This is a genomic window from Gordonia hankookensis, from assembly GCF_014673215.1.
Taxonomy (GTDB): domain Bacteria; phylum Actinomycetota; class Actinomycetes; order Mycobacteriales; family Mycobacteriaceae; genus Gordonia; species Gordonia hankookensis.
Window position 1 is genome coordinate 1 of the sequence record NZ_JACWMS010000002.1, and the last position, 57,671, is coordinate 57,671.

At 66.5% G+C, this 57,671-nt stretch carries 53 protein-coding genes (1 of these 53 running past the window's edge); 28 read left to right on the forward strand and 25 right to left on the reverse strand.

The features are described 5' to 3' along the window. The 3 genes from IDF66_RS07285 to IDF66_RS07295 form a co-directional block, all read left to right on the forward strand. A partial coding sequence (locus IDF66_RS07285) for an acyl-CoA dehydrogenase family protein (protein WP_190266358.1) occupies nt 1-137 on the forward strand: 137 nt, incomplete at its 5' end. Between the two features lie 12 nt (nt 138-149). Then, entirely contained in the window at nt 150-1,307 is a 1,158-nt protein-coding gene (locus IDF66_RS07290; RefSeq protein WP_190266359.1) for an acyl-CoA dehydrogenase family protein, read from the forward strand. 17 nt (nt 1,308-1,324) lie between these two features. Continuing rightward, nucleotides 1,325-3,340, forward strand: coding sequence for an NAD(+) synthase (locus IDF66_RS07295; RefSeq protein ID WP_164307237.1), 2,016 nt, complete (start codon nt 1,325-1,327; stop codon nt 3,338-3,340). A 26-nt stretch (nt 3,341-3,366) separates the two neighbouring features. Here IDF66_RS07295 and IDF66_RS07300 read toward each other — a convergent pair whose 3' ends face one another. Further along, on the reverse strand, nt 3,367-4,767 hold the full coding sequence (locus IDF66_RS07300; protein ID WP_190266360.1) for a WS/DGAT/MGAT family O-acyltransferase: 1,401 nt from the start codon (nt 4,765-4,767) through the stop codon (nt 3,367-3,369). A 146-nt stretch (nt 4,768-4,913) separates the two neighbouring features. On the opposite strand from IDF66_RS07300, the gene IDF66_RS07305 reads away from it, so the two are divergent. The 7 genes from IDF66_RS07305 (at nt 4,914) to IDF66_RS07335 (ending at nt 12,929) form a co-directional block, all read left to right on the forward strand. Then, nucleotides 4,914-6,317 (forward strand): glutamate decarboxylase, encoded by a 1,404-nt coding sequence (locus IDF66_RS07305; RefSeq protein WP_164307239.1) that lies wholly within the window; start codon nt 4,914-4,916, stop codon nt 6,315-6,317. A 43-nt stretch (nt 6,318-6,360) separates the two neighbouring features. After that, a complete protein-coding gene (locus IDF66_RS07310) occupies nt 6,361-6,873 on the forward strand; it encodes a nuclear transport factor 2 family protein (protein ID WP_164307240.1) in 513 nt (170 codons plus the stop codon). Between the two features lie 324 nt (nt 6,874-7,197). Then, nucleotides 7,198-8,190: an acyl-ACP desaturase gene (locus IDF66_RS07315; protein WP_164307241.1), complete on the forward strand. Its 993-nt coding sequence runs from the start codon at nt 7,198-7,200 to the stop codon at nt 8,188-8,190. Nucleotides 8,191-8,258: 68 nt separating this feature from the next. Beyond that, nucleotides 8,259-9,392, forward strand: a complete 1,134-nt coding sequence (dusB, locus tag IDF66_RS07320; protein ID WP_223309385.1) for a tRNA dihydrouridine synthase DusB — start codon at nt 8,259-8,261, stop codon at nt 9,390-9,392. 158 nt (nt 9,393-9,550) lie between these two features. Continuing rightward, entirely contained in the window at nt 9,551-11,674 is a 2,124-nt protein-coding gene (locus IDF66_RS07325) for an LCP family protein (RefSeq protein ID WP_190266361.1), read from the forward strand. A gap of 99 nt (nt 11,675-11,773) precedes the next feature. Continuing rightward, on the forward strand, nt 11,774-12,436 hold the full coding sequence (gene phoU, locus IDF66_RS07330; protein WP_164307243.1) for a phosphate signaling complex protein PhoU: 663 nt from the start codon (nt 11,774-11,776) through the stop codon (nt 12,434-12,436). Nucleotides 12,437-12,779: 343 nt separating this feature from the next. Continuing rightward, nucleotides 12,780-12,929 (forward strand): hypothetical protein, encoded by a 150-nt coding sequence (locus tag IDF66_RS07335; protein WP_190266362.1) that lies wholly within the window; start codon nt 12,780-12,782, stop codon nt 12,927-12,929. A 123-nt stretch (nt 12,930-13,052) separates the two neighbouring features. Here IDF66_RS07335 and pstB read toward each other — a convergent pair whose 3' ends face one another. The 4 genes from pstB to pstS all read right to left on the reverse strand — a co-directional run bounded on the left by pstB (nt 13,053) and on the right by pstS (nt 17,048). Beyond that, nucleotides 13,053-13,829, reverse strand: coding sequence for a phosphate ABC transporter ATP-binding protein PstB (gene pstB, locus IDF66_RS07340; protein ID WP_164307244.1), 777 nt, complete (start codon nt 13,827-13,829; stop codon nt 13,053-13,055). 70 nt (nt 13,830-13,899) lie between these two features. Continuing rightward, a complete protein-coding gene (pstA, locus tag IDF66_RS07345) occupies nt 13,900-14,802 on the reverse strand; it encodes a phosphate ABC transporter permease PstA (protein ID WP_190266363.1) in 903 nt (300 codons plus the stop codon). 1 nt (nt 14,803) lies between these two features. Further along, nucleotides 14,804-15,841 (reverse strand): phosphate ABC transporter permease subunit PstC, encoded by a 1,038-nt coding sequence (gene pstC, locus IDF66_RS07350; RefSeq protein WP_190266364.1) that lies wholly within the window; start codon nt 15,839-15,841, stop codon nt 14,804-14,806. 124 nt (nt 15,842-15,965) lie between these two features. Further along, nucleotides 15,966-17,048, reverse strand: coding sequence for a phosphate ABC transporter substrate-binding protein PstS (pstS, locus tag IDF66_RS07355; protein WP_190266365.1), 1,083 nt, complete (start codon nt 17,046-17,048; stop codon nt 15,966-15,968). A gap of 232 nt (nt 17,049-17,280) precedes the next feature. On the opposite strand from pstS, the gene IDF66_RS07360 reads away from it, so the two are divergent. Then, on the forward strand, nt 17,281-18,144 hold the full coding sequence (locus IDF66_RS07360) for an alpha/beta fold hydrolase (RefSeq protein ID WP_190266366.1): 864 nt from the start codon (nt 17,281-17,283) through the stop codon (nt 18,142-18,144). Nucleotides 18,145-18,173: 29 nt separating this feature from the next. On the opposite strand, the gene mshD is transcribed toward IDF66_RS07360, so the two are convergent. Both mshD and IDF66_RS07370 read right to left on the reverse strand, forming a co-directional pair. Then, nucleotides 18,174-19,100, reverse strand: coding sequence for a mycothiol synthase (mshD, locus tag IDF66_RS07365; RefSeq protein ID WP_317628621.1), 927 nt, complete (start codon nt 19,098-19,100; stop codon nt 18,174-18,176). Then, on the reverse strand, nt 19,078-19,872 hold the full coding sequence (locus IDF66_RS07370) for a winged helix-turn-helix transcriptional regulator (RefSeq protein WP_164307250.1): 795 nt from the start codon (nt 19,870-19,872) through the stop codon (nt 19,078-19,080). The genes mshD and IDF66_RS07370 overlap by 23 nt, the downstream gene beginning before the upstream one ends. Before the next feature lie 144 nt (nt 19,873-20,016). Here IDF66_RS07370 and IDF66_RS07375 point away from each other — a divergent pair, with 144 nt between their 5' ends. The 3 genes from IDF66_RS07375 to IDF66_RS07385 all read left to right on the forward strand — a co-directional run bounded on the left by IDF66_RS07375 (nt 20,017) and on the right by IDF66_RS07385 (nt 22,449). Continuing rightward, the gene (locus IDF66_RS07375; RefSeq protein ID WP_190266368.1) at nt 20,017-20,937 is read left to right on the forward strand and encodes an LmeA family phospholipid-binding protein; all 921 of its coding nucleotides are present in this window, start codon (nt 20,017-20,019) and stop codon (nt 20,935-20,937) included. A gap of 364 nt (nt 20,938-21,301) precedes the next feature. After that, the gene (locus tag IDF66_RS07380) at nt 21,302-22,141 is read left to right on the forward strand and encodes a sulfurtransferase (protein ID WP_164307252.1); all 840 of its coding nucleotides are present in this window, start codon (nt 21,302-21,304) and stop codon (nt 22,139-22,141) included. A 2-nt stretch (nt 22,142-22,143) separates the two neighbouring features. Next, on the forward strand, nt 22,144-22,449 hold the full coding sequence (locus IDF66_RS07385) for a DUF1416 domain-containing protein (protein WP_164307253.1): 306 nt from the start codon (nt 22,144-22,146) through the stop codon (nt 22,447-22,449). Nucleotides 22,450-22,551: 102 nt separating this feature from the next. Here IDF66_RS07385 and IDF66_RS07390 read toward each other — a convergent pair whose 3' ends face one another. Continuing rightward, nucleotides 22,552-23,001 (reverse strand): SRPBCC family protein, encoded by a 450-nt coding sequence (locus IDF66_RS07390; protein ID WP_164307254.1) that lies wholly within the window; start codon nt 22,999-23,001, stop codon nt 22,552-22,554. A gap of 166 nt (nt 23,002-23,167) precedes the next feature. Here IDF66_RS07390 and IDF66_RS07395 point away from each other — a divergent pair, with 166 nt between their 5' ends. Further along, nucleotides 23,168-23,818 carry an FABP family protein gene (locus IDF66_RS07395; protein ID WP_164307255.1) on the forward strand — a complete coding sequence of 217 codons (651 nt, stop codon included), beginning with the start codon at nt 23,168-23,170 and terminating at the stop codon, nt 23,816-23,818. A 13-nt stretch (nt 23,819-23,831) separates the two neighbouring features. On the opposite strand, the gene IDF66_RS07400 is transcribed toward IDF66_RS07395, so the two are convergent. From IDF66_RS07400 to IDF66_RS07425, 6 genes are all read right to left on the reverse strand, one after another. Further along, nucleotides 23,832-25,160, reverse strand: a complete 1,329-nt coding sequence (locus IDF66_RS07400) for a hypothetical protein (protein WP_190266369.1) — start codon at nt 25,158-25,160, stop codon at nt 23,832-23,834. A gap of 488 nt (nt 25,161-25,648) precedes the next feature. Continuing rightward, a complete protein-coding gene (gene cydC, locus IDF66_RS07405) occupies nt 25,649-27,442 on the reverse strand; it encodes a thiol reductant ABC exporter subunit CydC (RefSeq protein WP_317628622.1) in 1,794 nt (597 codons plus the stop codon). After that, nucleotides 27,432-29,174, reverse strand: coding sequence for a thiol reductant ABC exporter subunit CydD (cydD, locus tag IDF66_RS07410; protein WP_190266370.1), 1,743 nt, complete (start codon nt 29,172-29,174; stop codon nt 27,432-27,434). Before cydD ends, cydC begins: the two co-directional genes overlap by 11 nt. Next, nucleotides 29,171-30,253 carry a cytochrome d ubiquinol oxidase subunit II gene (cydB, locus tag IDF66_RS07415; RefSeq protein WP_190266371.1) on the reverse strand — a complete coding sequence of 361 codons (1,083 nt, stop codon included), beginning with the start codon at nt 30,251-30,253 and terminating at the stop codon, nt 29,171-29,173. The genes cydD and cydB overlap by 4 nt, the downstream gene beginning before the upstream one ends. A gap of 11 nt (nt 30,254-30,264) precedes the next feature. Further along, nucleotides 30,265-31,833, reverse strand: coding sequence for a cytochrome ubiquinol oxidase subunit I (locus tag IDF66_RS07420; protein WP_164307258.1), 1,569 nt, complete (start codon nt 31,831-31,833; stop codon nt 30,265-30,267). A 251-nt stretch (nt 31,834-32,084) separates the two neighbouring features. Continuing rightward, a complete protein-coding gene (locus tag IDF66_RS07425) occupies nt 32,085-32,951 on the reverse strand; it encodes an aminodeoxychorismate lyase (RefSeq protein WP_190266372.1) in 867 nt (288 codons plus the stop codon). Nucleotides 32,952-33,025: 74 nt separating this feature from the next. Here IDF66_RS07425 and ygfZ point away from each other — a divergent pair, with 74 nt between their 5' ends. The 3 genes from ygfZ to IDF66_RS07440 all read left to right on the forward strand — a co-directional run bounded on the left by ygfZ (nt 33,026) and on the right by IDF66_RS07440 (nt 35,194). Next, nucleotides 33,026-34,204, forward strand: coding sequence for a CAF17-like 4Fe-4S cluster assembly/insertion protein YgfZ (gene ygfZ, locus IDF66_RS07430; RefSeq protein WP_190266373.1), 1,179 nt, complete (start codon nt 33,026-33,028; stop codon nt 34,202-34,204). A 2-nt stretch (nt 34,205-34,206) separates the two neighbouring features. Continuing rightward, nucleotides 34,207-34,860: an MOSC domain-containing protein gene (locus IDF66_RS07435; RefSeq protein ID WP_190266374.1), complete on the forward strand. Its 654-nt coding sequence runs from the start codon at nt 34,207-34,209 to the stop codon at nt 34,858-34,860. 157 nt (nt 34,861-35,017) lie between these two features. After that, nucleotides 35,018-35,194 carry a DUF3073 domain-containing protein gene (locus IDF66_RS07440; protein WP_164307262.1) on the forward strand — a complete coding sequence of 59 codons (177 nt, stop codon included), beginning with the start codon at nt 35,018-35,020 and terminating at the stop codon, nt 35,192-35,194. A 376-nt stretch (nt 35,195-35,570) separates the two neighbouring features. Here the strand turns inward: IDF66_RS07440 and purM are convergent, their stop codons facing one another. Further along, the gene (purM, locus tag IDF66_RS07445; RefSeq protein ID WP_164307263.1) at nt 35,571-36,692 is read right to left on the reverse strand and encodes a phosphoribosylformylglycinamidine cyclo-ligase; all 1,122 of its coding nucleotides are present in this window, start codon (nt 36,690-36,692) and stop codon (nt 35,571-35,573) included. A gap of 208 nt (nt 36,693-36,900) precedes the next feature. Continuing rightward, nucleotides 36,901-38,481: an amidophosphoribosyltransferase gene (gene purF, locus IDF66_RS07450; RefSeq protein WP_190266375.1), complete on the reverse strand. Its 1,581-nt coding sequence runs from the start codon at nt 38,479-38,481 to the stop codon at nt 36,901-36,903. Between the two features lie 179 nt (nt 38,482-38,660). On the opposite strand from purF, the gene IDF66_RS07455 reads away from it, so the two are divergent. Beyond that, the gene (locus IDF66_RS07455; protein ID WP_190267375.1) at nt 38,661-39,452 is read left to right on the forward strand and encodes a CPBP family intramembrane glutamic endopeptidase; all 792 of its coding nucleotides are present in this window, start codon (nt 38,661-38,663) and stop codon (nt 39,450-39,452) included. Between the two features lie 20 nt (nt 39,453-39,472). Here the strand turns inward: IDF66_RS07455 and IDF66_RS07460 are convergent, their stop codons facing one another. Continuing rightward, nucleotides 39,473-39,859 (reverse strand): sterol carrier family protein, encoded by a 387-nt coding sequence (locus IDF66_RS07460; protein ID WP_190266376.1) that lies wholly within the window; start codon nt 39,857-39,859, stop codon nt 39,473-39,475. A 25-nt stretch (nt 39,860-39,884) separates the two neighbouring features. On the opposite strand from IDF66_RS07460, the gene IDF66_RS07465 reads away from it, so the two are divergent. Next, nucleotides 39,885-41,393 carry a glutamate--cysteine ligase gene (locus IDF66_RS07465; protein ID WP_190266377.1) on the forward strand — a complete coding sequence of 503 codons (1,509 nt, stop codon included), beginning with the start codon at nt 39,885-39,887 and terminating at the stop codon, nt 41,391-41,393. A gap of 44 nt (nt 41,394-41,437) precedes the next feature. Here the strand turns inward: IDF66_RS07465 and IDF66_RS07470 are convergent, their stop codons facing one another. The 4 genes from IDF66_RS07470 to IDF66_RS07485 form a co-directional block, all read right to left on the reverse strand. Next, a complete protein-coding gene (locus tag IDF66_RS07470; protein ID WP_164307267.1) occupies nt 41,438-41,959 on the reverse strand; it encodes a DoxX family protein in 522 nt (173 codons plus the stop codon). Between the two features lie 142 nt (nt 41,960-42,101). Next, nucleotides 42,102-43,004: an NAD(P)-dependent oxidoreductase gene (locus IDF66_RS07475; RefSeq protein ID WP_190266378.1), complete on the reverse strand. Its 903-nt coding sequence runs from the start codon at nt 43,002-43,004 to the stop codon at nt 42,102-42,104. After that, on the reverse strand, nt 42,997-43,440 hold the full coding sequence (locus IDF66_RS07480) for a carboxymuconolactone decarboxylase family protein (protein WP_387999269.1): 444 nt from the start codon (nt 43,438-43,440) through the stop codon (nt 42,997-42,999). The genes IDF66_RS07475 and IDF66_RS07480 overlap by 8 nt, the downstream gene beginning before the upstream one ends. A gap of 23 nt (nt 43,441-43,463) precedes the next feature. Continuing rightward, entirely contained in the window at nt 43,464-44,180 is a 717-nt protein-coding gene (locus IDF66_RS07485; protein ID WP_190266379.1) for an enoyl-CoA hydratase/isomerase family protein, read from the reverse strand. Between the two features lie 123 nt (nt 44,181-44,303). On the opposite strand from IDF66_RS07485, the gene IDF66_RS07490 reads away from it, so the two are divergent. From IDF66_RS07490 to IDF66_RS07500, 3 genes are read left to right on the forward strand one after another with little or no spacing between them, the layout of a single operon-like run. After that, complete coding sequence (locus tag IDF66_RS07490; protein ID WP_190266380.1) at nt 44,304-45,851, forward strand: AMP-binding protein; 1,548 nt, start codon at nt 44,304-44,306, stop codon at nt 45,849-45,851. 31 nt (nt 45,852-45,882) lie between these two features. Beyond that, nucleotides 45,883-47,064 carry an amidohydrolase family protein gene (locus IDF66_RS07495; RefSeq protein ID WP_164307271.1) on the forward strand — a complete coding sequence of 394 codons (1,182 nt, stop codon included), beginning with the start codon at nt 45,883-45,885 and terminating at the stop codon, nt 47,062-47,064. Further along, nucleotides 47,061-48,491 (forward strand): FadD3 family acyl-CoA ligase, encoded by a 1,431-nt coding sequence (locus IDF66_RS07500; protein ID WP_190266381.1) that lies wholly within the window; start codon nt 47,061-47,063, stop codon nt 48,489-48,491. The genes IDF66_RS07495 and IDF66_RS07500 overlap by 4 nt, the downstream gene beginning before the upstream one ends. A gap of 224 nt (nt 48,492-48,715) precedes the next feature. Here the strand turns inward: IDF66_RS07500 and IDF66_RS07505 are convergent, their stop codons facing one another. The 4 genes from IDF66_RS07505 to IDF66_RS07520 are packed head-to-tail and all read right to left on the reverse strand — an operon-like array spanning nt 48,716 to nt 53,750. Next, nucleotides 48,716-49,873, reverse strand: a complete 1,158-nt coding sequence (locus IDF66_RS07505) for a thiolase C-terminal domain-containing protein (protein WP_164307273.1) — start codon at nt 49,871-49,873, stop codon at nt 48,716-48,718. Beyond that, nucleotides 49,870-51,042 (reverse strand): OB-fold domain-containing protein, encoded by a 1,173-nt coding sequence (locus IDF66_RS07510; RefSeq protein WP_190266382.1) that lies wholly within the window; start codon nt 51,040-51,042, stop codon nt 49,870-49,872. The genes IDF66_RS07505 and IDF66_RS07510 overlap by 4 nt, the downstream gene beginning before the upstream one ends. 12 nt (nt 51,043-51,054) lie before the next feature. After that, on the reverse strand, nt 51,055-52,260 hold the full coding sequence (locus tag IDF66_RS07515; protein WP_190266383.1) for a CaiB/BaiF CoA transferase family protein: 1,206 nt from the start codon (nt 52,258-52,260) through the stop codon (nt 51,055-51,057). Next, entirely contained in the window at nt 52,257-53,750 is a 1,494-nt protein-coding gene (locus tag IDF66_RS07520; RefSeq protein WP_190266384.1) for an aldehyde dehydrogenase family protein, read from the reverse strand. Before IDF66_RS07520 ends, IDF66_RS07515 begins: the two co-directional genes overlap by 4 nt. A gap of 232 nt (nt 53,751-53,982) precedes the next feature. On the opposite strand from IDF66_RS07520, the gene IDF66_RS07525 reads away from it, so the two are divergent. The 5 genes from IDF66_RS07525 to IDF66_RS07545 all read left to right on the forward strand — a co-directional run. Further along, the gene (locus IDF66_RS07525; protein ID WP_164307277.1) at nt 53,983-54,789 is read left to right on the forward strand and encodes a TauD/TfdA dioxygenase family protein; all 807 of its coding nucleotides are present in this window, start codon (nt 53,983-53,985) and stop codon (nt 54,787-54,789) included. Next, complete coding sequence (locus IDF66_RS07530; RefSeq protein ID WP_190266385.1) at nt 54,786-55,490, forward strand: SDR family NAD(P)-dependent oxidoreductase; 705 nt, start codon at nt 54,786-54,788, stop codon at nt 55,488-55,490. Before IDF66_RS07525 ends, IDF66_RS07530 begins: the two co-directional genes overlap by 4 nt. An 85-nt stretch (nt 55,491-55,575) precedes the next feature. Further along, on the forward strand, nt 55,576-56,436 hold the full coding sequence (locus tag IDF66_RS07535; protein WP_164307279.1) for a mycofactocin-coupled SDR family oxidoreductase: 861 nt from the start codon (nt 55,576-55,578) through the stop codon (nt 56,434-56,436). A gap of 59 nt (nt 56,437-56,495) precedes the next feature. After that, nucleotides 56,496-56,711, forward strand: a complete 216-nt coding sequence (locus IDF66_RS07540) for a ferredoxin (RefSeq protein ID WP_164307280.1) — start codon at nt 56,496-56,498, stop codon at nt 56,709-56,711. 27 nt (nt 56,712-56,738) lie between these two features. Next, nucleotides 56,739-57,671, forward strand: the 5' portion of a protein-coding gene (locus IDF66_RS07545; protein ID WP_190266386.1) for a cytochrome P450. The gene runs 432 nt beyond the window's last position; only the first 933 of its 1,365 coding nucleotides appear in the window; it begins with the start codon at nt 56,739-56,741; its stop codon lies off the right edge, out of view.

Below are 57,671 nucleotides of genomic sequence, written 5' to 3' on the forward strand. Positions count from 1 at the left end.
GCTACGGCTACTCGAAAGAATTCGAGATCGAACGACTGATGCGCGAAGCCCCCTTCCTCCTCATCGGCGAAGGCACAAGCGAAATCCAGAAACAAATCATCAGCAAAGGACTACTCCGCGACTACCGCGAGAAGTAAAGGGGAGAACACATGCAACGCAGCATCTTCACCGACGACCACGAGGCCTTTCGCAAGACCATCCGCGACTTCATCGCCAAGGAAGTGGTACCCGAGTACCACGAATGGGAGAAGCAGGGCCACCCACCTCGGGAGTTCTACAACCGGCTCGGCGATCTCGGTGTACTCGGGATCGAAGCACCCGAGGAATACGGCGGTGGCGGCGTCGCGGACTTCACCTATTCGATGGTGATCGCCGAGGAGACCTCGGCAGCGGGAGTCACCTTCGGCAGCTACTCCGTGCACAGCAACCTCATCCTGCCGTACCTGATGGAGCACGCCACCAACGATCAGAAGCAGCGCTGGATCCCCGGATTCTGCTCCGGCGACATCATGTTCGCCATCGCGATGACCGAGCCGGGCACCGGATCGGATCTGGCGAACATCTCGACCACCGCGAGACTGTCCGAGGACGGCAGCCACTACATCCTCGACGGCGCCAAGACGTTCATCACCGGCGGGGCGCTCGCCGACCGGGTCCTGGTGGTGTGCCGGACGTCGCCGTTCGACACCGAGAACCGCCGCGCCGGGCTGTCGATCCTGGTGGTCGACACCGCGTCGGAAGGCTTCACGGTCGGCCGCAAACTCGAGAAGATCGGACTGAAGGCCTCCGACACCGCCGAACTGTCGTTCAGCTCGGTGAAGGTGCCCGTGGAGGACCGTCTCGGCGAGGAGGGCGCCGGGTTCTCCTACCTGACGCACAATCTCGCGCAGGAGCGGCTCACCATCGCCATCGGCGCCTCGGCGACCGCGGCCGCCGCCGTGCAACACGCGCTCGACTACACCAAGGAACGTGACGTCTTCGGTCGCCCGGTGGCGTCGTTCCAGAACACAAAATTCGTGCTCGCGGAATGCTCGGCCGAGGTCGAGGCGATCCGACATCTGGTCGACCGCGCCCTCGAACTGCACAACGCGGGCGAACTCTCCGTGCCGGATGCGGCGCGGGCCAAGCTGTTCGCCACCGAGACGGCCGGACGCGTCATCGACAAATGCCTGCAGTTACACGGCGGATACGGCTACATCGTCGAATACCCGATCGCCCGGCTGTATGCCGACACCCGGGTCTCGCGCATCTATGGCGGCACCAATGAGGTGATGAAGACGATCATCGCGAAAGACCTCGGCCTCTGACCCATTAGGCTCGGGGTGTGTCTGTCTACGAGCACGGATTCGCACGGGTGAGCGGGGCGGTTCCGACCGTCTCCATCGCCGACCCGGCGCGCAATGCCGAACGAACGGTCGATGCACTCCGCGCCGCCGCCGACGACGGTGCCGCGCTGGTGGTGTTCCCCGAGCTCGGGCTCTGTGGGTACAGCATCGACGACCTGGTCCAGCAGGACGCCGTGCTGGATGCGAGCCTGGCCGGCCTGCGGACGGTGGTCGAGGCGAGCACGGGACTGCGCCCGCTGATCGCCGTCGGGCTGCCCTTGGTGGTGGGCGACGGTCTGTACAACTGCGCGGCCATCGTCCACGACGGAGCGGTCCTCGGCGTCGTACCGAAGTCGTATCTGCCGAATTACCGGGAGTTCTACGAGCAGCGCTACTTCTCCGCGGCCCGCGACGCCGCCGTCACCACCGCCACGGTGCTCGGTGCGGAAGTACCGTTCGGTCCGGATCTCATCTTCGAGGCCGACGACCTCCCCGGCTTCGCCGTGCATGTGGAGATCTGCGAGGACGGCTGGGTGCCCATCCCCCCGAGCACCTGGGCGGCACTGGCAGGTGCAACGGTCTTGGCGAACCTGTCCGGCAGCCCGGTCACCGTGGGCAAGGAGTCGTACCGGAAGTCGCTGTGCAGCAGCCATTCCGCCCGATGCGTTGCTGCGCACATCTACGTGGCCGCGGGATTCGGCGAGTCGACCACCGACCTCGCCTGGGATGGCGACGCGCTGATCTCGGAGAACGGCACCCTCCTGGCCCGCACCGAACAGTTCTCGATGACCGATCAGCGCATCACCGCCGATATCGATCTCGATCGGCTCCGCCAGGAGCGGATGCGGATGATCAGCCTGCGTGACCAGGTGGGTGACTATGCCGGCGATCTGAAACCGCTGCGCCGCATCCGGTTCCGACTCGGCGCCATCGAGGAGGTCGATGACACCCTGCGCCGCGAGGTGCCGCGATTCCCGTTCGTCCCCGCCGATTCGGCCGATCGCGACTTCCGCTGCCGCGAGGTCGGGAACATCCAGGTGCAGGGTCTGGCGGCTCGGCTGCGCGCCACCGGGATCGAGAAGATCGTCATCGGCGTCTCCGGCGGCCTCGACTCGACGTTGGCGTTACTTGTCGCCGTCGACACCTTCGATCGCCTCGGCCTGCCGCGGCAGAACATCCTCGCGTACACGATGCCCGGGTTCGCCACCGGCACCGCGACTTTACGTCGCGCCCACGTGCTGATGGACTCGCTCGGGGTGAGCGGCACGGAACTCGACATCCGTCCGTCCTGCGAACAGATGCTCGCCGACCTCGGGCATCCCTACGCCCGCGGCGAGAAGGTCTACGACGTCACATTCGAGAACGTCCAGGCCGGGGAGCGGACGTCGCACCTGTTCCGGCTGGCCAATCACCACGGCGCCATCGTGCTCGGCACGGGCGATCTCTCCGAACTCGCACTGGGGTGGTGCACCTACGGTGTGGGCGACCAGATGTCGCACTACAACGTCAACTCGTCGGTACCGAAAACCCTGATCCAGCACCTGATCCGGTGGATGATCACGACCAGCGCCTACACGCAGGAGACCACCGACACCCTCGCCGAGATCCTCGACGACGTGATCTCCCCCGAGTTGGTCCCGGCAGGTGACGACGGCGCGATCCAGAGCACCGAGGACACCGTCGGACCGTACGAACTGCACGACTTCTTCCTCTATTACCTGACCCGATTCGGTTATCGCCCGGCGAAGATCGCCTACCTGGCGGCACAGGCGTGGGGTGACCGTGAACGCGGCGCGTGGTCGGAGATGATCGTCACCCAGCGGCGCAACCAGTACGACCCGGCGACCATCGAGCGATGGCTCACCGTCTTCCTCAAGCGGTTCATGAGCAATCAGTTCAAGCGCACCGCGATGCCCAACGGTCCGAAGATCGGTTCCGGCGGGTCACTGTCGCCGCGCGGCGACTGGCGGTCGCCGGCCGACGCGAGCTCACGGGCCTGGCTCGACAGCCTGTGAGCCGACCGCACCGCCGGTGACGCAGATCAGTCGCACCGCTCGAGCAACTGCTTGAGCTGCTCGTCGAAGGCCTGAGCGATCGCCTGGACATCAGGGGCCTGATCGGTGCACGCGAGGATGCCGACATTGAGATGGCCGTCGGCGGAGAAGACGGTGATGTTCAATCCGAGCCCGTGGAAGATCGGCCCGAGGGGATAAACCCCCGTCACCCGCGATCCCAGGAAGTACAGGGGGAAGTCGGGGCCGGCGACATTGGAGACGACGACGTTGAACACCGGCGGATGAGACAGCGAGAGTCCGCGATCACCGTAGAGCTTCATGACGTTCGACATGGTGGTCCCCGGGGCGAACTGTGCCCACGCCCGAAGGATGTTGGCATCGATGTCGGCGTGATGCTCTTTCGACTTGCGCGCCATCTCCGAGGCCTGCTCGACCCTCTCGACCGGGTCCTCGAGATTCGACGGCAACAGCGTGAACATCCCGGTGACCTTGTTGGTGCCACCGGTCACCAGTGAGCTCTCGTCGGCTCCGTGCACCGACACCGGCACCATGGCGACAAGCGGCTGCTCCGGGAGTTCGTCGTGCTGTTCGAGATAAGTGCGCATCGCACCGCCGGTGATGGCGAGCACGACGTCGTTGATCTTCACGCCGAAACGGTTCTTGACCCGTTTGACGTCATCGAGGGAGAGCTGGGTGACCGCGAGTGACCGGTGCGGCGTGATCGGCGCGTTGAAGCGGGTGCGCGGAGCCTGGAACGGAGCGGGCATCGCCGTCTTCGATCGGGTGCGGCGGAACCATTCGATCGGCACGCCGACGGTCTCCGGTAGAAGCTTGGCCATCGCGATCGGCCGCTGGACGAAATAGTTGACCGCCCCGGTCAGCGCCATCGTCGTCCGTGACGACCCGCCCGCGGTCTGCTGCATCTTGTCCGCGTCGAGATCCGGCGCCTCCGGTGTCATGGTGCAGAGTTCGGCGAGCAGGTCCGCACCGGTCACCCCGTCCACGCCTGCATGATGCATCCGCAGCATCGCGGCGACCTTGCCCTGTGCGAGACCCTCGATGATCCAGAGCTCCCACAACGGTTTGCCGCGATCGAGGGTCTGGCCTGCGAGGTGGGCACACAGCTCGGCCACCTGCTCCTCACCGCCGGGGGCGGGCACCGCGACACGATGGACGTGACGTTCGATGTCGAAGTCCGCGTCCTCGATCCAGACCGGGTGGTCGATGTTCAACAGCGAATTGTCCAGTTTGCGACGGAAATTGGGCATCGCGCCGATACGCCGCTCGAGTTCGTCACGCAGCTTGACGAAACTGTATCCACCCGGCATCGTGCTCGGATCGATCTCGATGAGACCGATGACGTGCATGAGCTGCGACCTCGTCTCCAGATAGAGAAACGACGCATCGAGACCGCTGAGACGTTGCATGGACCCATCACCCCTTGCGCTACCGACGTCACTGCCGACCTCGTCACCCATCATCATGCGCGCCCAGGCGAACAGCCCGCGCGCGCATGCACAATCATGCCCCAAGGATGAGTCGGCCAGGCATCGATTCGGCGTACGTTGAGCCGATGGAACATCACCTGAAAGTCGATCGCAATGACGTCGCCGACCTTCCGGTCTCGGCGAACCCGCTGTTCACGCGCCGTGGCGAGGCCACCGAGTTCCCCCGCTTCACGCTTCCCGAGACCGAATCGTTGCCGGAGACCGCCTATCAGATCGTCCACGACGAGGCCATGCTCGACGGCAACGCGCGCCAGAACCTGGCCACCTTCGTGGGAACCTGGATGGACGATCACGCCAATCGGCTGTACCTCGAGTCGGCCGACAAGAACATGATCGACAAAGATGAGTATCCGCAGACAGCTGCTATCGAAACCCGTTGTTGGACAATGCTTGCCAACCTCTGGAATGCGCCGGACGCGACCAAGGCGATCGGCACGTCGACCATCGGCTCGTCGGAGGCGGCGATGCTCGGCGGGATGGCACTCAAACGCCGCTGGGCCGAACGCCGCAAGGCCGAGGGCAAACCCGTCGGCACCCCGAACCTGATCATGTCGTCGGCGGTCCAGGTGTGCTGGGAGAAGTTCTGCAACTACTTCGAGATCGAACCGCGGTACGTGCCGATCTCCGAGGAGCATCCCGTCCTCGACGGGCACGACCTCGCGTCCTACGTCGACGAGAACACCATCGGTGTCGTACCGATCATGGGCGTCACCTACACAGGCGCCTACGAACCGGTCACCAAGATCGCTGCCGCCCTCGACGAGATCCAGGCGAATACCGGCCTCGACATCCCCATCCATGTGGATGCGGCCTCCGGCGGGGCGATCGCCCCGTTCCTGCAGCCCGATCTGGAATGGGACTTCCGCGTCGACCGGGTCGCGTCGATCAACATGTCCGGCCACAAGTACGGCTTGGTCTACCCCGGCATCGGCTGGGTGGTCTGGCGGGACGCGTCGTTGCTCCCCGAGAGCCTGGTGTTCCGGGTGAGCTACCTCGGCGGCGACATGCCCACCTTCGCCATCAACTTCTCGCGGCCGGGCGCCCAGGTGCTGCTGCAGTACTACCAGTTCCTCCGGCTCGGCTTCGAGGGCTACCGCGCCGTCCAGCAGAACTGCCAGGACGTCGCGCTGTCCCTGTCGTCTCAGATCGGCGCGATGGACCAGTTCGTGCTGCGCAGCGACGGCAGCGACATCCCCGTGTTCGCCTGGCAGCTCGCTCCCGGACACTCCGAGAACTGGAATCTGCACCACCTGTCCACCCAGCTGCGCGAACGCGGGTGGCAGGTGCCCGCCTATCCCCTACCCGACGATCTCGCAGATCAGTGGGTGCAGCGGATCGTGGTGCGCAACGGCTTGTCGCACGACCTGGCAGATCTCTTGATGCGCGACCTGCGGAGTTCGGTGGAATACCTGGACAGCCTCGACACCCCGATGCCGACGCCGCACGCCACCCGCGGATTCCATCACTGATCGGCATTTTTTCTAGAACAAGTTCTAGTACGCTCATGCCTCGATGAGCACATTCACGCATTCCGAACTCGACGAGGCCTTCGGCCGCTTCCAGCGAACTGTCGCCGAGATCGCCGTCACCCGCGACTGGGACCGCTTCGCCGAGCTGTTCACCGAGGACGCCGACTACGTCGAGCACGCCCTTGGCACGATGTCCGGCCGCGAGGAGATCAGGGCCTGGATCTGGAAGACGATGACCGCCTTCCCCGGCAGCCACATGACCGGATATCCCTCGCTCTGGCATGTGGTCGACGCGCCGACGGGCCGGGTGATCTGCGAGGTCGACAACCCGATGCGCGATCCAGGTGATGGAACGCTGATCACCGCGACCAACATCACCATCCTGACCTATGCCGGCAACGGGCTGTGGAGTCGGGAAGAAGACGTCTACAACCCGATGGAGTTCGGGCAGGCGGCGATGAGATGGTGCGAGAAATCGGCCGAACTGGGTACCCTTGACGACGACGCGGCCCGGTGGATGGAGACCATCGGGGTGATGTTCGCTCGGCGTCGGTGACGCCGAGGCCTCGGGGGGATTCGCGGAACGGCACGTGGGACCTGCGAATCGGCTGTGAATCCGCGTCACGCAGGGGGAAGACGTGCCCCGATCGGCGATGATCGATCGGCACGTGAGAGCCGTCGTCGGTGACAATCGCCGATCGTGACCGACGACACGTGAGAGGAACGTAACGGCGTACGCCCATGGTTACGATTCCGTAAGTACGGACTTGGGTCGGGTCGGCAGGTGTCGTACCCTGAACCACTGACCACCATGTCAGTCCCGCGCCGAGCTCACCACTGACAGGCATGACATACGGACCACCACCGTTCGGAGGAAAGAATGGCACGCGAGCTGACCCAGCTTGAACTGCTCAAGGAGCTGGCACCGGTTGCCGAGGACAACGTCAACCGGCACCTCAAGATCGCCAAGAACTGGAACCCGCACGACTACGTGCCCTGGGACGAGGGCAAGAACTTCGCAGCGCTCGGCGGGGTCGACTACGACCCCGAGCAGTCGCAGCTCGACGAGGTCGCCAAGGCCGCGATGATCACCAACCTCCTCACCGAGGACAACCTGCCGTCCTATCACCGCGTCATCGCCGACAACTTCTCGATGGATTCGGCGTGGGGCCACTGGGTTGGACGCTGGACCGCCGAGGAGAACCGGCACGGCATCGTCATGCGCGACTACCTGGTGGTGACCCGTGGTGTCGATCCCGTCGCCCTCGAAGAGGCGCGGATGATCCACATGACCAACGGCTACGATCCGATGCTGGCGGCCGCCGGACGCACCGAGGAGCTCGAGGAATACGCCGACGAGCTGGGCATCCTGCACTCGGTCGCCTACGTGACCTTCCAGGAACTCGCGACCCGCGTGAGCCACCGCAACACCGGCAAGGCCTGCAACGACCCGATCGCCGACAAGATGCTGCAGCGCATCGCCGCCGACGAGAACCTGCACATGATCTTCTACCGCAACATCTGCGGTGCGGGCATGGACATCTCACCCGACCAGACGCTGCGCGCGGTCACCGACATCGTCACCAACTTCCAGATGCCCGGCGCCGGTATGCCGAACTTCCGTCGCCACGGCGTCCTGATGGCCAAGCACGGCATCTACGACCTGCGTCAGCACCTCGAAGAGGTCATCATGCCGGTCCTGCGGAAGTGGAAGGTCTTCGAGCGCGAGGACTTCACCTCCGAGGGCGAGAAGACCCGTGAGGAGCTCGCGGCCTTCCTCGAGCAGCTGGAGAAGGACACCATCCGCTTCGAGGAGATGCGCGACCGTTCGCTCGCCCGCGAGGCCAAGAAGCGGGAGCAGCAGGCATCCTGAGCACCGTCACGACCTCGGCCGCGCCGGCGCCCTCGATCTCCGAGGGCGCCGGTTCGGCGTCGGCTGCCTTGCGCATCGGGTCGATCGAGCTGGCGAGCCCGGTGGTTCTCGCCCCGATGGCCGGCGTCACCAACGTCGCATTCCGCACCCTGTGCCGCGAACTCGAACTCGCGCGCACCGGCACGGTGTCGGGGCTCTACGTGTGCGAGATGGTCACCGCCCGGGCGCTGGTGGAACGTCATCCCGTGACGATGCACATGACGACCTTCGGACCGGACGAGTCGCCGCGGTCGATCCAGCTGTACACCGTGGACCCCGAGAACACCTACGCGGCTGCCAAGATGATCGTCGACGAGAACCTCGCCGACCACATCGACATGAACTTCGGCTGCCCGGTCCCCAAGGTCACCCGCAAGGGCGGCGGGTCGGCAATTCCCTACAAGCGCAACCTGTTCCGGCGGATCGTCGCAGCGGCGGTGCGTGCCACCGAGGGCACATCCGTGCCGGTGACGGTGAAGTTCCGGATCGGTATCGACGACGAACACCACACGCACCTCGACGCCGGGCGCATCGCCGCCGCCGAAGGCGCCCAGGCCGTCGCCCTGCACGCGCGCACCGCGTCGCAACGCTATTCGGGCACCGCGGACTGGGATGAGATCGCCCGGCTCAAGGAACACGTGACCGAGGTTCCGGTACTCGGCAACGGTGACATCTTCGAACCCGTCGACGCCGTCGAGATGATGCGGCATACCGGCTGCGACGGCGTGGTGATCGGTCGCGGCTGCCTCGGACGGCCGTGGCTGTTCGCCGAACTCGCCGCCGAATTGAACGGATTCACGGCTCCAGCCGCCCCGAATCTCGGCGAAGTGTCGCAGATCATCGTCCGGCACGGTGAATTGCTCGCCGCACACCACGGCGAGGGCAAGGGTATGCGCGAGATCCGCAAGCACGTCGCCTGGTATCTGCGCGGGTTCCCGGCAGGCTCCGATCTCCGCAACCGGCTGGCGCTGGTGAACACCCTCGACGAACTGCGCGAACTCGTCGGCACGCTGCCCGCCGACGCCGAATTCCCGGCGGACGGACATGGGCCTCGCGGTCGGCAGGGATCGCCCGCCAAGGTGGCGCTACCCGACGGCTGGCTCGACGACCCGGACGAGGACATCGTTCCCGATGGCGCCGAGATCATGCATTCGGGCGGCTGAACACGGAAATGCAACCCGCCACGCGGTAGCTGAGACAAGTTCTCAGGTGCAATCAGTAATATGACTCGAGGTCTCGCATGGGCGGGGCCATGCCATGGTGCGCCATACCAGCCCAACGGCGGTCGCACTGGAAGGTCGGGGTTCAAGGGGAATGTCAGTTGAGTCGTAAGTCATCGGGACCGGACGAGCCGTCCGACGAGGGCAGTACGCCTCGTCGTAGTCGGCGGGCCGGTCGCTCCGGTGGCGCCAACGACTTCAAGGAGATGTTCGGCGACCCACCGGTGAACGGTGGCTCCTCCCACGGCGCCCTCCACGAGCCACGCGGGACCGATCGCTATGTCCGCGGCCGAACCCGGCTCACCGTGCGCGAGCTGATGGAGCAGATGAACGCGGCCGGGGCCGACGCGCAGCCCACCGGGCCTGCGCAGCCGGGACAGCCCGGAAAGCGGCCGCCGCGGCGTTCGCCGGAGCCACAGCCGCCCGCCGACGAGAATCCGACCACGGTCCATCGGTTCGGGAACCTCGACGAGGTTCCCAACGCGAACGACGTGACCCAGAAGATCCCGACCATCCCCGACGTCCCCGACGTCGACGTCGACCTCTCCGACGATGCGACACGCGAACGGGTCACCGAGGAGTCGCGCGGGCAGGGCAGCCGTGCCCGGCCGTTGCAGCCGACCCCCGATCTCTCCGACACCATCCCACCGCGGTCGCGCCCGTTCCGACATCCCGGACCGAAGAACCGGCGCCGAGATCTCACCCGAAACGTCACCGTCACCGGCCGGGTCATGGTCGCGGTCGCCTGTGTGATGGCGCTGGTCGGCACCGGCTTCGTCTGGGGCTACCTGCAGTCGTGGGACGGCAACTGGAAGACCATCAACGCGGTGAACCCGGACGATTCGAACATCCGCAAGAAGGATGCCCAATACGGCGACGAGAACTATCTCATCGTCGGCACCGACACCCGTACCGGGCAGAACGGCAAGGTGGGCGCAGGCACCACCGCCGACGCCGAAGGTGCGCGCTCGGACACCGTCATCCTGGTCAACGTGCCTGCCAATCGCAGTCGTGTCGTCGCCGTCTCGTTCCCTCGCGACCTCCAGGTCGACCGGCCTGAATGTCAGCAGTGGGACAACAGTGCGGGCACCTACGGAGACCCGATACCGGCCGAGACAGGAGTGAAGCTCAACAGTCTCTACGCAGATGGCGGACCGAAGTGTCTGGTGCAGGCCATCACGCAGATGAGCGGTCTGAACATCAACCACTTCATCGCCATGGATTTCTACGGCTTCGAGAAGGTGGTCAAGTCCGTCGGCGGCGTCCAGGTCTGTTCGACGTCCCCGCTCTACGACTACGAGCTGGGCCAGATCATCCGCAAACCCGGAAGTCAGAAGCTCACCGGGCGCCGCGCGCTGAACTATGTCCGTGCCCGCAACATCGCGTCCGAGGGCACCGGCGACTACGGCCGGATCAAGCGGCAACAGCTGTTCATGTCGTCGCTCCTCCGTTCCACCTTGTCGGGCAACGTGTTGTCGAACCCGAACAAGTTGAACGGCATCGTCAACACCTTCATCCAGTACAGCTTCGTGGACGGTGTCGACACCAAGTCGCTGCTCAACCTGGCCGAATCGATGCAGGGAATCGAGGCCGGGCGTGTCACCTTCCTGACCATCCCGACCTCGGGCACCACGACGGACGGTCTCAACAACGAGATCCCGCGGACCGAAGCGATCAACGCGATCTTCAATTCGATCATCGACGACGACCCGCTGCCCGGCGAGAAGGCGAAGAAGAAGGCCGCGAGTTCGGCCAGCAAGTCGCCGTCGAGCAGTGCGGCCGCACCGTCGAGCGAGGCTGCACCGACCAAGCTGAGCGCGACCGCCCAGAGCCCCGGCAACGTGGGCGTCCGCGTCCTCAACGGAACCGACCGCAGCGGCGTGGCGTCGGAGGTCTCCGACCAGCTCGTGTCCGAGGGATTCGACGTCCGCGGTGTCGCCGACGCCTCGGAGAACCGCGACGAGACCGTCATCCGCTACGGCGCGGGTGAGCAGGATTCAGCGGCCACGCTGGCCAAGATGTTCCCCGGCGCGTCGATCCAGCAGGACCCGAACGTCAAGTCGGGCGTCGAGGTGATCCTGGGTTCGAACTTCGACGGGTCCCTGGATTCCACCCCCGCGACCGGTAGCACCATCTCGGCCCAGCAGCTGCCGGCGTTGTCGGCGTCGTCGGGCCTGCCGAACGATCTCGCAGTGACCAACGCGGGCGACACCACCTGTTCCTGACCTGATCGAAAGCGGCAAAGCGGGCGCGCACCGGCCGTTCACGGTGTGTTCATCCGCACTGGCCGGGTGCCGGTCGCGCGACCAAGTATCCTGGATGCCATGCGTACCGCGTACCACGAGCAGCTTGAGGTGCTCAATTCGATCCTGGGCGAGATGTGTGACCTCGCCGGCGCGACCATGGCACGCGCCACCCAGGCACTGCTGCAGGCCGACCTCGCCGTCGCCGAGGAAGTGATCACCGACAACGACCGGATGAGTGAGTTGTCGGCCCGCGCCGAGGAACAGGCGTTCGCATTGCTCGCCCGGCAGGCCCCGGTGGCCGGTGATCTCCGCGGGATCGTCAGCGGATTCCAGATCGCGGCGGACGTCGACCGGATGGGCGCACTCGCCCTGCACGTGGCGAAGGTGGCGCGGCGTCGCCACCCGGCCAAGGCGCTACCCGAGGAGGTCAACGGCTACTTCGCCGAGATGGGCCGGCTCGCGGTACAGCTCGCGGAGACCGCGCGCGAGGTCCTGACCACACAGAACCCGGAGGAAGCAGTCCGTCTCCAAGAGGACGACGACGCGATGGACGACCTGCACCGGCACCTCTTCACGGTTCTGATGGACCGGGAGTGGAGCCATGGGGTGGCCGCCGCCGTCGACGTCACGCTGCTCGGCCGGTACTACGAGCGGTTCGCCGACCATGCGGTGCTGATCGGGCGACGCGTCGTGTTCCAGGCCACCGGACAGACACCGGAGCAGTTCCTCGAGGTCTCTTGACCACTCGGGACGTAGATCCTTCACGCGGTCCGGATGCGATCCGGACCGCGTTTTTTCTGCGATGAGATGGCGCTCACCTGGAGCGCCTTCGGATTTCGTGGCCCGGTGGACGCGGCGTTAGGGTGACGCCATGGCTCAGCATCCCTCTGCGGAACGAGACTTGGACCCGGGCGCCGGGAGCGCAGCGAGCGGGCCCACATTCCACCCGGGCGCCGGGAGCGCAGCGAGCGGGCCCACATTCCACCCGGGCGCCGGGAGCGCAGCGAGCGGGCCCAGATTCGATACGGGCGCCGGGAGCGCAGCGAGCGGGCCCAGATTCCCTACCGGGAACGCGACGCGCGACATGCCCCTCTTCGGGCCGGGCGCAGCGAGCGGGCACAATTCCACCGACGATGAGCAGGCTGCGGCGGCTCATCGTCGCCAGATCCTGAGCTACCTGGGATTCACTCTTGTTCTCATCGTCGCGTTGATAGTCCTCGTGCTGAACATGTGACCGTCGCGGTCCCTGAGGACGGAGCAGGCGAAGCGTCACGAAGGACGCCCCTCAGGGTGGCGCCACGAGACGGGCCCCGCACGGCGTCACCGTGCGGGGCCCTTCGTCGTTCGAGTGCGCTGCTCAGCCGAAGCGGCCCGAGATGTAGTCCTCGGTCTCCTGCTTGAGGGGGCTGGAGAACATCGTCTCGGTGTCGTTCAGCTCCACGAGCTGCCCCGGCTGACCGATGCCCTCCAAGTTGAAAAACGCGGTCTGATCGCTGACGCGGGCTGCCTGCTGCATGTTGTGGGTCACGATGACGATCGTGTACTCCTTCTTGAGCTCGCCCATCAGGTCCTCGATCGCCAGGGTCGAGATGGGGTCGAGCGCCGAGCACGGTTCGTCCATGAGCAGCACGTCCGGCGACACCGCGATGGCTCGCGCGATGCAGAGCCGCTGCTGCTGACCACCGGACAGACCGCCACCGGGCTTGTCGAGCCGGTCCTTGACCTCGTCCCAGAGGTTGGCGCCGCGCAGGCTACGCTCGGCGACCTCATCGAGCTGGGCCTTGTTCCGCACGCCCTGGAGCTTGAGGCCGGCCACCACATTGTCGCGAATCGACATGGTGGGGAACGGATTCGGCCGCTGGAAGACCATACCGATGGTTGCGCGCACGCTCACCGGGTCGACACCCTTGGCATAGATGTCCTCGCTGTCGAGGAGCACCTTGCCGGTCGCGTAGGCCCCGGGTGTCACCTCGTGCATGCGATTGAGCGTGCGCAGCACCGTGGACTTGCCACAGCCCGATGGGCCGATGAAGGCCGTGATGCAACGCGGCGGCACCTCCAGCGTCACGTCCTTCACCGCGTGGAATGCGCCGTAATAGATGTTCAGATCTTTGATGTCGAGGCGCTTGGCCATTGTCTCAGTCCGTTCTCGCGGTGGAGGTCCCTCCGCTCCCCGAGGGGCGAGCGAAGCGGTTCTCGAAGGGTCAGGAGGTCTTGGGGGCGAACAACTTCGCCACGGCTTTGGCGCCGAAGTACACGATCGCGACCAGGATGACCAGGGTGAGCGCCGCACCCCACACCTTGTCGAAGGCCCCGGGACCGTTGTTGTACTGCTGCACCATCATCAGCGGGAGCGATTCCTGGTTGCCGGCGAACGGATTCCAGTTCATCGCCCGTGTCGATCCGACCAGGATCAGCACCGGGGCGGATTCGCCCATCACACGCGCGATGGCCAGCATCACGCCGGTGATGATGCCTGACAACGCCGTCGGCAGGACCACTCGCGCAATGGTCTTCCATTTCGGGATACCCAGTGCGTATGACGCCTCTCGCAGATCCTGCGGGACGATCTTGAGCATCTCCTCGGTCGCGCGGACCACCAGCGGCACCATCAGCAGCACCAGTGCGAGCGACACCACGAATCCCATTCGCGGCAATCCGAGCGACGTGCGCCACACGGCATAGATGAACAGGGCGGCCACGATCGACGGGACACCGGACAGGATGTCGACCATGAAGGTCGTGGTGCGCGCGAGGAACGACTTGCCGTTGCTGTACTCGACCAGGTAGATCGCCACGAAGATGCCGAGCGGAACAGAGATCACCGCGGCCAGCGCGGTCTGGACGAGGGTGCCGACGATCGCGTTGGCTGCCCCGCCCCTGCGCTCGGCCGACAACCACCATTGCGGGTCGAGGATCGGTTCGATCCCGCGCGCGATGAGCGTCACGACCAGCCATATCAGCGGTACCAGCGCGATCAGCAGCGCTGCCGACACCAGGACCCGGGTGGACTGATTGACGATCTTGCGCCGGGTGGCCACCGGCTGGAATCCGGATGGGCGCTTCTTGACGGGTTCGCTGGGCCGCGAATCGATGGTCGCTGTCATGTCACTTCTTCCTCCGGGCGACCACCGCGCGGGCGGCTGCGTTCACGACGAACGTCAGAACGAACAAGGTCAGGCCTGCCGAGATGTACGCGCCGGTCTTCGACGGTGAGTCGAACTCGGCCGCATTGTTGGCGATCTTCGTCGCGAAGGTCTCGCCGCTCTCCATCAGGTTGAAATCGATCGGCCCGGCCGTCGAAATGATCAGCAGCAGGGCCATCGTCTCGCCGAGCGCACGGCCGAGGCCGAGCATGCCGCCGCTGATGTATCCGGAGAACCCGAACGGGAGCACCGAGACCTTCACGACCTCCCACTTGGTCGCACCGAGCGCGAGAGCCGCCTCCCGGTGGGCCGTCGGCGTCTGCATGAACACCTCGCGGGTGACCGCGGTGATGATCGGCAGGATCATGATCGCCAGCACGATGCCCGCGGTGAGCATGGTGCCGCCCGTCGACATGTTGGCGACCTGGCTGGGTTCCTGGAAGAACGGGAGGAAGCCCAGGTTGCCGACCAGCCAGTTGTTGACCGGGACCAGCGCGGGTCCGAGAACGAGGATGCCCCACAGGCCGTAGACGATGGACGGGATCGCGGCGAGCAGATCGACCGTGTAGGTGATGGGCCCGACGAACCGTTTCGGCGCGTACTCCGTCACGAAGATCGAGATCCCCAGCGCGACGGGCATGGCCAGGACCAAGGCGATCACCGACACGACGACGGTGGCGTAGAAGAGTTGCGGGATACCGAACTTCAGTTCGGTCCCGGTGGTGATCCACTCGCCCTGGTAGGTGAAGAAGTTGGCGGTGTTCTTGGCGAGCGACGGAATCGCTTGTGCCAGTAGAAAGATCGCGATCAGAGCGATGACGATCGAGACCAGGACACCCGAGCCGACCGACAGCGTGCGGAAGATCTGGTCGCCGAGCCTGCTGTGCTTGGCGGTGGTGAGTTCGCTGGGCTGCGCCTCGGGTGGAAGGTCCGGCGACGGCGCTGCACCCAGCGGACCACCCTCGGCGTGCTCGCCCTGATTCTGGCTGAGTGAGGTCATGCGTCCTTCTGGTTCTGCTCTGGTCATCGCGCCACTTCCCGGATAGTGGATCGGCCTAGTGTCTCAACCGTGGTCGCGGGGCCGCAAATGCTCCGGCCCCGCGACTCACGATGCGTTGTCTCCGTCAGGAGTTCTGGCCGCCGGCACCACCGGTCAGGCTGTCGATCGTGCCCTGCAATGTCGCCTTGTAGGCGGCCGGCAGCGGCACGTAGCCGATCTCGGCAAGGCCGTCCTGACCCGAGTTCAGGGCGGTGGTGAAGGCCTCCTTGAGGGTCGAGCTGATGTTCTCGTCGGAGTAGCCCGTCGAGCACACGATCTCGTAGGTGGTCAGCATCAGCGGGTACGCCCCGGCGGTCTTCGACGCGAAGAGCGCGTCGGTGTCCACCACGAGGTCCTTGCTGCCCGGGGTCTTGAACTTGACCGAGTCCAGCGCCTTGCCTGCCGACCCGGCATTCAACGCGACCGGTCCCGCACCGAAGTCGATCTGGGCCACACCCAGCTTGTTCTCGGTGGCGAAGCCCCACTCGACATAGGTGATCGCGCCCGGGGTCTTCTTGACGGTGTCGCCGACGCCGGTCGACTTGGCCGCAGCGGAGCCGCCCTTGCCCTGGAACTCCTTGCTGTGCTCATACGGCCAGGCCTGCGGTGCCGACGCCTGGAGGAACTGCTGGAAGTTGTCGGTGGTGCCCGAGCTGTCGCTGCGGTGAACCGGCACGATGTTCTCGGCGGGCAGGGCGACGCCGGGGTTCAATGCGGCGATCGCCGGGTCATTCCACTTGGTGATCTTGGAATCGAAGATGCCCGCAAGCACCGTCGGGTTGAGCTTGAGGCTGTCGACCCCCTGCACGTTGTAGGCGACCGCGACCGGGCCGGCCACCAACGGAATGTGCCACGCGTCGTTGCCGTTGCAGCGTTCCTTCGCCGACGCGGCCTCCTCGGGCTTGAGTGCCGAATCCGAACCCGCGAAGTCGACGTCGCCCGCGATGAACTTCTTGATGCCGTCCCCCGAGCCACTGCCCGTGTAATCCATCACGATGTCGCCGTTGTCGGTCACCACGTTGCTGAAGTGCTCCATCGCCTTCTGCTGCGCAGTCGAGCCCTCGCCGCTGATCGTCTTGGTGTCCCCGCCACTACTGCATGCGCTGACCAGGGCGACCATCGCAATGGTCGATACCGCCGCCAACGCACCGTTCCGATTGATCTTCACCGCTACACGTGCCTTTCGATCGATGACCCCGGCACTCCGGAGTGTCCGAAATGACGCTAGGCCGGGCTGGTGGACTGATCACCGACACCAGATGAACACACGGTGAATTGGCCGGGGCGTGGTCCGACAAGTCCTCGAGCGGTCGAAAACGCCCGGAGAGCCCACGACCGGTAGAGTTCGGCCAAGACCCGAAGTGCCGGACATCTGACCGACTGCGTGGGGAGCGACGTCCGTGACGAACGAGTACAACCATCTCGACCTGCACGGCGACCGAGTCGCCTATCGCGATGCCGGCGACGGCGACGCACTGCTGCTCATCCACGGGATGGCCGGCAGCTCCGCCACCTGGGATGCCGTGATCCCCGCCCTCGCCCGGCGCCACCGCATCATCGCGCCGGATCTGCCCGGGCACGGCGACTCCGACAAGCCCCGGGGTGACTATTCCCTGGGAGCCTTTGCGGCCTTCCTGCGCGATCTGCTCGACGAGATCGGGATCGACAAGGTCACGGTCATCGGCCAATCGCTCGGTGGCGGGGTCGCGATGCAGTTCACCTACCAACACCCTGACTACTGCGAGCGCCTCGTGTTGATCGGCAGTGGCGGACTGGGGCCAGACGTCAATTGGATGCTGAGGTTCCTCGCCGCCCCCGGCGCGGAACTCATCCTCCCCGTCATTGCTCCGAAACCTGTTCTGCGGGTCGGTGAGACGGTTCGGTCGTGGGCTTCGTCGGCCGGTATCCGTTCGCCACGGGCGGACCAGACCTGGCGGGCCTATGCGTCGTTGTCAGACGCCGCGACGCGCCGGGCGTTCCTCCGGACACTGCGCGCGGTGGTCGATCACCGCGGCCAGGCGGTCAGCGCCCTGAACCGGTTGTACCTCAACGCCGAGTTGCCAACCCAGTTGATCTGGGGCGACAAGGACAACATCATCCCGGTCGCGCATGGGATCGCCGCCCACGAGGCCATCCCGGGGAGCCGTCTCGAGATCCTGCCGGGTGTGGGCCACTATCCGCACGCCGAGGCGCCCGACGAAGTGGTGCGGATCCTGGACGACTTCCTGACCGAGGCACCGGCGCGGGCGCGGAAACTCGGCTGAGCAGACCGCCGGTCGTCGCCGGCCCGGCGTCACCCGTAGGCGACGTCGATCGCGTACCTCGTGAAGCCGAGCCGCTCATATGTGTGCAGCGCGGCCACGTTGTCGCCCTCGACGTACAGTTCCACCTCGCCGATGTGGCGATCGGCGAGATGATGCAGTCCCGCCAGGGTCAGCAGCCGGCCGAGTCCCCGGCCCTGGGCCGCGGGATCGACGCCGACGATGTAGACCTCGCCCAGACTCGGGTCGTGCACCTTCGTCCAGTGGAAGCCGAGCAAGTGTTCCGGGCTCCCGGCGTCGAATGCGAGGAACAGCCCTTTCGCGTCGAACCAGTCACTCCGGACCCGTTCGGTGATCTGCGCCTGGGTCCATCCACCTTGTTCGGGATGCCAGTCGAACGCTGCGTTGTTGACCCGCAAGATCTCGGCGTCGTCGGCGGGACCTTCGTAGGTACGCAACACGGTTCGGTCGTCGAGCTCGAGAGGCGGCAGTGCGTCGCCTGCCGGCGGGAGCGGCCGACGTAGCTGCAACAGTTCGCGGCGCCGGGCCAGACCCAGTTTCGCCGCGAGCGCCACCGCACCGGGCAAGTCGCCATGCGCCCAGACCCGCGGCGCCGGATCGGCGGTGACGTCTCGCGCCACGTCGAACGCCTCGACGAGAAGCGCCCGACCGTGGCCTGCCCGTCGACGGGCCGGATCGACAACGGCCTCGATCATGGCCGGTTCACCTGATCGGCCGGCAATCACGTTTGCATAGCCTGCGTCCGAGAAGACATGACGCACAATCTGATCCGACGATCCGTCGATCACGGCCACCGATTGTTCGGACAACGGCACGACCCCGTCGGCGTCGGTCGCCGACCTCACCAGCCTGTGCGCGAAGTCGACGGCCTCAGGGGTCAGATGGTCGGCCACCGTCAGTCCGGCGCCGGTTCCGTCAGTTCCCATTGGTGGTGGCACTGAACTCCTCGTCGAGCGGTCCATCGAGATCATCGGCAGCGAAGCCGTCTGCCCCGTCGGGCATCACGTCCATCGAGTTGTCGGTGTCCGCCGATCCCCTGCCGCGGTTCGGACGCACCGCCTTGTACCCGACGTTACGTACTGTACCGATCAGGGATTCGTGCTCGCTGCCCAGCTTCGCGCGCAGCCGACGGACGTGGACGTCGACCGTGCGGGTGCCACCGAAGAAGTCGTACCCCCAGACCTCCTGCAGCAGTTGCGCTCTCGTGAACACACGACCGGCGTTCTGCGCAAGGTACTTGAGGAGTTCGAACTCCTTGTAGGTCAGATCCAGTGGGCGGCCACGCAACCGGGCGGTGTAGGTGCCCTCGTCGATGATCAACTCGCCAAGCGTGACCTTGCCGCTGGCCTCCTCGGTGGTCATCCCGCGCGTACGGACCACCAGCAGCCGCAGACGCGCGTCGAGCTCTGCGGGTCCGGTACCGGGAAGCAGGAATTCGTCGAGACCCCAGTCGGCGTTCACCGCGACGAGCCCACCCTCGGTGAGTACCGCGGCCACCGGCGCGGCTGAACCGGTGCTGCCGAGCAGCCGGCAGAGTCCGCGGGCCGCGGCGAGATCGGTCCTCGCGTCGACGATCGCGACGTCGGCGTTGCCCGCCTCCATCAGCGACGAGACCTCGGTCGGCGCCACCCGCACAGTGTGTGCCAGCAACGACAGGGATGGGAGGACGGACTCCGGATTCGGATCGGCTGTCAACAGTAAGAGATCCATGTAGTACTCCGATCTCGTCGTTCCCCAACCCGTGGACACCCGAACCCGACCCTCGTGCGGACCGGTCCGGCACTGCTCACGTGGCCGACGGTTTGTTTACGCCGCCTTACCAACGTGTGCGCGATAGGTGACAGAATAGCGCCAATGTCGCGTTTCGCTGTTAACAAGGCGTCCGGGGGAGGCCGACAGCGTGTATCCCGGCGCCGACACGGGCACCGGCACCGGGGACGTCGGATTCTGGGTGTCGGCATCGTCGGGGTGGTCGTGGTCGCCCTGGTACTGCTTCTCACCGACACCGTCGCGGCGATGCGCACCGAACACGATCTCTCCCGGGCATTGCTCGCGTCACCGCGCGTGACCTATGAGCCAGAGGTCACCATCAGCGGGTTTCCCTTTCTGACCCATGCGCGCGCCGACGACTTCGGCGGCGCGGTGATCACCGCCCGCGGCGTCGCGGTCACCTGCCCGTCTCCGGCCGGCTGCCGTGCCGAACTCGGCGCCACCTTGGGCCGGTGGTCGACGCCGGACGCCTTCGACATCGAATCGGGTGACGTACTGCACACCGCGTCGGTGGACGCCTACACACGGCTGGATTCGGTGAATCTCGGACGGATGCTCGGCATCCTCGATCTGACGGTCAACACCCCCGCACCGGAGGACAAGGCGGGCGGCGGTGGGCCGGGCGACGGACTCCTGCGCCGCACCTCGGGGGTGTTGCTGACCGGAACCGTTCCCTTGCCACCGATTCCCACCGGAACACGGATTCCGCCGTCGGCGTCGGCGTACCCCGGTCCGAAGGTGAAGGTCAGCGTCGCGGTGGACCTCTCCGTGGTCGACGGCCGCCTACGCATCTCGGCAACCGACTTCTATCGCGGCCCCGAGGAACACGTCGACGCCGACGTCGCGGACGATCTCCGCGGATATGTGTTGTCGCGGTTCACGGCAACGCTCCCTCCGATGCCGTTGCCCTGGCAGACCACACCGACCGAGGCCCACAGCGAGGGCAGTGACGTACTCCTGACCGGTACGCGCGGCGCGACCGACCTCGTCCCGAGCGACTTCTGACGGCTCGCCACTCACCACGCCGTCGATCGGCGACGATGGCGGGAGCCGTTTTGGGGACGCCGGTCACCGCTGTGTACCCTCGTTGGCATGCAACTGCGCCGTGAGTTCATGCTCACTCGCCGTCGTGCGATCGACTTCTGTCGCGTCGCCGATTGTTGCTGTCGTTAGTCTCTGAGAGCGCGGCGCCCGTCGGCGCGTTCTACTGACGATGGTGGCCGGTGCGGTTCCTTGCATCTCTGACATCTCGCGTCTCATCCGGACATCTCCGGTGACCAGAACCATCCGCGACGAATCACCCGGTCGGCATCATCGGCGTTTCACATCTCTCCACAAATATCCGCAAGTATCTGGGAAGGACCCAACCATGGCACGTTCCGACGTCCTGGTCAGCGCCGACTGGGCTGAGCAGAACCTCAACACCGACGGAATCGTCTTCGTCGAGGTCGACGAGGACACCTCCGCCTACGACGGCGGCCACATCGCCGGCGCCGTGAAGATCGACTGGAAGACCGACCTGCAGGATCCGGTCCGTCGCGACTTCGTCGATGCCGAGCAGTTCTCCAAGCTGCTCAGCGAGCGCGGCATCTCCAACGACGACACCGTCGTCCTCTACGGCGGCAACAACAACTGGTTCGCGGCCTACGCCTACTGGTACTTCAAGCTCTACGGCCACAACGACGTCAAGCTCCTCGACGGCGGCCGCAAGAAGTGGGAGCTCGACGGCCGTCCGCTGTCGACCGACTCGGTGAGCCGTCCGGCCACCACCTACAAGGCCGCCGAGCCGGATCTGACCATCCGCGCGTTCCGCGACGAGACCGTCGCCGCCATCGGCAACAAGAACCTCGTCGACGTGCGCAGCCCTGACGAGTTCTCCGGCAAGATCCTCGCGCCTGCCCACCTCCCGCAGGAGCAGAGCCAGCGTCCCGGCCACATCCCCGGCGCCATCAACGTGCCGTGGAGCAAGGCCGCCAACGAGGACGGCACGTTCAAGAGCGACGAAGATCTCGCCGAGCTGTACTCCGAGGCGGGCCTCGACGGCGAGAAGGAAACCATCGCCTACTGCCGTATCGGCGAGCGTTCCAGCCACACCTGGTTCGTGCTGAAGGAACTGCTGGGCCACCAGAACGTGAAGAACTACGACGGCAGCTGGACCGAATACGGCTCGCTGGTCGGCGTGCCCGTCGAGCTCGGAGAAGGAAAGTAACCATGTGTGCTGCACCCAAGCAAGGGCAGAAACTGCCCGCAGGCGTCGACGTCGAGAAGGAGACCGTCCTGACCGGTCAGGTCAACGACTCCGATGGCACGCCGGTCGCCGGCGCGTTCGTCCGGCTGCTCGACTCGACCGGTGAGTTCACCGCCGAGGTCGTGGCCAGCCCGACCGGCGACTTCCGCTTCTTCGCCGCCCCCGGCACGTGGACGCTTCGTGCGCTGTCCTCGGTCGGCAACGGTGACGTGACCATCTCGCCGGAAGGCCCGGGCGTGCACGAGCACGACATCGTCGTCAAGAAGTAGATCGCTCCACGCGACCGAAGGCCCCCGGGTTCAACCCCGGGGGCCTTCGTCATGGTCGGTGACAGCCGTCGGACGCCCTGATGCGACCGAAACCCGTGCCGTCTATGGCTTCTCCGCGATCGCGGCCAGCCGGTCGATCGACGACCGCAACCGATCCGACGTCGTGGCGCGCGCCCGGACCAGGCGCTGCGGGTCCTGCAGGTCGGTCCAGTCGTAGGTGTGGATCACCAGGGTCGATGCGTCGCCGTCGGGCTCGAGTTCCCACCGCCACAGATGTCCGGGCGGTTCGGAGCCCTCCTCCGCTGGTTTCCAGGCGATGCGCCGACCTTCCTCGAACTCGACGACGTGGTTCTCCCGGAGGGCGCCGGTCGTCAGGGTCATCGCGAACACCTCGCCCGCCGCGGTCACCCGACGGCCGGACGGCGCCTGCGACAGGTTGTCGTTGCCGTCCCATTCGGGCTGCCGCGCCGGATCGGCGATCAGCTCGAAGATGCGTTCGGCCGGGGCCGCGATCCGGCGGCTCGCCGTCGAGATGCGCTGTTCATCGCTCATGCCACCATCCAAGCATCGGACCAGACCACCTCGGGTCGATGACGGCAGAACTCGCGCGCTAGACTCTGCGCGTGGTCATTTTCTTCGAGATCCTGCTGATCCTGGCATCGATTCTGATCGCCTGGTTCGGTGTCTACGTCCTCTACCGTCTGATCAACGACGAGTCGTGACCCGGCCTGCGGATGAACCGGACGGCGCGGCGCGCCGTTCCGGCGACGACGCGATCAATCAGGCGGCCGAACGTGCCCGGGAGACCGCGGACCGCAATCTCCCCGAGTGGGGCGAGCTCCCGCTCCCCCACGACACCGCCAATCTCCGCCAGGGCGCCGATCTGCATTCCGGCCTCCTCGCACTTCTGCCGATGGTGGGGGTCTGGCTGGGAGAGGGTGAGGGCAACGATCCCGACACCGGCGCCGACTACCACTTCGCGCAACAGATCATCATCAGTCACGACGGTCAGAACTTTCTCAACTGGCAGGCCCGGTCGTGGGTGATCGATGACGACGCACGTTTCGTTCGTCCCGATCTGCGTGAGACCGGGTTCTGGCGGATCGGCGACGACGACACCATCGAACTGCTCCTGGCCCATGCGGAGGGTTCGATCGAACTGTTCTACGGTCAGCCCCTGACCCAGACCTCATGGGAACTCGCCACCGACGTGGTGATCAAGGCCGATTCCGGCCGCCGCACCGGTGGCGCGAAACGGCTCTACGGACTCGTCGAGGACGGCGACCTCGCCTATGTGGAGGAGCGCGTCGACGCCGACGGCGATCTCATCCCACGGATCTCGGCCAAGCTCCGTCGCTACGCCGGCTGACGTATCGGGTTTCTCAACCGGCTGCCCGCCGTAACCACCGACGACGGTCAGACCACGCCAGGTAGAGGTTCTTCTTGGGCACGGCGCTGTAGACCACCGTGCCGAGCATGATCACGACCGAGCCGAAATTGGTTGCGGTACCCGGTGTGCCACTGGTTCCCGGGATGACCGCGCCCGACGACGCGAAGCTCGCCGACCGGCCGGGCCTGCTGTCCACACGCTCGCCGACGACGGAGAACACCTGGCCGGTGTCGGCGTCCGCGCACACCGGGAAGGTCATCCGGGTGCCCGCCGTCACCTCGGCGACGACCCGCTCGCCCTCACGGTTGTAGATCACCGCTATCGACTCGTCGCCGGTGTTGCGGATGGTCATCCGGTCCGCGCCTGTCCGGTACTGGTAGGTGACGCCACTCGCCTCGGCGTCGAGATGGATCTGCTGCGGATAACCGCAATCCCAGTCGGCGCTCCACGGGGTCAGGTAGTGGTAGTCGAGGTGGTCGCGCCGCGAGGGAATCGGCAGCACACTCGGCATCAGCTCTCCCGAGCGCAGCCACATGACACCCAATAGCGTTGGGCTGCAATCGGTTCGGGGCGTCTGCACGTAGCACACGGCGTCTCCGGGCGGAATCGGGACCGACTCGCCCGGGCGCGCGACCACGAGGTCGAGCGGGCCGTCGGCGCCGACGGTCAGCACCGCCACCTCGCTGTCGCCGTGATTGTGCAGGGCCACCTCACCGTCGATGCGCGTGTGGTGGACACCGTGCGCGAACGGATCGGCGAACACGAACTGCGGCGCGGTCGGCGCACCGAAGTCGATGTCGCCCGGCTTCCAGTAGACATCGTCGGGGTCGAGCGCTGCCCAGTCGACCTCGTCCGGGGCCGGGCCGTCGAGCATGAACAACGGCTCGGTGCTCTCCGGATCACGCCCGGCCACGATCTGTCCGACGAGGACCGGACGGTCGCCGACCCGGGCGGTCTGCAGGATGTGCGACTCGGCGACGGGCAGATCGACCGACGTGCCGCCCGGCAGATGCGTGAACACCGTTCCGTCGGTCCCCGGCAGTTCCGGAGTCGACAACACCCCGAGGTCGCGCGCGCCCCGGTTGTGGAGTACGAGCTGGTCGGAGCCCGACGTGTGCGAGTAGGTGAGACCCGAAACGTGGCCGCTGGTCCAGGTGGCCGCGCCGTCGTTGGTCCAGTCCGGGTCGTCTGGCGTCAGGAATCGGGCTCGGACCTCGGTGTCCACGTGATCGGCGGCGATCTCGTGCGGGAGGCCCACGGGCATACGAGGCACCGATGATGCCTCGTGATCGGATGCCACGTGAGCATGTGTCGCGGTCATGTCGGGTCTCCCTCGCCGAAGATGTTCGGTCGACTGTGGTTCGCGTCGCGACCCGGTACGGATGGGTCGGGCCTGATCGGGTCGATCACGGACTGGTGTCAATTTCACGCCGGAGTCGGTGTCGGAGCACGAGTAGTCGACTACTTGAATTACCGATCGGGATCACGGTGACGCGCGTTACACACGCCTGATTCGTGGGAGTCACGTTCGGACCAGACAGTGACCCCGGACGGAAACGACCCCCGTACCGCCCGTCAGCAGGGCCAGGGCCGATCGGACTCGATCGGGGTACGGGGGTCGGGTGACCATCTGGGATTCGCCGGCACGGAGGGTGCGGCCTGACGGCGCACTCCCATGGCAGTGAATGCCACGATCCGCGCTAGCGGATGGTCACCTCACGTGTCCAATAGTCATACAACTTCGAACCACCTCCTTCCTCGTGTACAGCCGAAGATACGCCTGCCCACGACCGGGCGGCAACGCCTTTTTCACCGGGTTGCGACAGGTTCGATCTCGAGCACCGCGCAGCTCGGATTGGCAAGTGAAAGATCTTGCGCCCCAGCATGATGCGTGACGATGACCACGGTCTTCGACGACGCGAACAGCCCGCCCTCGGCGGCGATCAGCCCGCGCAGGAGCATTGCCGCATCGTCGGCGTCGAGATGCTCGGTCGGTTCGTCGAGCAGCACGACCGGCGCCGGATGCAGCAACGCCCGGGCCAGGAGCAGCCGGCGTCGCTGACCGCCGCTGACCGCATCCGCTCCCCCGGTCAGTGCGGTGTCGATACCGTCGGGCAGCCCGGCGACCCAGGCTCGCAGCCCCACCGCGTCGAGCGCCGCGATGAGCTCGGCATCGTCGGCGTCACCCCGGGCGACCAGCAGATTCTCCCGGACCGTCGTGGAGAAGACGTGGCCCTCCTCGGCGACGTAGCAGACCGCCGCACGCAGATCGACAGGGTCGGCGGTGCCGTCGCGGCAGCCGACCGTTCCCGCGCGAGCCTCCAAGAGCCCGGCCAGGGTCAGCATGAGTGCCGATTTCCCCGACCCGCTCGGCCCGACCACCATCATCCGCCCGCCGGGCGGCACGGTCATGGACAGCCCGTCGGCGGGACCCGTGACATTCGTCGACGACCAACCCCACCGCAGCGCATCGACGTCGATCGTCACCGGACCCGGATGGATCTCGCGGTCCCACGGGCCCGGGTCGTGTGCGGCCACTCCGCCTGGCTCCGAGCCGACCTCGGACGCACCTGCGCCGTCGACCAGCGCCATCACCCGGGCCGCGCTCTGACGACTCCGCTCGATCTGGATTCCGGCCTCGGTGAGCGGTCCCGTCGATTCGAAAGCGGACAGCGGCAGCAGGATGAGGACGCCGAGGATCATCGGGGTGAGACCCTCGCCCGAGGCCACGGACGCCAACGATCCCGGCACCGACGACACGAGCCCGATCCCGATCAGGCAGGCCGCCAGCACCGAGATACCCACCGACAGGGGCGTTGCCGCGGCCGCGGCGGCCTCGTGGCGCAGTCCCCGATCGGCCGCCGCCAGCGCTTCGGTGTCAGCCGCCCTGGCGGCGGCGAGTACGTGCTCCCGGCGCCGCGCGACGGTCAGCTCCGGAGCGTGCCAGAGCGCGGCGAGGGCCGCCTCCGACGAGCGGGTCGCGGCCGCCGACGAATCGCCGATCGATCGCGCGGAGCCGCGGGCCGCCAGCCACGGCGCGACGAGCCCGCTGACCACCAGGGCGACCGCGAGGATCAGGGCCGCCCACCACGACACGAGGCCCATGATGATCACCGCGGCGACACCGGTCACCGCGCCGACGGCGATCGGGACCACGCCCCGGATCAGGGCATTGCCGATCTCGTCGATGTCGTCACCGGTGCGGGCCAGCAGGTCTCCGCGACGCAACGTCACCGAATACGCGGGATCGCCGGCGGCCAGCCTGCGATAGACGCGTTCACGCGCCGTCGCCATCGCGCCGAGCGCGAGGTCGTGTGTGGCCAGGCGCTCGAGGTACCGGAAGACCCCGCGCGAGATGCCGAGGGCCCGAACCGACGTGATCGCCACCGACAGGTAGAGCACCGGCGGCATCTGCCACGCACGCGTGATCAGCCATGCCGACAACGCCGCCAGGCCGAGCGCCGACAGCGATCCGCCCACACCAAGCAGGATCGATTTCGCCAGCGGCCGACCCTGCAGCCCGAGGAAGGCGAAGGCCCGTCGCAAGGGATCGGGCGTTCGCCCATGGCGGGCGGTACCGGTCGGCCAGGGTTCATGCGCCACGGTGCACCCCGCCGATCTCGACGATCCGGTCTGCGTGCGCGCGCGCGAGCGGCTGGTGGGCAACCGCCACCACGGTGTCGCCTGCGCGGGCCCGGGCCGACAGCACGCCGAGCACCGCAGCCGCCGACCGTTCGTCGAGATGCGCGGTCGGCTCGTCGAGGAGCATCAGCGGCGACGGCGAGGCCAGCACCCGGGTGAGCGCGAGTCGTTGCCGCTGGCCCGCCGAGAGCCCGACGCCACCCGCGCCGAGCACGGTCTCCACACCATCCGGCAGTCCGTCGACGACATCGTCGAAACCGGTCGCCTCCGAGACACGTCGCAGCTCTGCCGGGTCGAGGACTCCGAACAGCTCGAGATTCTCTCTGACCGTGCCGGGAACGATCACCGGCAACTGCGGCAACCATGCGATCTGCTCGTGCAGCGCGGCAGGATCGAGTTCGGCGACCGAGATCGAACCGATCAGCACCGAACCCTCATCGGGTTCGATGAGGCCCATGACGGCCAGCAGCGTGGTCGACTTTCCCGCCCCGTTCGGTCCGGTCAGCACCGTCAGCTCGCCCGGCCCGATCGTCACGGCGAGTCGATGGGGTGCCCAGCCGTCTCGCCCGTGCACACCGACGTCGAGGAGTCTGATCTGTTGCCCGGCAACCGAACAGGTGCGGTGGCCGGGATGAGATGCCGCAGAGGCGTCGGCCGCCTCGATCAACTCGACGACCTCGCCGGCCGCGGCGACCCCGTCGGCCGAGTTGTGGAACTGGGCACCGACCTGCCGGAGCGGGTGGTAGGCCTCCGGAGCCAGGATCAGCGCGAGAACGCCTGCGTACAGACTCATCTCGCCGTAGACGAGACGGATTCCGATGCCCACGGCCACCAGCGCCACACACAACGTCGCGAGCAACTCGAGGACGGCGCCGGACAGGAACGCGACCCGCAACGCCGACATCGTGGTCCGCCGGTGGGTGCGTCCGAGCTGGGCCACGCGTTCGGCCGGCCCGCGTGACCGGTTCAGTGCCCGCAGCGTCGGGAGGCCGGCGATCAGGTCGAGCAGTTGCGCGTTCAGACGACTCATCGCCTGGAGTTTGCGGTCGGTCCGGTCCCGCGTCATCAACCCGATCAGCACCATGAAGAGCGGTATCAGCGGGAGCGTGATCAGAATGACCAGCGCCGACGGCCAGTCGGTGACAGCGATGACGAGGACCACCGTCGGGGTGACCGTGAGGGTGAGGATCAGCGCGGGCAGGTAGCCGGCCAGATACGGTGCGAGACTGTCGAGCCCGCGCAGCAACACGGTGCTTGCGTGCTCGCGCCGCTCCGCGAGGTCGCGCGGTGACGTGGTCGCGGGGTCGGTCAGGACGTCGAGAGCGCGTGCGCGTAACTGGGCGATGACGCGCGCGGACGCCCGCTGCGCGTACCGGTCGTGCAGGTAGGTCATCGCCGCCCGGGCGACCACGGCACCTGCCAGGACACCGAGGTGAACGTGTTGGGCGGCAATGGATCGCCGGCCGGGATCGACGATGAGTTCGGACACGATCGACGCCGCCATCGCCGCGGTCACGATGATCGCGATCACCGCACCGAACGAGAAGACCGCCGTGACGACCACATACCAGCGGGCGGCGGGCGAATACCGCAGCAGGCGTGGGTCGACCGGCCCGGCGCGGCGTGCCGGTGCGCCCGCCTCGGCGGTGTCGGCCTCCCCGGTGGACGCGGTGGTGCTGGCAGCCCGCGTCATTCAGTCGGCACACGCAGCGACGAGAGGCCGGTCGGCGCGGGGATCTGTTCCACCGAGATCCGCTTGCGGAACACCCAGTAGGTCCACGCCTGGTAGGCGATGACGACCGGTGTGATGAGTACCGCGGCCCAGGTCATGATCGTCAGCGTGTAGTGGCTCGACGACGTGTTTTCGATGGTCAGGTTGTAGGCCGAATTCGTGGTGGACGGCAACACATTCGGGTAGAGCACCGAGAACAGGGTGGCCACGGTCCCGGCGATCGCGACGCAGGTCGCGAAGAACGCGACGCCCTCTCGTCTCACCTGGGTCGCCAACACCATCACCACCGCCGCCACGGCCGCGACCAACACCGGAATCCACGTCCACCCGTTGCCGTACGCGAATTGGGTCCACAGCAAGAACGCCGCGGCCACCACCAGGGTGGGGATGGCCAGCAGGGAGGCGTACTTCATCGAATCCTGTTTCAGCACACCGCTCGTCTTCAGCGCCAGGAAGACCGCGCCGTGGGTGAGGAAAGCCAGCAATGTCGTCAGGCCGCCGAGCAGCGCGTACGGGTTGAGCAGATTGAAGAACCCGGCCGTGTACTGCGCATCGGCATCGATGGGCAGGCCCCGGATGACGTTCGCGAATGCGACGCCCCACAGGATGGCCGGAATCCAGGACCCCAGCCCGATCCCCACATCGGCCCACGCGCGCCACTTCGGCGAATTGATCTTGCCCCGCCATTCGATGGCACACACGCGGGTGATGAGCCCGACCAGGATCAGGAACAGCGGCAGATAGAAGGCCGAGAACATCGTCGCGTACCAGCCACCGAATGCCGCGAATATCGCGGCGCCACCGGTGATCACCCACACCTCGTTGCCGTCCCACACCGGCCCGATGGTGTTCAGGATCGCTCGGCGACGACTGTCCGGATCGGCGAGGTCTTCGGTCGGCTCGACCTTCTCGTCACCACCGGTATGGCTGCGCCCGAGGAAGGGCATCAACATGCCGACCCCGAAGTCGAAACCCTCGAGCACGAAATAGCCGACGAACAGTATCGCGATGATCAGAAACCAGAACTCCTGAAGTCCCATCGGTCATCTCCTCAGTACGCGAACGAGAGTTGTTTGGGCTCACCGGAATCGGAATCGTCCGGCGACGGCTCATCGGGTGGGACCGCATCGTAGGTGGCCGGCCCCTCGATGATGTAGCGGCGCTGCAGCATGAACCACACGATCCCGAGTGCCCCGTAGAGAACCGTGAACCCGATGAGCGTCACCCAGACCGTCGCCGCCACATGATTGGAGACACCGTCCTGGACGAGCATGTGGATCCGCAACGGGTCCAGATCCTCGGCCCAGTTCGGTGCGACCACCCAGGGCTGGCGTCCCATCTCGGTGAAGATCCAGCCGGAACTGTTGGCCAAGAACGGGGTGGGGATCATCCACAAGGCCAGCAAGCCGAACTTTCGCGACTCGACAACCCGCTTCTTCCGCGTCAGCCACAGTCCGCCCAACGCTAGCACCGCCGAGCCGAGCGCCCAGGTGATCATCGCCCGGAAGCCCCAGTAGGTGACGAACAGGTTCGGCGCGAAGTTCTGCCCGGGCATGTCGAGCGCCTCCTGGTACTGCACCTGTAGCTGGTTCACGCCCTGCACAGTGCTGTGGATGTCGCGATTGGCCAGGAACGACAACATGTTGGGGATCTCGATCACCGGATGGACGTTGTCGCAGTTGTTCTGCCGACCGACGCTCAGCACCGAGAACGCGGCACCGGTCTCGGTGTTGCACAGGGATTCCGCCGATGCCATCTTCATCGGCTGCTGCTCGAACATGATCTCGGCCTGGATGTCGCCGGTGATGAACAGGGCTACGCCCGAGACCACGGTCACCCACAGCGCGAACCGGGTCACCGGGCGCCACATCCTGCGTGCATCATGCTCGAGATCCTCGGGCGTGGCGTCGATCTGACTGGGTGACGTCGCCTTCGGCATCCCGGAGGTGTCACCGGTCTCGATGGCCACGCGAAGTTTCTTCGCCCGCCACATGTTCCGCGCCATCCACCAACAACCGATGGCCGCTACGAAGGTGCCTGCGGTGAGCAGCGCGCCGGCGATGACGTGCGGGAACGCCGCCAGCGTGGTGTTGTTGGTGAGCACCGCCCAGAAGTCGTTCATAGCCGGACGATTTCGTTCGTTGTCCCACTCCACACCCACCGGGTGCTGCATCCACGAGTTCGCGGCGATGATGAAGTAGGCAGATGCGTTGACACCGATCGCGGCCAGCCAGATACAGGCCAGGTGGACTCGCCGCGGCAAACGACCCCAGCCGAAGATCCACAGACCGATGAAGGTCGATTCGAGGAAGAACGCGACCAGGCCTTCGAAGGCCAATGGCGCACCGAACACATCGGCGACGTACCGGCTGTACTCGCTCCAGTTCATGCCGAACTGGAATTCCTGCACGATGCCGGTGGCGACACCCAGCGCGAAGTTGATCAGGAAGAGCTTCCCGAAGAACTTGGTCGCGCGCAGCCACTGTTCGTTGCCGGTCACGTGCCAGACCGTCTGCATGACAGCGATCATCGGCGCCAGACCGATGGTCAGTGGGACCAGAATGAAGTGATAGACGGTGGTGATCCCGAATTGCCATCGGGAGACATCAAGAGCGTCCATGTCGCCTCTATCAGAGTCGGTGCATCGGGCTGCGATGCACGGGCCGGGCCGCGGTGTGCGACCTCCTGACTGCCGAACCCTCACCTACTACATTTCGTAGTAGTCGTGCCCGACCCACGCTACGCTGCGCGGTTGGGCAAGTTCAAGCACCCAAAGTCCTGATCGCACCTGGATGAAATTGTGGTCTGGATCCCGTCCGCCCGCCCACCGGCGACGGGTCACCGGTCAACGCACGCACGTCGCTCTCATTGTCAGTCAACGCAAATCGCGCGGTCCACCAAATCAGCGAATTCGTCATCTGTCGTTGATGTCGGCATCACATACCGATTGAGCGATCTGACCCGCGCGGCCAAGGTGACACTGCTGATCAGCCAGACCGAATCGGCGCCGATGAGGTCTGCGCGCCGAAGGGTCTGCGTCGCGGTCGTCCAGCCCTCCTGCTCCGCGATGTCGAAGACCGCGCGCTGCGTGGTCCCGGGCAGGATGCCGGTCTCGGGCGGCGGGGTGGCCAGGGTCTTCCCCGTCACGGTGACGACCGTCGATCGCGGCCCCTCCAGCACCGCTCCCTCACTGCTGAGGTAGATCACGTCGTCGAAACCCTGCTGTTCGGCATGACGCAGGGCGGCCATGTTGGTCGCGTAGCTCAGCGACTTGGCACCGAGGAGCTGCCACGGCGCGGTCTCGGCGAGATCTGTCGAGTAGCCGCGGTCCAGTGTCACCACCGAGAGTCCCTCCGAGCGGGCGTGCCGTACCCGCTCGGCGACGGCACCGACGACCAGATACGCCGTCGGCCCGGCATCCGGCGCACTCTCCCGCCCTCGCGAGTAGATCAGCCGCAGCCACGCCTCGCCGTCTCCACCCGCGACCGACCATTCCTTCTCGGCCACCTCGATGGCCGACTGCCATGCATCACGATCGGGCTCGGGCAGATCCATCATCGCCGCGCTCCGTCCGAGACGATCGAGGTGCGCTCCCACCCGCCGCGTCCGGCCGGACCGGATCAGCAAGGTCTCGAACGCACCGTCGCCACGCACCGCCGCCAGGTCGTCGGCATGGAGGAACGGGACGTCGGGATCGTGCACCGTGCCGTCGAGGGTGACCAGAATCTGCTGCGCCATGGACTCGAGGCTAGGTGAGGTCCGTCCGCCACGACCGGCACTCGCCGGTTCGTGTCGCCCCGTAGACTCGACATGTGACCGCGTCGCGCATTCTGACCAGGTATTCCACTCAGGGCGCCGTGCCCGGGCCACCCCAGGACGGTGATGACGACCTCGTCCGGGTCGCCTGGCATTACGGAGATCCCCTCGGAGAGCAGCGGACCGCGGAACGTTCCGCGGCGGTCGTCGATCGTTCGGACCGGGCGGTGATCGAGTTGCCGGGTGCCGATCGACTGACCTGGCTGCACACCATCTCCAGTCAGCATGTGGAGTCCCTCGCCGACCGGACCAGCGCCGAGAACCTGTCGCTCGATGCGAACGGTCGCGTCGAGGAGCACTTCGTGATGACCGATGTCGACGGGGTGACCTGGGTCGACTGCGAAGGTCGGCGCGGGCCGATCCTGCTGGACTTTCTCACGAAGATGGTCTTCTGGGCGAAGGTCGAGCCGGCTGCCCGGCCCGACATGTCGGTGCTCACACTGATCGGTCCGGACATCCTGCACGGCCCGATCGCCGACCTCATCGACCTCACCCCCGACGCCCCGATCTACACCGCGGGCGATCTGCCCGAACTCCACCACGAGGAGGAACCGCTCGGTTTCTGGCGGGTGATGCCGCCGATCGGCGAGGGCGCACGGCTGCCCGTGATCGACCTGGTGATCCCCGAATCCGCCGTCGAGGCGTGGTGGACACAACTCACCGACGCCGGCGCACGGATGGCAGGCGGCTGGACCCACGACGCGCTGCGGGTCGCCGCGTTGCGCCCCCGACACGGTGTCGACACCGATGACCGCACCATCCCGCAGGAGGTGAACTGGATCGGCGGCCCCGACGAGCTCGGGGCGGTTCACCTCGACAAGGGTTGCTACCGCGGACAGGAGACCGTCGCGCGGGTCCACAACCTCGGCAAGGCGCCACGTCGCCTCGTGCTGCTCCATCTCGACGGGAGCACCGACGAACGACCGTCGACCGGCGATCCGGTCAAGGCAGGCGGACGCGTGGTCGGCCGGATCGGGACCGTCGTCGACCATTACGAGCTCGGTCCGATTGCGCTGGCGCTGGTCAAACGATCGGTCGGCCCTGAGGTCGACCTCCTCGTCGACGGCGAGCGCCCGGTGAGTGCCCGGATCGACCCCGACTCCGTCCGCGACGACGATCGCGTCCAGGCAGGCCGCGCAGCGATCGACCGGCTCCGCCACGGCGGGGTCTCGTAGTCGTGACCGCCGGCGACCCGCCGACCGGAGTCGTCCTGGCCGTGTGCGCCGCGACCGACGACGTCATTCTCGACGCGATCGGGGCCAGCGGGATCGACAAGCGGCCACTGGCCGGCCGCATCTCCGTCGGAGAACTCGGGCTGGTGCCCGACCACGTCGTCGACACCAAGCACCACGGCGGCATCGAGCAGGCGGTCTACGCCTACAGCGAACGCGAGGCGCTGCGCTGGGCCGAGGAGCTCGGCCGCGAACTGCCGCCCGGCTGGTTCGGCGAGAATCTGCGGATCGACGGGCTGCCGATCACCGACGCGGTGGTCGGGGAGCGCTGGGAGATCGGCGATGACGGCCTCGTCGTCGAGACGACGATTCCACGCACGCCCTGCCGCGTCTTTGCCGCGTGGGCGGAAGAAGATCAGTGGATCAAGCGGTTTCTGGATCGCGCCGACACCGGCTCCTACCTGCGGGTTGTCACCCCGGGCAGTGTCGGCGCCGGGGACGCGGTCCGTCTGGTCCATCGACCCGATCACCGGGTCACCGTGCGTGATCTCCTGAGCGGCACCGCCGCCGATGCGCACGCTCTCGCGACCCTGCTGGCCTGCGAGGACCTCGGTCCCAAGGTCCGACGGGAGGCCTCGCGCAAACTGGCCCACGCGTGACCTGACTCCCCGCTTTCCGACTCGCTGCGGCACAGTCGGCAGGGCGATCCGCATTATCGGAACGAGCGCGCTAAACTGGTGCCACGACAGATTCATTACCTAGAGAACGGGGCCGCCAAGCGTTTGGCCGCCCCGTCATTGTGCGAGGGGGTCCCAAATGGGCCGCGGCCGGGCAAAAGCAAAGCAGACGAAGGTTGCTCGTCAGCTGAAGTACTCCACTCCGAACACCGACTTCGACAGCTTGCAGCGCGAGTTGTCTGGGTCGGAGGACTCGGCGGAACGCCGGGATCCGGTGGACGAGTGGGTCGACGAGGATGAGTGGCGTCGAGCCTGACGCTCCTGAGTCGTCGACTCCACCCTCTCCTCTCGGCACCGATCTCGGTGCACACCAACGCAACAACCACACCTGAGCAGTTCGCTCGTGGCCATCGTCACGCGCGAGATGCTCAGGTGTGGTTGTCTGCTGTCGACGTCGGGAGCACCGACGCACGCCGACCAGGTGGCTTCGATCTCGATACGCGACTCACTCCGTTCGCCGCTACTCGATCAACAGAAGAACCGCAGCTCCCCCCGCCGGTCGAGTAGCCGCGACGCCCCCCGCCGGTCGAGTAGCCGCGACGCCCCCCGCCGGTCGAGTAGCCGCGACGAAGGAGCGGCGTATCGAGACCAGCCGCGCCGACGCGCAAACCGTCACACCGGCAGTGCAGTGGTCAGAAGCGCGGATGCTCGCCGGCCAGCACCACCCGGGGCAGCTCGGTGTTCTTCGGCTCCGTGGACCGTTTGACCGCACCGAGCACCCAGTTGTCCACGTGCCGGGCGGTGAGCACCGCCTGCGCGCGCTCGGTGTCCTCGGGCGCCACCACCGCGACCATGCCGACACCCATGTTGAACGTACGCTCCATCTCCTCGCGCTCCACCCGGCCACGCTGGCCGATCATGGCGAACACCGGTGCCGGGGTCCAGGTCCCGCGCTCGAGCTCGGCAACCAGACCCGACGGGATCACCCGCGCCAGATTCTCGGCCAAGCCGCCACCGGTGACATGCGCGAAGGTGCGGACATCGGTCTCGGCCGCCAACGCGAGGCAGTCGCGCGCATAGATCCGGGTCGGCTCGAGCAGCTCCTCACCGAGTGAGCGGCCGAACTCCTCGACATGCCCGGCGAGGTCCATGTGGCCCCATTCGAGGAGCACCTTGCGAGCGAGCGAGTAGCCGTTGGAATGCAGGCCCGACGACCCCATCCCGATGACCACATCACCCGGACGTACACGCTCGGGCGAGAGGATCTGGTCGGCCTCGACGACCCCGATCGCGGTGGCCGAGAGGTCGTAGTGGTCTTCGCCCATGAGGCCGGGATGTTCGGCGGTCTCCCCGCCGAGCAGTGCACAGCCGGCGTCCACACAGCCGTCGGCGATACCCGCGACGATCTGCGCCACCGTCTCCGGCACCACCTTGCCGACGGCGATGTAGTCCTGCAGAAAGAGCGGCTCCGCCCCGCACACGACCAGGTCATCGACGCACATGGCAACCAGATCGCGACCCACGGTGTCGTGCTTGTTCATCGCCTGGGCGATGGCGAGCTTGGTGCCGACGCCGTCACTCGCCGCGGCGAGGACAGGCTCTCGGTAGTTGCCCTTGAGCGCGAACAATCCGGAGAACCCGCCGAGACCGCCCATGACTTCTGGGCGGGACGCGCGCTTGGCATGCGGTGCAAACAGTTCGACCGCGCGCTCACCTGCGTCGATGTCCACGCCTGCGGCTGCGTACGAGGCACCACCGTCGCCGGCGTGCGGGTTGTTTGCCGGATTGTCGGCAGCCGAATCCCGATCGGTCATCTAGCTGAGCACCCCTTGTCGAAATCCAGGTTGTCGGACCTCCGGGTGATCGGAGGCGCCGTCGTCGCGCATGATGTAGGCCGTGGTCCGGTGGCCCGCGATTCCGACGTCGGCACAGCGAGTCACCACCGCTCAAACACGGTACCCGACCGTGGTGCGGCCGTACCGTTCGGTGCGGGGCGTCGGCAGTGGATCCGGCAGCCCGAGATCAGGGCCGCATCACCGCGCTGACGTTGTCGTTGGCAACGGTCAGCGGGTCGACACGACCGTCGCCGGCAGCGCTGGCGAGCATCTGCTCGAGCACCGCCTTGCCCATGGAGGTCTCCTTGGGCAGGTCGATGGGATAGTCCCCGTCGAAGCACGCCGCGCACAGATTCTCCGCCCCCTGCTCGGTGGCCCCGATCATCTCGTCGATGCTGATGTAACCGAGCGAGTCGGCGCCGATCGCCTGCCGCACGCCCTCGACCATGCCGGCCTCGGATTCCATGCCGTTGGCGATCAGTTCGGCAGGCGACGCGAAGTCGATGCCGTAGAAGCACGGCCACCGCACCGGGCTGGACGCGATCCGCACATGCACCTCGGCGGCACCCGCCTCGCGCAGCATCCGGATCAACGCGCGCTGGGTGTTGCCGCGGACAATCGAATCATCCACGACCACAAGACGTTTGCCGCGGATGACCTCTTTGAGCGGGTTGAGCTTGAGGCGGATGCCGAGTTGACGGATCGTCTGCGACGGCTGGATGAAGGTACGTCCGACATAGGCGTTCTTCATCAGGCCCTGTCCGTACGGGATGCCCGATTCCTGCGCGAAACCGACTGCGGCGGGTGTGCCGGACTCGGGCACCGGGATCACCAGGTCACCCTCGGCGGGATGCTGCCGCGCCAGCCGGCGACCGATCTCCACACGGGTCGAATGCACCGACCGGCCGTGGATCACGCTGTCCGGTCGTGCGAGATAGACGTACTCGAAGACACAGCCCCGGGGCTTGGCCTCGGCGAATCGTGAGCTGCGGACGCCGTCGGCGTCGATCGCGAGGAGCTCGCCCGGCTCGATGTCACGCACGAACGACGCGCCGACGATGTCGAAGGCCGCGGTCTCGGAGGCGACCACCCATCCGCGATCGAGCCGCCCGAGCGACAGCGGACGCACCCCGTGTGGGTCGCGCGCCGCGTAGAGCGTGTGTTCGTCCATGAACGTGAGGCAGAACGCACCCTGCAGCGTGGGCAGCAGATCCATCGCCGCCTGCTCCAACGTGCTGTCCGCAGCGCCATGGGCGAGCAGGGCGCCGACCAGATCGGAATCCGACGTCGCAGCCGAACTCATCACGCCGAGCGCACGCGCCCGGCTGGCCAGGTCGGCGGTGTTCACCAGATTGCCGTTGTGCCCGAGGGCGACCCCGGTGCCCGCATCGGTGGTCCGGAAGATCGGCTGCGAATTCTCCCAGGTCGTCGACCCGGTCGTCGAGTAGCGGCAGTGCCCGATGGCCACGTGGCCGACCATTGCGCCGAGGGTCTGCTCGTCGAAGACCTGGCTGACGAGCCCGAGATCCTTGAACACCAGGACCTGCGATCCGTCACCGACGGCAATGCCCGCCGCCTCCTGGCCGCGGTGCTGCAGAGCATAGAGCCCGTAATAGGAGAGCTTGGCCACATCCTCGCCCGGTGCCCACACCCCGAAGACACCGCACTCCTCGCGAGGCTCGTTCTCGACGTCGTCGGCGGGCTGTGCGGTACCGCATGATCGCGTGGGAGCGAGGAGGTTTGTGCTGTTGATCGACAAGTCGGTCATCAATGGGCTCCCTGAGATCGAGGACGCAGGTGGGCTGGGGAGACGCACCAAGCGTACCGACCGGTAGCGGCGTTACGCGAATCCGGCAACGGCGCGCCGACCGGCCGTATTCCGCCCGCCCGCGGCCAGTCGCAGGCGCGGCACGCCGGATGTGCGCGGGCTACCTTGTCCCGGTGACGATGCCGCTTCCCGACCACCCGCCGCGACGACCCCTGCGACAGCTGACCTATCTGTGGTTCGCGGTCGTGGTGATCGTCTACCTCGCGATCATCCAACTCGGCGGGCTGGCGGTCGAACACGCGAGCGGGCTGACGGACATCGTCACGACCCGGGGCGTCGTGTTCACGATGATCATCCCGCTCGGAGTGGCACTGGCCTTCACGTTCCTGGTGGTGAGCCGACTCGGGTGGTGGCGGCCGGTCCTGCACGACGAGCGCCCTGTGTCACGGTGGGTGTGGATCGTGCCGGTGTTGATGCTGGTGGCGATTGCCGCAGGCACCGACTATCGGGCCCTCGCCGACAAGGATCTGATCTTCGTCCTCACGCTCCTGGTCGCCACCCAATTCGTCGGGTGGGGCGAGGAGACGATGTTCCGTGGGATCGGTGTCACGGCGATGCGTGAGCACGGCCTCGCGGAGGGACGGGTCGCGCTGTGGTCGAGCATCGTCTTCGGGGCGGTCCACCTCACCAACGCGATCGGCCACGGCGTCTCCGCGATTCCGCAGGCGATCGCCGTCAGCCTCGCCGGCTACTTCTTCTACCTGATGAGGCGGGTCTCGCGGGGCAATGTCCTCAACTCGGTCGTCCACGGACTCTTCGACTTCTCGATCCTCACCGGGACGTCGATCCTCGTCGACCAGAGCGGCTACGTCGGATCGGTCGCCGCGATCCTGGTCTATCCGATCCTGGCCGTCATCCTGATCATCCGACGCAAGCAGATCGAACCTGCACCCACCCCGGTGGTGTCCTGACACCTCGGCCGGGGCACTCCTCACAGCGGGAACAGCGGCATCCAGTGCGCGACATCCCCGGCCCGCGATCCGGATGCGGTGACCTCACCGTCGTCCACCAGATCCGTCATGTCCCGGATTCCGGTGACCATCCGCATCCAGCTCCGCGGGTCCGTCTCCACCACGTTGGGCGGTGTTCCGCGCGTGTGCCGCGGACCTTCGATGCACTGGACGGCCACATACGGCGGCACCCGCACCTCGACGGAGTTGCCGGGTGCGACGTCGGCGAGCGTACGGGCGGTCAGTCGGACGGCAGCGGCGACCTCCTGCCGGGCGGGAGCCTCGACGGTGTCGTCACGAATCCACTCGGCGACGGCGACGACCGCCGCCCTGGCCTGCGCCGGATCGATCGGTTTACGCGCTGCCACGCCGACCATCATGCACCATTGAGCGATGGGAACCGACGTCTCGAAACGTGAGTTCACCGGCGAGGACCGCGTCCGGTTCCGCAGGCAGGTGAGTCGCGGTACCGAGGCGATCGCACGCATGCTTGCCGAGGGCCTGTTCACCGATCACGGTCGGCCGCCGGAGCCGTTGCTGGGCATGGAGGTGGAACTCAATCTCGTCGACGACGACATGAATCCGGCGATGGCCAACGCCACGGTCCTCGACGCCATCGCCGATCCCGACTACCAGACCGAGCTCGGCCAGTTCAACATCGAGATCAACGTCTCCCCGCGCCCCTTCGTCACCGACGACACCATCTCCCTCGAGCAGGCGCTGCGCACCTCGCTCAATCGCGCGGAGAAGCGGGCCGCGCAGACCGACAACCATCTCGTGATGATCGGTATGCTCCCGACCCTCAACGCCGAACATTTTGCTCACCAATGGATTTCGGCCAATCCCCGATACGACCTGCTCAACGAGCAGATCTTCGACGCCCGCGGCGAGGCGATCGAGATCGACATCAGCGGGATTCCGCTGGGCGACGGGCACCACACCGATCGTCTCCACACCACGACCGACTCGATCCTCCCCGAGGCGGCCTGCACATCGTTGCAGTTGCATCTGCGGGTTGCCCCCGAAGACTTTGCCGCGCATTGGAATGCGGCGCAGAGCATCTCCGGGGTACAGGTGGCACTGGCGGGCAATTCGCCGTTCCTGGCAGGCGCCGCGCTCTGGCACGAGAGCCGCATCCCGGTGTTCGAGCAGGCGACCGACACCCGGCCCCTGGAGCTGAAGAATCAAGGTGTCCGGCCGCGGGTCTGGTTCGGCGAGCGATGGATCAACACGATCTTCGACCTCTTCGAGGAGAACACCCGATACTTCCCGGCGCTGCTCCCCGTCTCCACCGATGTCGATCCGCTGGCCGAACTCGACGAGGGAAAGACCCCGTCACTCGACGAGCTCCGCCTCCACAACGGCACCGTGTACCGCTGGAACCGGCCGGTGTACGACGTGGTCGACGGGCACGCCCACCTGCGCGTGGAGAACCGCGTCCTACCCGCCGGGCCGACGGTCGTCGACACCATGGCCAACTCGGCGTTCTACTACGGCCTGGTCCGCGGCCTCGTCGAGTCCGACCGCCCGCTGTGGTCGCAGATGTCCTTCAACGCCGCCGCGGAGAACCTGCAGTCGGGCGCTCGCGCAGGCCTCGAGGCGCAGTTGTACTGGCCGAATGTCGGGTGGGTGCGTCCGGACGAACTCACCCTGCGACGGCTGCTCCCCCTCGCCGACGACGGCCTGCGTTCCTACGGCGTCTCGTCCAAGGCACGCTCGCGCTACCTGTCGGTCATCGAAGGGCGCTGCATCAACCGGCAGACCGGTTCGGCATGGCAGCGGCGCGCGGTCCTGGCCCGCGAGGCTGCCGGCGAGGACCGCGACGCGGCCCTGCACGGCATGCTCGGCGACTACGTCACGCTGATGCACGAGGGCGAACCCGTGCACACCTGGCCGGTCTGAGCACCCGGCCCCAGGGGCACGACGACGCCCGCCCGGGGTACCGGTCAGGCAGATGCCTTCGGAGGCCGGTGGAAGGCGGCCAGCTGTGCGGCGGCGGCACCGAGACCGAGCCCGGCGGCGAGCGCGGCAGCGCGGTTGCCGGTGAGCTTGCTGTCGAGCCCGAGTGCACGGTCGACGCTCCACTTGCCCGGCCCCAGGGCGGCGAGCGCGATGGCGGCCACCGACAGATTGGCGACGTACTCCCATCCTTCGGAGGTGATGAAGAAACCGTTGGGAAGGTGCACCGAACGAGCAGCGACGGCCATCGTGCCGACAACGGCCGACGCGGCCACCGGTGTACCGGCGCCTGCGACGATGGCGGCGCCCGCCCCGACCTCGACCACTGCGGACGCCTGGGCCTGCAGCTTGGGTTGCTTGAACCCGATGGAACCGAACCAGCCTGCGGTGCCGTCGAGGCTGCGACCGTGTTTGACGCCGTGGGCGATCATCGTTCCGCCGATGGCCGCACGCATCAGCAATTGCACAGCGGTGTTGTCGGGCGACGGTCTGGTGAACAGGCGGGTCATCTTCTCGTGCACCTCGTGTGAGTCGGTGGGAACAATTCGGTCTGCAGCAACATTGCCGCCTCGGAAGTTTCCGTGCAAGCCCACGAAATCACCGGGCAGGCAAGGTGATCTGACAACGCGTGGCCTCGACCAGTGGATACGGTCAACGGAGTTCGACCCCCGCGGCCTGTTCGAGGACTCGGACGATCTCGGTCTGATCGGCGCCCGGTCCGACCGCCTCGGTCGCCGATGCCCATGCCCGACCCAGCGCGGACCCGATGTCGAGGTCCACGCCGCAGTCGCGTGCGAGGTCGAGCGCGATGCCGACGTCCTTGTTCATCAGCGACGCCGTGAATCCCGAGTCGAAACCGCGGTTCAGCACGAACGTCCCGAACTTGGCCTCGGTGGCCTGATTGCGACCGCTACCCGCGTTGAGCACCGACAGCAGTGTCGCGGGGTCGATGCCGAATTTCGTCCCGACGACGAGCACTTCGGCGGCCGCGAACAGTCCCACCGCCGACAGCAGGTTGTTGAGCGCCTTGGCGGCATGCGCTGATCCGGTCGGACCCACATGGATGATCTCGCGCGCGGTTGCCGCCAGCAGGGGCCGCACCGTCTCGACCGGCCCGTCGTCCCCGCCGACCATCACCGCCAGATCCGCGACGACTGCACGGGCCACCCCACCACTGACCGGAGCGTCGACGACGGCGACGTCCGCCACAGCGGCCGCATCCCCGAGTGCACGGGTGCGGGCCGGGACACTGGAACTCATGTCGACGATGATCGACCCGGGCGCCAGGCGGTGGAGCAGTCCGTTCGCGCCGAGAACCACCTCGTCGACCACATCACTCGTGGGCAACGAGAGGACCACCACGTCGCAGTCCGCGGGATCGCCAGGTGCCACCCGATCGGGATGTGCGGCGAGGAATTGCCGAACCGCGGAGGGCACGGCGTCGGCGACGATCAGCGGCTGCCCCGCCGCCACGAAGTTGGCGGCGATCGGCGACCCCATGGCGCCGAGGCCGATCATGCCGACGCGCCGCTCCGGGATCGGGATGTCAGCCATGGCTTCCCTCTCGTGATGCGTCGGTGTCGGGACGCTCTCCCAGTTCGCGGATCAGGACGTCTTGCGCGACCCGCATCGCTGCGATGCCCGCCGGTACGCCGCAATACGCGGTGGCATGGATGATCGCCTCGACGACCTCGTCACGGGTCAGGCCGTTGCCCAGCCCCGCGCGCACGTGAACGGCGAGCTCCGCATGATGATTGAGGGCGACCAGCATGCCGATCGTCATCAGGCTCCGGCTCCGCCGGTCGAGACCGGGGCGCGTCCAGACCGAGCCCCACACCGACTCCGTGACGAACCGTTGCAACGGCTCGCCGTCGGAACCGACGTTGCGGGCCAGCGATTCGGCCACGTAGTCGGCGCCGACCACCTCGGATCGGACATCAAGGCCCGCCTCATAGAGGGCACGATGCGCTGCCGCCACCGGGTCGTCGATGTGCACCGTCGGATCCTGCTCGATCACTTGGCGCGCTTGAGAACCCGGTCGGCCGCCGCCCAGTGCTCGTCGGCCACCCACAGGTGCGCGAACTCCTCGACGGCCTCGCCCGGCTCGACGCCGCGGATGACCTTCTTGATCGCGGTGGCGGGCGCCGTCGCGAGCGATTGCGCAATGGTTCGCCAACCGTCGTCGAACCGGGATCGTTCGATGACCTGATCGACCAGCCCAACCCTCATCGCTTCCTCCGCGGACAACTTTCGCCCCGATCCGGCGAGCAACAGGGCCTGCGACGGGCCGACCAGGGTGGTGAGCCGTTCAGCCCCTCCCCACGCCGGCATGATCGCCAGACTCGACTGATTGAAGCCGATCGTGATGTCGTCGGCCGCGAGCCGGATGTCCGCGGCCACCGCGACCTCGGCGCCACCACCCAGGGCGTGCCCATTCAGCGCGGCCACCACCGGCCCCGGGAAAGCGCTGATGCGATCGCATATCCGCCGCATCCGCCAGGCCATCGCCCGGGCCTCGTCCAGGGTCCGGAGCTTCGCGAGTTCCTTGAGGTCGCCGCCGGATACGAAGACACGGTCGCCGCCGCCGGTGATCGCGAGCGCCCGCGCACCGGCCGCCGCGTCGATCGCCTCGTCGAGCTCGTCCATCGTCGACGGCGCTATCGCGTTCCGCGCCTCCGGCCGATCGATCGTGATCACGGCCAGGCCGTCGACCGTCTCCATCTTCACCATAACCGCTCGCTCTCCGGAAGTGAGATTGCTATTCTCGTTCAAAGAGAACATTATCACCATCGAATCCGGGGTCGACGGCAGTTCTGCCGGGACAGCGGCTCCGGCCGAGCGCATGGGGGCTTCATGACCAGGCAGGTACCGACCGAGCTCGCCGAGAAGTACGTCGCCAACGGGTGGTGGACGGACGAGACCCTCGGCGACCTGCTCAGGGACGGTCTGGCGGCATCCCCCGATGCCCGCTTCCTGGTGCACTCGGCAACCCGCCCCTGGTCGGGGACCTTTCGCGACGTCGAGATCGTGGCGCGACGGCTGGCGGCCGGATTGCGCAGGCGGGGTGTGGGACCCGGCGATGTCGTCGCATTCCAGCTGCCGAACTCGATGGAGGCCGCTGCGGTGTTCTGGGCGTCGGCCTTTCTCGGTGCGGCGGTCGTGCCGATCGTGCATTTCTATGGACGCAAAGAGGTTTCCTACATTCTCGGCGAGGTGACACCGAAGGTCTTCATCACGCCCATGAGTTTCGGGCGGATCACCTATGACCTGTCCGTGTGCGCCGACGTCCCGATCGTCGGGGTGATCGACAAGGACTTCACCGACCTCCTCGACGACGAGCCGCTGGCAGGCGTCCTCCCGGTGGATCCGTCCACCTGCGCACTCATCGCGTTCACCTCCGGCACCACGACCAACCCCAAAGGTGTTCTGCACAGCCATCGCTCACTGGTCCACGAGACGCGCCAGCTCTCCGCGATGTACCCCGATGACCGTGGCCGACAGCTCACCGCGGCACCGGTCGGGCATTTCATCGGAATGATCAACGCCTTCCTCATCCCGGTCCTCGACGGCACCGACGTCAATCTCGCCGACGTCTGGGATCCCGGCGATGCCTTGCGTCTAATGCGGGCCGAGAACGTCACAGTGGGCGGCGGCGCGACGTACTACATGACGAGCCTGATAGATCACCCCGACTTCACCGAATCCGATGTGCCCCACATGAAGTACGCGGGCCTCGGCGGATCGTCTGTTCCGGCGGCGATCACCACACGGCTGGCCGCACTCGGCATCACGGTGTTCCGTTCCTACGGCAGCACCGAGCACCCGTCGATCACCGGTTCGCACCCCAGCGCCGCGGAGGACAAGCGCCTCTACACCGACGGTCGGCCACTGCCCGGGGTCGAGATCCGGCTCGGCGAGGACGGCGAGATCCTCAGCCGCGGACCGGATCTCTGCATGGGATACACCGACGCGGACCTCACTGCCCACATGTTCGACGACGACGGCTGGTATCACACCGGGGACATCGGCGTCCTCGACGAGGACGGCTACCTCAGCATCACCGACCGCAAATCCGACATCATCATCCGCGGTGGCGAGAACATCAGCGCCCTCGAGGTCGAGGATGCCCTGCTCGGGATGGACGTCGTGGCCGACGCCGCCGTAGTCGCGGTTCCCGACGACCGGCTCGGCGAACGCGCCGCCGCCGTCGTGCGAGTCCATCCCGATCGAGGCTCCCCCACCATCGAGGACCTCCGCGTCCACCTGGCCGCGGTCGGTCTGGCCAAGCAGAAATGGCCCGAAGAGGTCCACGTGGTCGACGACTTCCCCCGCACCGCCAGCGGCAAGGTGCAGAAATTCCGAATCCGCACGGCATTGCACGATGCACGTTCAGGAGAATAGTATTCTCGAAAGTAGCAAAGGAGAGTTTCACATGTCACCGAGCCAGCTGCCTTACCCGCTGTTCGACGCGGACAACCATCTGTACGAGACCAAGGAGGCGCTCACCAAGTTCCTGCCAGACAAGTACAAGAAGGCCATCCAGTACGTCGAGGTCGAGGGCCGCACCAAGATCGCCATCCGTGGCCAGATCAGCGAGTACATCCCCAACCCGACCTTCGACGTGGTCGCACGGCCGGGTGCCATGGAGGATTACTTCAAGAACGGCAATCCCGAGGGAAAGAGCAAGCGGGAGATCTTCGGTAAGCCGATCAAGGCGATCCCCGCCTTCCGCGAGCCCGCACCGCGGCTCGAGCTGATGGACGAACTCAAGATCGACCGCACCCTGATGTTCCCGACGCTGGCGAGCCTCGTCGAGGAGCGCATGCGCGACAATCCGGAACTGATCCACGCGGTTGTCCACTCCCTCAACCAGTGGCTCTACGAGACATGGTCGTTCAACTACAAGGAGCGCATTTTCACCGTCCCGGTGATCAGCCTCCCGATTGTCGACAAGGCGATCGAGGAACTCGAATGGTGCGTCGAGCGTGGCGCCAAGGCGATCCTGGTCCGGCCCGCACCGGTGCCCGGTTTCAAGGGTCTGCGGTCGTTCGCACTGCCGGAGTTCGACCCGTTCTGGAAGCGGGTCGTCGAACTCGACGTGCTCGTCACCCAGCACTCGTCCGACAGCGGTTACGCCCGCTACAACCAGGATTGGGAGGGCAGCGGCGAGGAGATGCTCCCCTTCGTGACGAACGCCTTCCGCATGGTCAGCGAATGGCGCCCGATCCAGGACGCCGTCTCCTCCTGGGTGTGCCATGGTGCGCTGCTGCGCTTCCCGGAGCTGCGGATCGCCGTGATCGAGAACGGTGCCAGCTGGCTGCCGCACGTGCTGCAGACACTGACCGACGTGTACAAGAAGGCTCCCGAGGGCTTCGGCATGCAGGACCCGGTGGCCGCCATCAAGAAGAGCATCCACGTCAGCCCGTTCTGGGAGGAGGACTTCAGCAAGCTGACCGCGCTGATCGGCGCCGAGCGCGTGCTGTTCGGTTCGGACTACCCGCATCCGGAAGGCCTTGCCGAGCCCACCACCTACATCAGCCACATCGAGCACCTTCCGTTCGAGGACCAGAAGCTCGTGATGGGTGGCAACATGGCGCGGCTCCTGAAGGTATGACCTGGAAGACCATCCCCGAGATGGTCCTGTCGTCGGCCGACCGCTTCGGCGATGCCGAAGCGGTCGTCGACGGGTCCCTGCGGCTCACATTCCGCGAAGTGGTTCATCGAATCCGCTGTGCAGCCGGATCATTTGCCGACATCGGAATCCACAAGGGCGACCGGGTCGCGATCTGGGCTCCCAACTCGGCCGAGTGGATCATCGCCGTCTTCGGGCTCCTGACGGCGGGCGGGACATTGGTCCCGGTCAACACCCGCTACAAGCGCGACGAGGCCGCCGACATCATCACGCGCAGTGGAGCGAAGGCCGTGCTGGTCCAGAAGGATTTCCTCGGAATCGACTTCGAGGTGCCGGCCGGCGTGTCGGTCATCGACATCAAGAGCGACTTCCTCTCCAGTGGAACGCCTTTCACGGCTTCTATCGGTCCGTCAGACATCGCCGACATCATGTACACCTCCGGCACCACGGGTCGCCCCAAGGGTGTCATGATGAATCACGAACAGGTGCTGCGACTGTTCTCGGAATGGTGCGATCTGGCCGATCTCCGTGAAGGTGACCGATACCTGATCGTCAATCCGTTCTTCCACATGTTCGGTTACAAGGCGGGAATCGTCGCCTCCTTCATCCGTGGCGCGACGATCCACCCCGTGCCCGTCCTCGACGTCGGACGGGTCCTCGACCTGATCGAGACCGAGAAGATCACCATGCTCCCGGGCCCGCCGACCCTGTATCAATCCTTGCTCTCGGCGAACGACGGTTCACGGGATCTCTCGTCATTACGCGCCGCGGTGACCGGATCCGCCGACATACCGGTCGATCTCATCCGCCGAATCCACAACGAGCTCCCGTTCGAGACGATCATGACGGGTTACGGACTCACTGAGGCCGGCACCGTGACGGCATCCAGATCCGGCGACGCCTTCGATCAGATCGCGACGACCGTCGGAACGCCCTGCGCTGACATCGAGATCCGCGTCGCAGACGACAGCGAGGTGCTCATCCGCGGCTACAACGTGATGCAGGGCTACCTCGACGACCCGGATGCGACCGCCGAAGCCATCGACGTCGACGGGTGGTTGCACACCGGCGATCTCGGCGAGATCGTCGAGGGGGGGAGATTGCGGATCGTCGGGCGCAAGAAGGACATGTTCATCGTCGGCGGCTTCAACGCGTACCCCGCCGAGATCGAGAGCTACCTACTCGAACATCCCGCGGTCGACCAGGTCGCGGTGATCGGGGTTCCCGACGAGCGCCTGGGCCAGGTGGGCAAGGCGTTCGTGGTCGCGGCCGCCCCGGTCACCGAGGGCCAGCTCGTCGAGTGGAGTCGCACACGGATGGCGGGCTTCAAGGCACCGCGCACGATCACCTTCGTCGATCGGTTACCCGTCAATGCCACCGGAAAGGTGATGAAGAGCGAGCTCCGCTGAGCACCACCTCTCGAATGGTCTCGATACGCCACTCACTCCGTTCGCGACTACTCGACCGGCGAGACCCCACCCGCCAGACGACCACTCGACCGGCAAGAACCCCACCCGCCGGACGACCACCCGACCAGCAAGAACCCCACCCGCCGGGCGGCTACTCCCGCCGATCGAGTAGGCACCGAGCCGCCAGGCGAGGCGCCGTATCGAGATCACCGGGGACCGAGGCGTCACGCCGGACCACGCAGGATCGTCACCGCCGCGACAGATGTCGGGCCACCGACGTTGTGCGCCAAACCTATCCGCGCGCCGTCGACCTGATTCACCGCCGAGCCCCGGAGTTGTTCGAACAGCTCCACACACTGGCCGATGCCGGTCGCACCCGGTGGATGCCCTTTGGACTTCAGACCCCCACTGGTGTTCACCGGAAGGGAGCCCCCGATCGTCGTGTCGCCCGCTTCGAGGAGCTTGTATCCCTCGAACCGGTTGGCGAAGCCCAGATCCTCATAGCTGATGAGCTCGATGCCGGTGAAGAAGTCATGGACCTCGGCGACGTCGACGTCGGCCGGGGTCACTCCGGCCATGGCGAACGCCCGCTGCGCGGCCCGCACCGTTGCGGGGAAGGTCGTCAGGTCGGTCTTGTGCTGGTGCATCATCGAATCCAGCCCGAGGCCCACCCCGGCCACCCACACGGGGCGGCTGGTGTAGCGGTCGGCGATGTCTTCGGATACCAGGATCATCGCGGCGGCGCCGTCGCTCAGCGGTGCGCAATCGTAGACACTGAACGGTTCGACCACGGTGGGCGCCGACAACGCTTGCTCTGCGGTGATCTCGAACTGCAGCCTGGCCTTGGGATTGTTGGCGCCGTGCCGATGGTTCTTGACCGCGACCATCGCCAGATGTTCGCGGGTGGCAGGCGATTCGTGAAAGTACCGGTTGACGTGCAGTGCGACGCCGGCCGGGGCGACGAGGCCCAGTGGATACTCCCACGCCATGTCGCGGGAGATCGCCTCCCACTCCCAGACCACGTTCTTCGACGCGGTCTCGCGCAGCTTGTCGGCGCCGGCGACCAGCGCCACGTCCACCGCACCAGACCCGATGGCGTACACCGCGTTGCGGATCGCGTCGTTGCCGGTGGCACAAGAGTTCTCCACCCGGGTCACCGGGATCCCCTCGATGCCGAGGGAATCGGCCACGATGCCCGATGCGAAACCATCAGTCGCACCCACCGCTCCGAACCACGCGGCCTCGATGTCGTGCTTGTCGATCCCCTTGTCCACCGACGCAACGCAATCCGCGAACGCCATCGGGACGAGATCCTTGACACCGAGCGCGAAATGCTCCGCGAACGGTGTCATTCCGGCCCCGACGACCGCGACGCGCCTCATGCTGCCACCTCTTCGGGTTCGAAGGCGTATCCGTAGTCGGGCACGCCGGATCGGATGGCCAGACGACGCAGAACGAGCCGTCCCCGATCTCCGATACCCACGAGTCCCACGTGGGCACCGGCCACCTTCACCAGCGCGCGGACACCCACGTCGTCGAGCTCGACGAGGACGAGGGAGTAGGGCGATGGCAGGCCCGGCACCGGAACGTGCACGGTCGCCTCGGAGTACACCACGCCTGCGCGCGGCAGCGGGACGAGTTCGTAGTCGGTGCGCAGGGCCCCGTCGGCACCCACGTGATAGCGCGGCGGAAAGTCGAGTGTCTCACTGTCGGCGAACTTCCCGGCCTCCCACCGCACCTTGGCCTCGAAGGCCCGCTCGTACGCGGCCAGCGAGATGCGTAGTTCGTCATCGGAGGCGACCGGTTCCTCCGATTTCGAACGTGGCGGCTGCTCGCGCCGAGAGACCATGACCTCGGCGGCGGTCACCGAGATCCCGGACAGACTCGCCTGTTCGACAGCGACGAGACTGCCCGACACCTGCTGCTCGGCCATCGCGGCCAGCGCGAACAGACCCGAGCTGGCACCGAGCGTCGGGACTTCCGCATCGACCTCGGCAAGCCGCGCGGCCGCCTTGCGGTCGACCCCGGCCACCACCGTCGGCTTCTCCAGCCACGACGCCGCCAACGACGCGACCAGCCCGCGGTCGTGCAGCAATCGCGGGTCACCGTAGTCGTGGACGGCCCCCGTGGTGTTACGGGTACGCACCGGCAGGCTGCGCGCCACCCGTGCGCTGGTCCGGACATTCAGACCACGATCGGCGGTCAACACCGCTGCGGCACCGGCAGGTTCGAGATCGACACCGATCACCAGCGTGCGTGAGCGGGCCGAGCTCAGCGCATCCAGCGTCGCCGGTGCACCACCGAGACGCTCGGTCACCTCGAGTTCCGGGTCCAGGTCGAGGCCTGCCAACAGGACCGCCGCGTTGCTGCTGTCCGTGAGCGGAAGGTCTCGGCTGACCAGCACCACCGATTCCACCGAAGCACCACCGCTCAGTGCGGCCCGTCCGGCCTCCACAGCCAGTGTGATGGCGTCCTCGTCGTCACCGGCGACGCGGTGGTCGACAACACCCCAACACGGGAGATAGGTTCCGATGGAGGTGATGTTCGGCATCGTCTGCTCCCGTCAGGTGACCGCGCCCGCGGTCTTCAATTCGATGATGCGGTCCCAGTCCATCCCGAGTTCCTGGAGGATGTCGTCGGTGTCCTCGGCGAATCCTGGCGCGGCCGTGACCGACGACGCCTCGACGTCGAACTGGACGGGGTTGCCCACCAGTTCGAGGTCACCCGCGTTCACGATGTAGTCGTTGGCACGGATCTGCGGGTCGTCACCGACCTGCCGCGAATCCTGCACCGGGGCCCACGGCCCCGCGAGGGTCGCAAATCGTTCCGTCCAGTCTGCGAGAGTGCGCTCGGCGATGATCTCCCGCAGGATCGCCACTGCTTCGGACGTGTTCTCCGCCAACAGTTCTGCGCTGGTGAACCGCGGGTCCTCGGCGAGCTCCGGATGCTCGACGTGTTTGCACACGTCGGGCCAGAACTTCGCGGCCTGCAGCATGACGAAGGAGATGTAGCGGTTGTCCGCCGTCTTGTAGAGTCCCGACAGCGGATTGGTCGGCGACCCATGGCCGCCTTGCGCCGGAGCCTCCATCGGCTTGTCGAGGTGCAGTGAGAGCGCCACGGTGTGACCCATCGACCACAGTCCGCTGCCCAGCAGAGAGACGTCGACCACCGACGGCTCTCCGGTCCGTTCCCGCTTGAGTAGCGCGGCCGCGATGCCGCCGGCGAGATTGGTCCCCGAGATCGTGTCGCCGAACGCCGGACCCGGCGGGCTGATGAGGCCCTCGGTGTCGGGCGGCGTCAGGGTCGCCGCGATGCCGCCGCGCGACCAGAAGGCGGTCATGTCGTAGCCGCCCTTGTCGGACTCGGCACCCCTCGGGCCGAGCGCACTGCCCCGCGCATAGACGATCGACGGGTTCACCGCGCGGATGTCGTCGACGTCGATCCCGAACCGCGTGCGCGGACCGGGCAGAAAACTGGTCAGGAACACGTCGGCCTTGCGCACCAGTTCGTAGAGCACCTCGCGCCCCTCCGGACGTGACATGTCGATCCCGATGCTGCGCTTGCCCCGATTGGCATGCTCGACATTGGGATTGGGGTCGCCCTCGACGCGAAACGTGCCGGTCTGGCGCAGGCCGCGTTGCGGGTCACCGGTCACCGCGTGCTCGACCTTGATGACCTCGGCCCCCCATTCACGCAGAACCGCGCCTGCCGACGGCACGAACCCGTACATCGCGACCTCGAGGATGGTGAAACCCTCCAGCGGCCTCACGCTTCCACCGCCTCGGCGAAGGCCTTGATCTCGGTGAACTCGTGCAGACCTGCGACGCCCATCTCCCGGCCGATGCCGGATTCCTTGTACCCGCCGAACGGCACGTCGGCAGAGAAGTAGTTGCCGCCGTTGATGCTGAACGTGCCCGTCCGGATCGCGCGGCCGACCGCCGCACCGCGGGCCGAGTCGGTGGTGAGAACGCCGCCCGACAACCCGTACCGCGAGTTGTTGGCGATCGCGATGGCGTGTTCGTCGCCGTCGTGCGGGATCATCGCCAGTACCGGCCCGAAGACCTCTTCCTGCGCGATCTCGCTGTCGGGGTCGACGCCGGCGAGCAGTGTCGGCGCATAGAAGAAGCCGGGATCGATGCGCTGTCCGCCGCGTACCAACCGGGCGCCTGCCTCGACCGCACGCTGGACCAGGCCGTCGACCTTGTCGCGCTGTCGCTCGCTGATCAATGGGCCCATGTAGGTCTTGTCATCGGTCGGGTCTCCGACGGTCACGTGGTCGAGCATCGCCCCGACCATCTCCGCGAGCTGATCGTGCTTGTCGCGCGGCACGATCAGCCGGGTGGTCAATGCGCAGCCCTGGCCCGCGTGGCTGCAGATCGTGAACGCCGCGAACTGGGCCGCCTTCATCAGATCCGCGTCGTCGAGGACGATGAGCGCCGATTTACCGCCCAGTTCGAGGAATACACGCTTCAACGAGCCCGCCGCATCGGCCATGATCTGCTTGCCGACCGGTGTCGACCCGGTGAACGTGACGACGTCCACGTCGGGATGGGCCACCATCGTCTGTCCCACCTCGACCTTCGACGACGTGATGATGTTGACGACGCCTGCCGGGATGTCGGTGTGTTCGGCGATGATCTCGCCCAGCGCGAGCGTCACCAGCGGCGTGTCCGGAGCGCCCTTCAGCACGACGGTGCATCCGGCCGCCAACGACGGCGCGAGCTTCGCCAGGGCCAATTGGTTCGGGTAGTTGTAGGCGATGATGGCGGCCACCACGCCCGCGGGTTCACGTTCGGTCCACCGACGGTGCTGCTGACCCCGGATCTCGATCTCACCGAGATCCTCGGTGAAGGAGTGGTTCTCGAGGAGATCGGCGTAGTAGCGGACGATCTCGATCGGCGCATCGAGCTGATTGCCCTTCGTGAGCATCTTGGTGGCGCCGACCTCGGCGATCGTCAGATCACGCAGTTCCTCGGCATGGGCGAGCAGAGCCTTGTGCAACTGATCGAGGCACCGCGCGCGGAGCGTGACGTCGGTCGCCCACCCGGACTTCTCGAACGCGGTACGAGCCGCGGCGATCGCCGCCGTCGCCTCGTCCACGCCGGCGTCCGGCGCCGAGCCCAGCACTTCCCCGGTCGCCGGGTTGATCGTCTCGAAGGTCGTCGCCGACGTGACGAGCTGTCCGTCGATCAGCAGTCGCTTCTGGATACTGCCGGAAACCTGACTCGCATCGACCGCACTCGAGCCGCTGGTCGTCATCGTGTCCTGGGCCACCACACGCCCTCCCACTCCCTTGTTGAAAATGTCATTCTCGTATATGACTAACGTCACATTCGCATAGAATCACCGAGGACGCAAGGTCGCGAGGTGACCGAACGCTCCATCGCCGCCGAGGCCCCGAGTCGGCGTCCGGCGCCGGTCGAACCACTCGAACACTTGCCGATTACTGATTTCCGAGAGTACCGTTCTCACCCATGGAAGGGAGATTCTTGTGATCGAGACCTCAGCCCTCACCCCTGCGATGGGTGTCAAAGTGTCCGGAATCGACGACCTACGCGATCCCGCGGTGATCGGTCGTTGCCTGGAAGCCTTGAAATGGCGCGGTGTCCTGCTCATCCGCGGCCTACATCTCGACGACCCGGCCCAGGTCGAGTTCAGCAAACAGCTCGGTCCGGTGCTCGCGCCCGCCGGCAAAGAGGTGTTCGTGGTGTCGCTCGACCCGGCGAAGTCCCGGTCGGCCGAATACCTCAAGGGCACGTTCCACTGGCATATCGACGACACCACCAACGACGTGCCGGCCAAGGCGACCATGCTGACCGCACGCCACGTCGCCATGGTCGGCGGCGGCACGGAGTTCGCGAGCACCTATGCCGCCTACGAGAACCTGCCCGAGCAGGACCGCAAGCGCTACGACGGGCTACGCGTGGTGCACACCTTCGAGGCATCGCAGCGGCTGGTGCACCCCGATCCGACCGACGAGCAGCTCGCCGCCTGGCGCACCCTGCCCTCGCACGAGAGTGCGCTCGTGTGGCAGCGCCGCGACGGCCGCCGGTCACTCGTCATCGGTGCGACCGCCGACCACATCGTCGGGATGCGCCCCGAGGAGAGCCGTGAACTGCTGGACGAACTGCTCGCCTGGTCGACTCAGGAGCGCTTCTCCTACGTCCACGAGTGGGAGAAGGACGACGTGGTGATCTGGGACAACACCGGGATGCTGCATCGCGCATTGCCGTATGACCCGTCCTCGGAACGGACCATGCACCGGACGACCATCGCCGGAGACGAGGCGTGGTCGTGAAGAACGCTGTCGTCACCGGCGGCGGCTCCGGCATCGGACTGGCGGTCGCCGAACGCCTCCGCAGCCAGGGCTATCACGTCGCCACCATCGACCTGAGACCCACCGACGAGTCGTCCGCCGAGGCCGCCGACGTCACCGACCGCGAGCAGGTCGACGCCGCCATGGCCAAGATCCGCGAAACCCTGGGCCCGATCACCATTCTGGTCAATGCCGCAGGCGTCGACGGATTCAAGCGCTTCGCAAAACTCGACTTCGCGGAGTGGCAGAAGGTCATCGACGTCAACCTCAACGGTGTCTTCCACTGCACCCAGGCGGTCCTGCCGGACATGGTCGACGCCGGCTGGGGGCGCATCGTCAACATCTCGTCGTCGAGCGCCCATTCGGGTCAGCCGTACATGACGCACTATGTCGCCGCCAAGTCCGCCGTGAACGGACTGACCAAGGCGCTGGCCCTCGAACTCGGCCCGCAGGGCATCACCGTCAACGCGGTGCCGCCCGGCTTCATCGACACCCCGATGCTGCGAAATGCCGAAGGGCACAAGCGACTCGGCGGAACGGTCGACGACCACATCGAGCGGACACCGGTACGGCGGGTGGGCCGTCCGGAGGACATCGCCGCCGCCTGCGCCTTCCTCATCTCCGATGAGGCCGGCTACATCACCGGACAGATCCTCGGCGTCAACGGGGGCCGGAACACCTGATCACTCCGGCTCCGGAGCCGACCGGGAGCCGACCACAGACCGCCGCGGATCGCGTAGAACGTGGCACCACAGAAGGAGATTCGACATGGGACGCGTTCAGGACAAGGTTGCCTTCATCACCGGAGCCGCACGTGGGCAGGGCCGCAGCCACGCGGTGCGTCTGGCCGAAGAGGGCGCCGACATCATTGCCGTCGACCTCTGCAAGGACATCGACACCATCGGATATCCGATGGCCACTCCAGAAGACCTCGAGGAGACCGCACGTCTCGTCGAGAAGGAGGGGCGACGGGTCGTCGCAGTCCAGGCCGACGTCCGCGAGGCCTCACAACTGCGCACCGCCCTCGAACGCGGTATCAACGAGCTGGGCAAGCTCGACATCGTCGTGGCGCAGGCAGGCGTGGCCGGGATGAAGGGCGAACCGGCCACCCAGGCATGGTGCGACGTGGTGGACACCAACCTGATCGGCACGATGAACGCGGTGCAGGTAGCACTCCCCCACCTGAGCGATGGCGCATCGATCATCGCCACCGGATCGATCGCGGCGCTCATGGACATCAGCAAGACCGACGTCCCCGGCAAGGATCTGGGCGGCGTCGCCTACGTCTTCTCGAAAAGAGCTCTCTCCCAGTACATCCACGAACTGGCCACTCACCTCGCACCCCAAGGTATCCGCGCAAACGTCATCCATCCCACCAACTGCAACACCGACATGCTGCAGAGCGAGCCGATGTACCGGTCCTTCCGCCCCGATCTGGAGAACCCCACCCGCGAAGACGCGACGCCTGCGTTCTATGTGCAGCAGGCGATGAAGACACCGTGGATCGAACCGTCCGACATCAGCAACACCGTGCTCTACCTCGCCTCCGAGGAGGCCCGCTACGTGACCGGTATGCAGATGCGCGTCGACGCAGGCGGCTACCTCAAGTGGTACGACTTCAAGATCTGATCACCTCCGCATGACCCACAGCCCAGCAACATCTTTCATCCACCGATAGGAGGACGATCGTGAAGGTTCACATCGACGGCGACCGCTGCCAGGGACACACCCTCTGCGCCATGATCGCTCCGGAGATCTTCGAGCTCAGCGACATCGACGGCCACGCCTCGCCGGTCTCCGAGGACGTACCGGACGGATTCGAGGACAAGGTCCGTGAGGCCTCGCGATCCTGTCCGGAACAAGCGATATCGGTGTCCGAGCGTATCTCCTCGGGCACCGAGTGACCCGACACGACGACAGGAGACGACACGATGAGTCTTGACAGCGTCACCGATGACGACGCGCGAAAGCGGAATCGTTATCCCTTCGAACGCCATTCGACCGAGTATCGGGAGAAGTTCCTCGAGACCACGCAGGAGATGCACGAGAAGTGCCCGGTGGCGTGGAGCGACACCTACGGAGGTCACTGGGTCGCGGCGAGCAGTGAGGCCGTCTTCGAGCTCGCGCGGTGCCCGTATGTGTCCAACGACCATGACGTCCGCAACGAACGGCGTGGCTACAAGGGCATCAGTGTGCCGACGGCCGACCGCGCGGCGGGCGTCCGGGGCGGCATCCTGGAGATGGACGAACCCGAACACAAGTACTTCCGCTCCATCCTCAATCCGTATCTGGCACCAGCTGCAGTGAAACGGTGGATTCCCTTCATCGACAAGGTGATCCACGCGTGCATCGACGAGAAGATAGAGACCGGTCAGATCGATTTCGTCGACGAACTGGCCAATGTGGTACCGGCCGTCCTCACCCTGGCGATGCTCGGCATCCCGGTGGAGAAGTGGACGATCTACAACGAGCCGGTACACGCCGCGGTGTACACACCGCCGGACTCTCCAGACGCGCCCCGAGTCGCGGAATTGCACCGACAGCTCGGGATCGACCTGATCACAAACCTCTTCGAGATCAGGGAGAATCCGCGCCCCGGAATGATCAACGCGGTGGCCAACGCGAGTATCGACGGCGGCGCTCCCGACGACATGGAGTTGCTGGGGATTCTGAGTCTCGTGATCGGCGGCGGCTTCGACACCACGACCGCCCTGACCGCACATTCACTGGAGTGGCTCTCGGAGAACCCCGACGAGCGCGAACGCCTCAGCGCCCACCGCGACGAACTCCTCGACGGCGCCACCGAGGAGTTCCTGCGCTACTTCACCCCCGCCGCAGGCGACGGACGGACCATCGCCGAGGAC

Coding starts and splice junctions, on each gene's coding strand:
- IDF66_RS07505 (WP_164307273.1), bottom strand. CDS start 49,873: ATGAGGCGCGTCGCGGTCGTCGGGGCCGGAATGACACCGTTCGCGGAG.
- IDF66_RS07420 (WP_164307258.1), bottom strand. CDS start 31,833: ATGGACGCTCTTGATGTCTCCCGATGGCAATTCGGGATCACCACCGTC.
- IDF66_RS07290 (WP_190266359.1), top strand. CDS start 150: ATGCAACGCAGCATCTTCACCGACGACCACGAGGCCTTTCGCAAGACC.
- IDF66_RS07300 (WP_190266360.1), bottom strand. CDS start 4,767: ATGCAACGTCTCAGCGGTCTCGATGCGTCGTTTCTCTATCTGGAGACG.
- IDF66_RS07335 (WP_190266362.1), top strand. CDS start 12,780: ATGCCCCTCTTCGGGCCGGGCGCAGCGAGCGGGCACAATTCCACCGAC.
- IDF66_RS07465 (WP_190266377.1), top strand. CDS start 39,885: ATGGGAACCGACGTCTCGAAACGTGAGTTCACCGGCGAGGACCGCGTC.
- IDF66_RS07485 (WP_190266379.1), bottom strand. CDS start 44,180: ATGGTGAAGATGGAGACGGTCGACGGCCTGGCCGTGATCACGATCGAT.
- IDF66_RS07475 (WP_190266378.1), bottom strand. CDS start 43,004: ATGGCTGACATCCCGATCCCGGAGCGGCGCGTCGGCATGATCGGCCTC.
- IDF66_RS07455 (WP_190267375.1), top strand. CDS start 38,661: ATGCCGCTTCCCGACCACCCGCCGCGACGACCCCTGCGACAGCTGACC.
- IDF66_RS07370 (WP_164307250.1), bottom strand. CDS start 19,872: ATGGATCTCTTACTGTTGACAGCCGATCCGAATCCGGAGTCCGTCCTC.
- pstC (WP_190266364.1), bottom strand. CDS start 15,841: ATGACCTCACTCAGCCAGAATCAGGGCGAGCACGCCGAGGGTGGTCCG.
- phoU (WP_164307243.1), top strand. CDS start 11,774: ATGCGTACCGCGTACCACGAGCAGCTTGAGGTGCTCAATTCGATCCTG.
- IDF66_RS07535 (WP_164307279.1), top strand. CDS start 55,576: ATGGGACGCGTTCAGGACAAGGTTGCCTTCATCACCGGAGCCGCACGT.
- IDF66_RS07315 (WP_164307241.1), top strand. CDS start 7,198: ATGGCACGCGAGCTGACCCAGCTTGAACTGCTCAAGGAGCTGGCACCG.
- IDF66_RS07425 (WP_190266372.1), bottom strand. CDS start 32,951: ATGGCGCAGCAGATTCTGGTCACCCTCGACGGCACGGTGCACGATCCC.
- IDF66_RS07390 (WP_164307254.1), bottom strand. CDS start 23,001: ATGAGCGATGAACAGCGCATCTCGACGGCGAGCCGCCGGATCGCGGCC.
- IDF66_RS07520 (WP_190266384.1), bottom strand. CDS start 53,750: ATGACGACCAGCGGCTCGAGTGCGGTCGATGCGAGTCAGGTTTCCGGC.
- purF (WP_190266375.1), bottom strand. CDS start 38,481: ATGACCGACTTGTCGATCAACAGCACAAACCTCCTCGCTCCCACGCGA.
- IDF66_RS07495 (WP_164307271.1), top strand. CDS start 45,883: ATGTCACCGAGCCAGCTGCCTTACCCGCTGTTCGACGCGGACAACCAT.
- IDF66_RS07305 (WP_164307239.1), top strand. CDS start 4,914: ATGGAACATCACCTGAAAGTCGATCGCAATGACGTCGCCGACCTTCCG.
- pstB (WP_164307244.1), bottom strand. CDS start 13,829: ATGGCCAAGCGCCTCGACATCAAAGATCTGAACATCTATTACGGCGCA.
- IDF66_RS07490 (WP_190266380.1), top strand. CDS start 44,304: ATGACCAGGCAGGTACCGACCGAGCTCGCCGAGAAGTACGTCGCCAAC.
- purM (WP_164307263.1), bottom strand. CDS start 36,692: ATGACCGATCGGGATTCGGCTGCCGACAATCCGGCAAACAACCCGCAC.
- pstA (WP_190266363.1), bottom strand. CDS start 14,802: ATGACAGCGACCATCGATTCGCGGCCCAGCGAACCCGTCAAGAAGCGC.
- IDF66_RS07440 (WP_164307262.1), top strand. CDS start 35,018: ATGGGCCGCGGCCGGGCAAAAGCAAAGCAGACGAAGGTTGCTCGTCAG.
- cydB (WP_190266371.1), bottom strand. CDS start 30,253: ATGGGACTTCAGGAGTTCTGGTTTCTGATCATCGCGATACTGTTCGTC.
- IDF66_RS07310 (WP_164307240.1), top strand. CDS start 6,361: ATGAGCACATTCACGCATTCCGAACTCGACGAGGCCTTCGGCCGCTTC.
- cydD (WP_190266370.1), bottom strand. CDS start 29,174: ATGACGCGGGCTGCCAGCACCACCGCGTCCACCGGGGAGGCCGACACC.
- IDF66_RS07385 (WP_164307253.1), top strand. CDS start 22,144: ATGTGTGCTGCACCCAAGCAAGGGCAGAAACTGCCCGCAGGCGTCGAC.
- IDF66_RS07500 (WP_190266381.1), top strand. CDS start 47,061: ATGACCTGGAAGACCATCCCCGAGATGGTCCTGTCGTCGGCCGACCGC.
- IDF66_RS07470 (WP_164307267.1), bottom strand. CDS start 41,959: ATGACCCGCCTGTTCACCAGACCGTCGCCCGACAACACCGCTGTGCAA.
- IDF66_RS07375 (WP_190266368.1), top strand. CDS start 20,017: ATGTCGCGTTTCGCTGTTAACAAGGCGTCCGGGGGAGGCCGACAGCGT.
- IDF66_RS07380 (WP_164307252.1), top strand. CDS start 21,302: ATGGCACGTTCCGACGTCCTGGTCAGCGCCGACTGGGCTGAGCAGAAC.
- IDF66_RS07400 (WP_190266369.1), bottom strand. CDS start 25,160: ATGACCGCGACACATGCTCACGTGGCATCCGATCACGAGGCATCATCG.
- IDF66_RS07510 (WP_190266382.1), bottom strand. CDS start 51,042: ATGCCGAACATCACCTCCATCGGAACCTATCTCCCGTGTTGGGGTGTT.